52 protein-coding genes (1 of these 52 running past the window's edge) are annotated in these 57,671 nt (G+C 59.2%); 27 read left to right on the forward strand and 25 right to left on the reverse strand.

Annotated elements, in window-relative coordinates:
- Positions 1–139 precede the first annotated feature (139 nt).
- The gene (gene tyrS, locus BM132_RS12255; protein WP_076383442.1) at positions 140–1,339 is read right to left on the reverse strand and encodes a tyrosine--tRNA ligase; all 1,200 of its coding nucleotides are present in this window, start codon (positions 1,337–1,339) and stop codon (positions 140–142) included.
- 210 nt (positions 1,340–1,549) lie between these two features.
- Here tyrS and BM132_RS12260 point away from each other — a divergent pair, with 210 nt between their 5' ends.
- Together BM132_RS12260 and BM132_RS12265 are read left to right on the forward strand one after the other, a co-directional pair.
- Positions 1,550–2,962 (forward strand): peptidoglycan DD-metalloendopeptidase family protein, encoded by a 1,413-nt coding sequence (locus BM132_RS12260; RefSeq protein ID WP_092455618.1) that lies wholly within the window; start codon positions 1,550–1,552, stop codon positions 2,960–2,962.
- Between the two features lie 3 nt (positions 2,963–2,965).
- On the forward strand, positions 2,966–4,057 hold the full coding sequence (locus tag BM132_RS12265) for an anhydro-N-acetylmuramic acid kinase (protein WP_092455620.1): 1,092 nt from the start codon (positions 2,966–2,968) through the stop codon (positions 4,055–4,057).
- Between the two features lie 69 nt (positions 4,058–4,126).
- On the opposite strand, the gene erpA is transcribed toward BM132_RS12265, so the two are convergent.
- Entirely contained in the window at positions 4,127–4,477 is a 351-nt protein-coding gene (gene erpA, locus BM132_RS12270; RefSeq protein WP_003206114.1) for an iron-sulfur cluster insertion protein ErpA, read from the reverse strand.
- A gap of 154 nt (positions 4,478–4,631) precedes the next feature.
- Positions 4,632–5,666, reverse strand: coding sequence for an N-acetyl-gamma-glutamyl-phosphate reductase (gene argC, locus BM132_RS12275; protein WP_047228042.1), 1,035 nt, complete (start codon positions 5,664–5,666; stop codon positions 4,632–4,634).
- 134 nt (positions 5,667–5,800) lie between these two features.
- On the opposite strand from argC, the gene hemJ reads away from it, so the two are divergent.
- The 6 genes from hemJ (at position 5,801) to coq7 (ending at position 10,242) form a co-directional block, all read left to right on the forward strand.
- Entirely contained in the window at positions 5,801–6,232 is a 432-nt protein-coding gene (gene hemJ / locus BM132_RS12280) for a protoporphyrinogen oxidase HemJ (RefSeq protein WP_092455622.1), read from the forward strand.
- A gap of 35 nt (positions 6,233–6,267) precedes the next feature.
- Positions 6,268–7,236 carry an NAD(P)H-dependent flavin oxidoreductase gene (locus BM132_RS12285; RefSeq protein ID WP_092400986.1) on the forward strand — a complete coding sequence of 323 codons (969 nt, stop codon included), beginning with the start codon at positions 6,268–6,270 and terminating at the stop codon, positions 7,234–7,236.
- A gap of 52 nt (positions 7,237–7,288) precedes the next feature.
- The gene (locus BM132_RS12290) at positions 7,289–8,248 is read left to right on the forward strand and encodes a DUF805 domain-containing protein (protein ID WP_092455624.1); all 960 of its coding nucleotides are present in this window, start codon (positions 7,289–7,291) and stop codon (positions 8,246–8,248) included.
- A 62-nt stretch (positions 8,249–8,310) separates the two neighbouring features.
- A complete protein-coding gene (locus tag BM132_RS12295) occupies positions 8,311–9,099 on the forward strand; it encodes an SDR family NAD(P)-dependent oxidoreductase (RefSeq protein ID WP_092400980.1) in 789 nt (262 codons plus the stop codon).
- Positions 9,100–9,181: 82 nt separating this feature from the next.
- Positions 9,182–9,520 (forward strand): histidine triad nucleotide-binding protein, encoded by a 339-nt coding sequence (locus tag BM132_RS12300; protein ID WP_092455626.1) that lies wholly within the window; start codon positions 9,182–9,184, stop codon positions 9,518–9,520.
- 74 nt (positions 9,521–9,594) lie between these two features.
- A complete protein-coding gene (gene coq7, locus BM132_RS12305) occupies positions 9,595–10,242 on the forward strand; it encodes a 2-polyprenyl-3-methyl-6-methoxy-1,4-benzoquinone monooxygenase (RefSeq protein ID WP_092400977.1) in 648 nt (215 codons plus the stop codon).
- A 126-nt stretch (positions 10,243–10,368) separates the two neighbouring features.
- Here the strand turns inward: coq7 and speD are convergent, their stop codons facing one another.
- The gene (gene speD, locus BM132_RS12310) at positions 10,369–11,163 is read right to left on the reverse strand and encodes an adenosylmethionine decarboxylase (protein ID WP_047228048.1); all 795 of its coding nucleotides are present in this window, start codon (positions 11,161–11,163) and stop codon (positions 10,369–10,371) included.
- 239 nt (positions 11,164–11,402) lie between these two features.
- Positions 11,403–11,825, reverse strand: coding sequence for an OsmC family protein (locus tag BM132_RS12315; RefSeq protein ID WP_003206127.1), 423 nt, complete (start codon positions 11,823–11,825; stop codon positions 11,403–11,405).
- A gap of 234 nt (positions 11,826–12,059) precedes the next feature.
- Between BM132_RS12315 and crp the strand changes: the two genes are divergently transcribed.
- A complete protein-coding gene (crp, locus tag BM132_RS12320; protein ID WP_047228049.1) occupies positions 12,060–12,704 on the forward strand; it encodes a cAMP-activated global transcriptional regulator CRP in 645 nt (214 codons plus the stop codon).
- Here the strand turns inward: crp and BM132_RS12325 are convergent.
- The 4 genes from BM132_RS12325 to BM132_RS12340 are packed head-to-tail and all read right to left on the reverse strand — an operon-like array spanning position 12,701 to position 15,889.
- The gene (locus BM132_RS12325; RefSeq protein WP_092455628.1) at positions 12,701–13,399 is read right to left on the reverse strand and encodes a lipoate--protein ligase family protein; all 699 of its coding nucleotides are present in this window, start codon (positions 13,397–13,399) and stop codon (positions 12,701–12,703) included. The genes crp and BM132_RS12325 overlap by 4 nt on opposite strands.
- A gap of 4 nt (positions 13,400–13,403) precedes the next feature.
- Complete coding sequence (gene trpC / locus BM132_RS12330) at positions 13,404–14,240, reverse strand: indole-3-glycerol phosphate synthase TrpC (protein WP_092400970.1); 837 nt, start codon at positions 14,238–14,240, stop codon at positions 13,404–13,406.
- A complete protein-coding gene (gene trpD, locus BM132_RS12335; RefSeq protein ID WP_092400967.1) occupies positions 14,237–15,286 on the reverse strand; it encodes an anthranilate phosphoribosyltransferase in 1,050 nt (349 codons plus the stop codon). Before trpD ends, trpC begins: the two co-directional genes overlap by 4 nt.
- A 9-nt stretch (positions 15,287–15,295) precedes the next feature.
- Complete coding sequence (locus tag BM132_RS12340) at positions 15,296–15,889, reverse strand: aminodeoxychorismate/anthranilate synthase component II (protein WP_092400964.1); 594 nt, start codon at positions 15,887–15,889, stop codon at positions 15,296–15,298.
- A 409-nt stretch (positions 15,890–16,298) separates the two neighbouring features.
- Between BM132_RS12340 and estP the strand changes: the two genes are divergently transcribed.
- On the forward strand, positions 16,299–18,206 hold the full coding sequence (estP, locus tag BM132_RS12345; protein WP_092456026.1) for an esterase EstP: 1,908 nt from the start codon (positions 16,299–16,301) through the stop codon (positions 18,204–18,206).
- A gap of 195 nt (positions 18,207–18,401) precedes the next feature.
- Here the strand turns inward: estP and trpE are convergent, their stop codons facing one another.
- From trpE to BM132_RS12395, 10 genes are all read right to left on the reverse strand, one after another.
- Positions 18,402–19,883 carry an anthranilate synthase component I gene (trpE, locus tag BM132_RS12350; RefSeq protein ID WP_092400961.1) on the reverse strand — a complete coding sequence of 494 codons (1,482 nt, stop codon included), beginning with the start codon at positions 19,881–19,883 and terminating at the stop codon, positions 18,402–18,404.
- Positions 19,884–19,953: 70 nt separating this feature from the next.
- Positions 19,954–20,772: a phosphoglycolate phosphatase gene (locus BM132_RS12355; RefSeq protein WP_092455630.1), complete on the reverse strand. Its 819-nt coding sequence runs from the start codon at positions 20,770–20,772 to the stop codon at positions 19,954–19,956.
- Positions 20,769–21,443 (reverse strand): ribulose-phosphate 3-epimerase, encoded by a 675-nt coding sequence (gene rpe / locus BM132_RS12360; RefSeq protein ID WP_092400955.1) that lies wholly within the window; start codon positions 21,441–21,443, stop codon positions 20,769–20,771. The genes BM132_RS12355 and rpe overlap by 4 nt, the downstream gene beginning before the upstream one ends.
- 78 nt (positions 21,444–21,521) lie before the next feature.
- The gene (locus BM132_RS12365) at positions 21,522–22,670 is read right to left on the reverse strand and encodes an iron-containing alcohol dehydrogenase (protein ID WP_092400952.1); all 1,149 of its coding nucleotides are present in this window, start codon (positions 22,668–22,670) and stop codon (positions 21,522–21,524) included.
- 200 nt (positions 22,671–22,870) lie between these two features.
- On the reverse strand, positions 22,871–23,695 hold the full coding sequence (locus BM132_RS12370) for an ABC transporter permease (protein WP_092400949.1): 825 nt from the start codon (positions 23,693–23,695) through the stop codon (positions 22,871–22,873).
- 12 nt (positions 23,696–23,707) lie between these two features.
- Entirely contained in the window at positions 23,708–24,955 is a 1,248-nt protein-coding gene (locus BM132_RS12375) for an ABC transporter permease (protein ID WP_092400947.1), read from the reverse strand.
- A gap of 152 nt (positions 24,956–25,107) precedes the next feature.
- Entirely contained in the window at positions 25,108–26,151 is a 1,044-nt protein-coding gene (locus tag BM132_RS12380; protein WP_092400944.1) for an ABC transporter substrate-binding protein, read from the reverse strand.
- Positions 26,152–26,199: 48 nt separating this feature from the next.
- Positions 26,200–27,324: an ABC transporter ATP-binding protein gene (locus BM132_RS12385; RefSeq protein ID WP_092400941.1), complete on the reverse strand. Its 1,125-nt coding sequence runs from the start codon at positions 27,322–27,324 to the stop codon at positions 26,200–26,202.
- A gap of 345 nt (positions 27,325–27,669) precedes the next feature.
- On the reverse strand, positions 27,670–28,299 hold the full coding sequence (locus BM132_RS12390; protein WP_076383435.1) for a response regulator: 630 nt from the start codon (positions 28,297–28,299) through the stop codon (positions 27,670–27,672).
- A gap of 71 nt (positions 28,300–28,370) precedes the next feature.
- Entirely contained in the window at positions 28,371–30,767 is a 2,397-nt protein-coding gene (locus BM132_RS12395; protein ID WP_092455632.1) for a PAS domain-containing sensor histidine kinase, read from the reverse strand.
- 74 nt (positions 30,768–30,841) lie between these two features.
- Here BM132_RS12395 and BM132_RS12400 point away from each other — a divergent pair, with 74 nt between their 5' ends.
- Complete coding sequence (locus tag BM132_RS12400) at positions 30,842–31,837, forward strand: alpha/beta hydrolase family protein (RefSeq protein ID WP_092455634.1); 996 nt, start codon at positions 30,842–30,844, stop codon at positions 31,835–31,837.
- A gap of 41 nt (positions 31,838–31,878) precedes the next feature.
- Here BM132_RS12400 and BM132_RS12405 read toward each other — a convergent pair whose 3' ends face one another.
- The 3 genes from BM132_RS12405 to BM132_RS12415 are packed head-to-tail and all read right to left on the reverse strand — an operon-like array spanning position 31,879 to position 34,341.
- On the reverse strand, positions 31,879–32,646 hold the full coding sequence (locus BM132_RS12405) for a TerB family tellurite resistance protein (RefSeq protein WP_092455636.1): 768 nt from the start codon (positions 32,644–32,646) through the stop codon (positions 31,879–31,881).
- 1 nt (position 32,647) lies between these two features.
- The gene (gene murU, locus BM132_RS12410; RefSeq protein ID WP_092400929.1) at positions 32,648–33,319 is read right to left on the reverse strand and encodes an N-acetylmuramate alpha-1-phosphate uridylyltransferase MurU; all 672 of its coding nucleotides are present in this window, start codon (positions 33,317–33,319) and stop codon (positions 32,648–32,650) included.
- A complete protein-coding gene (locus BM132_RS12415; RefSeq protein ID WP_092455638.1) occupies positions 33,316–34,341 on the reverse strand; it encodes an aminoglycoside phosphotransferase family protein in 1,026 nt (341 codons plus the stop codon). Before BM132_RS12415 ends, murU begins: the two co-directional genes overlap by 4 nt.
- Before the next feature lie 1,122 nt (positions 34,342–35,463).
- Here BM132_RS12415 and ltrA point away from each other — a divergent pair.
- The 12 genes from ltrA (at position 35,464) to BM132_RS12475 (ending at position 51,411) form a co-directional block, all read left to right on the forward strand.
- Positions 35,464–37,161, forward strand: a complete 1,698-nt coding sequence (gene ltrA / locus BM132_RS12420; protein WP_092455640.1) for a group II intron reverse transcriptase/maturase — start codon at positions 35,464–35,466, stop codon at positions 37,159–37,161.
- Positions 37,162–37,316: 155 nt separating this feature from the next.
- A complete protein-coding gene (locus BM132_RS12425; protein ID WP_092455642.1) occupies positions 37,317–40,118 on the forward strand; it encodes an LPS-assembly protein LptD in 2,802 nt (933 codons plus the stop codon).
- The gene (surA, locus tag BM132_RS12430) at positions 40,099–41,415 is read left to right on the forward strand and encodes a peptidylprolyl isomerase SurA (protein ID WP_143071679.1); all 1,317 of its coding nucleotides are present in this window, start codon (positions 40,099–40,101) and stop codon (positions 41,413–41,415) included. The genes BM132_RS12425 and surA overlap by 20 nt, the downstream gene beginning before the upstream one ends.
- Positions 41,412–42,401, forward strand: coding sequence for a 4-hydroxythreonine-4-phosphate dehydrogenase PdxA (pdxA, locus tag BM132_RS12435; protein ID WP_092455644.1), 990 nt, complete (start codon positions 41,412–41,414; stop codon positions 42,399–42,401). Before surA ends, pdxA begins: the two co-directional genes overlap by 4 nt.
- The gene (rsmA, locus tag BM132_RS12440) at positions 42,398–43,216 is read left to right on the forward strand and encodes a 16S rRNA (adenine(1518)-N(6)/adenine(1519)-N(6))-dimethyltransferase RsmA (protein ID WP_092455646.1); all 819 of its coding nucleotides are present in this window, start codon (positions 42,398–42,400) and stop codon (positions 43,214–43,216) included. The genes pdxA and rsmA overlap by 4 nt, the downstream gene beginning before the upstream one ends.
- A gap of 108 nt (positions 43,217–43,324) precedes the next feature.
- Positions 43,325–43,705, forward strand: coding sequence for a Co2+/Mg2+ efflux protein ApaG (apaG, locus tag BM132_RS12445; protein WP_047228072.1), 381 nt, complete (start codon positions 43,325–43,327; stop codon positions 43,703–43,705).
- Positions 43,705–44,583, forward strand: coding sequence for a symmetrical bis(5'-nucleosyl)-tetraphosphatase (locus BM132_RS12450; RefSeq protein WP_092400914.1), 879 nt, complete (start codon positions 43,705–43,707; stop codon positions 44,581–44,583). The genes apaG and BM132_RS12450 overlap by 1 nt, the downstream gene beginning before the upstream one ends.
- 33 nt (positions 44,584–44,616) lie before the next feature.
- Positions 44,617–44,946: a thiosulfate sulfurtransferase GlpE gene (gene glpE / locus BM132_RS12455; protein WP_092400911.1), complete on the forward strand. Its 330-nt coding sequence runs from the start codon at positions 44,617–44,619 to the stop codon at positions 44,944–44,946.
- A gap of 299 nt (positions 44,947–45,245) precedes the next feature.
- Positions 45,246–47,168, forward strand: coding sequence for a PrkA family serine protein kinase (locus tag BM132_RS12460; protein ID WP_047228075.1), 1,923 nt, complete (start codon positions 45,246–45,248; stop codon positions 47,166–47,168).
- 119 nt (positions 47,169–47,287) lie between these two features.
- Positions 47,288–48,559, forward strand: coding sequence for a YeaH/YhbH family protein (locus BM132_RS12465; protein WP_047228076.1), 1,272 nt, complete (start codon positions 47,288–47,290; stop codon positions 48,557–48,559).
- Positions 48,556–50,121, forward strand: a complete 1,566-nt coding sequence (locus BM132_RS12470) for a SpoVR family protein (protein WP_092400907.1) — start codon at positions 48,556–48,558, stop codon at positions 50,119–50,121. Before BM132_RS12465 ends, BM132_RS12470 begins: the two co-directional genes overlap by 4 nt.
- Before the next feature lie 63 nt (positions 50,122–50,184).
- Positions 50,185–51,411 carry a multifunctional CCA addition/repair protein gene (locus BM132_RS12475; protein ID WP_092455648.1) on the forward strand — a complete coding sequence of 409 codons (1,227 nt, stop codon included), beginning with the start codon at positions 50,185–50,187 and terminating at the stop codon, positions 51,409–51,411.
- A 124-nt stretch (positions 51,412–51,535) separates the two neighbouring features.
- Here BM132_RS12475 and folK read toward each other — a convergent pair whose 3' ends face one another.
- Positions 51,536–52,063, reverse strand: a complete 528-nt coding sequence (folK, locus tag BM132_RS12480) for a 2-amino-4-hydroxy-6-hydroxymethyldihydropteridine diphosphokinase (protein ID WP_092455650.1) — start codon at positions 52,061–52,063, stop codon at positions 51,536–51,538.
- Complete coding sequence (gene folB / locus BM132_RS12485) at positions 52,054–52,407, reverse strand: dihydroneopterin aldolase (RefSeq protein WP_092455652.1); 354 nt, start codon at positions 52,405–52,407, stop codon at positions 52,054–52,056. Before folB ends, folK begins: the two co-directional genes overlap by 10 nt.
- Before the next feature lie 74 nt (positions 52,408–52,481).
- Here folB and plsY point away from each other — a divergent pair, with 74 nt between their 5' ends.
- Positions 52,482–53,051, forward strand: coding sequence for a glycerol-3-phosphate 1-O-acyltransferase PlsY (gene plsY / locus BM132_RS12490; RefSeq protein WP_092455654.1), 570 nt, complete (start codon positions 52,482–52,484; stop codon positions 53,049–53,051).
- Positions 53,052–53,061: 10 nt separating this feature from the next.
- Here plsY and tsaD read toward each other — a convergent pair whose 3' ends face one another.
- Positions 53,062–54,087 (reverse strand): tRNA (adenosine(37)-N6)-threonylcarbamoyltransferase complex transferase subunit TsaD, encoded by a 1,026-nt coding sequence (tsaD, locus tag BM132_RS12495; RefSeq protein ID WP_092455656.1) that lies wholly within the window; start codon positions 54,085–54,087, stop codon positions 53,062–53,064.
- Between the two features lie 199 nt (positions 54,088–54,286).
- Here tsaD and rpsU point away from each other — a divergent pair, with 199 nt between their 5' ends.
- From rpsU to rpoD, 3 genes are all read left to right on the forward strand, one after another.
- Complete coding sequence (gene rpsU, locus BM132_RS12500) at positions 54,287–54,502, forward strand: 30S ribosomal protein S21 (RefSeq protein WP_002551877.1); 216 nt, start codon at positions 54,287–54,289, stop codon at positions 54,500–54,502.
- A gap of 477 nt (positions 54,503–54,979) precedes the next feature.
- A complete protein-coding gene (gene dnaG, locus BM132_RS12505; RefSeq protein ID WP_092455658.1) occupies positions 54,980–56,938 on the forward strand; it encodes a DNA primase in 1,959 nt (652 codons plus the stop codon).
- Between the two features lie 67 nt (positions 56,939–57,005).
- A protein-coding gene (rpoD, locus tag BM132_RS12510) for an RNA polymerase sigma factor RpoD (RefSeq protein ID WP_092400887.1) crosses the window boundary here: on the forward strand, positions 57,006–57,671 show its start. 1,182 nt of this gene lie beyond the right edge of the window; the window shows 666 of its 1,848 coding nt (coding positions 1–666); the start codon lies at positions 57,006–57,008; its stop codon lies off the right edge, out of view.

The following is a 57,671-nucleotide window of genomic DNA, read 5'->3' on the forward strand; positions in this document are numbered from 1 at the left end:
AGCTTCGATGACCTGAAGCCCTGCACCTTCGAAACCTACTTAACTCATTGAAACTCAAGGAGTTTTCCGTTTCGACTGCGCCGGAAGTGGGGCGAATTATAGACTTCCAGAATTTGCCGTCAAGTATTAATTTCAGCTTTTATTCCGGCTTCAGCACGATACGCGCAAAAGCCTTCTTGCCAGCCTGACAGACATGGGTAGCACCCAGCTTATATATGTAGGCGCGATCCACCACCTCACCATCAATGCGCACGCCACCCGAACCAAGAAGATCTCGCGCAGCCGCAGCATTCTTGACCAGGCCTGCCTTATTAAGGACGGCCGCAATCGGCATATCCTCGGCCGCAGTCAATTCGATCTCAGGCAGATCATCCGGCAATTCGCCATCTTTCATGCGGTTGCCCGCCGCACGATGAGCATTGGCCGCAGCCTCCTCACCATGGAAACGAGCGACAATCTCCTCAGCCAGCTTGATCTTGATGTCCCGCGGGTTTGCCCCAGCCTCAACATCCGCACGGAATGCGTTGATCTCATCCATGGAACGGAAGCTGAGCAATTCGAAGTAACGCCACATAAGCACGTCAGGAATGGAAACCAGCTTGCCGTACATAACACCCGGCGCTTCCTGGATACCCACATAGTTACCCAACGACTTGGACATCTTCTTCACACCATCCAACCCCTCCAGCAAAGGCATGGTCAGAATGCACTGGGCTTCCTGACCATAACCACGCTGAAGCTCGCGCCCCATCAGCAGGTTGAACTTCTGATCTGTACCGCCGAGTTCGACGTCAGCACGCAATGCGACCGAGTCATAGCCCTGAACAAGCGGATAGAGGAATTCATGAATGGCTATCGGCTGACTGGTTTTATAGCGCTTGTCAAAATCATCGCGCTCGAGCATACGAGCCACGGTGTATTGGGAGGTCAGGCGAATGAAATCCGCCGGCCCCATCTGATCCATCCAGGTGGAGTTGAAAGCGACTTCGGTCTTGGCCGGATCAAGGATCTTGAAGACCTGAGTCTTGTAGGTCTCGGCATTATCAAGAACCTGCTCGCGAGTCAGCGGTGGGCGCGTCGCGCTCTTGCCACTCGGATCACCGATCATCCCAGTGAAGTCACCTATCAGGAAGATGACCTGATGCCCCAGGTCCTGGAACTGACGCAGCTTATTAATAAGCACGGTATGACCCAGATGCAGATCGGGTGCCGTCGGGTCGAAACCAGCCTTGATACGCAGCGGTTGCCCACGCTTGAGCTTTTCAATCAGCTCGGACTCGACCAACAACTCTTCTGCACCACGCTTGATCAGCGCTAGCTGCTCTTCAACCGACTTCATAACAGACCCGCAAGGCTCAGATTCAAAGGGACCCAACCATACAAGATCGCGCACCAAATACAAGGTTTGCCGGGCGCGCGGACACCAATCCATGGACAGAATGTCCGCGGGCTTGCTTCGCAGGTGATTTGGTTATATTTTATACAGTTATTTCATCTTCATCATGTCATTCATCTTTTCCAATTCATCTCTTCAAAAGTCAAATTACCTATGACCACAGAACCATCCAAAGCGCCGCCGCTTTACCCCAAGACCCACCTGCTCGCTGCAAGTGGTATTGCCGCCCTTCTTAGCCTGGCGCTGCTGGTATTTCCTTCCAGCGATGTTGAAGCCAAAAAGACGACGCTGAGTCTCGAACTGGAAAGTCCTGCTGAACAACTGACACAAGATCAAGACGCTGCCGAAGCCGTCCAAGCCACAAACGAGGCCGCAGCCTCCCCCTTCGCGCAGATCGAAAACAACGCTGAAGACACTCCCGAGTCCGCTCAAGCGGAGCCTGCGGTAGAAGAGAAGAAAGACCCGGGCCACCATGAGGTCATAGTTGCCAAAGGCGACACGCTCTCCACTCTCTTCGAAAAGGTTGGCCTGCCGTCAACCCTGGTCCACGAAGTTTTGGCCAGCGACAAGAAAGCCAAGCAGTTCGCTCGGCTACAGAGGGGGCAGAAACTCGAGTTCGAACTCAGTCCTGACGGCCAACTGACCAGCTTGCACACCAAGCTGAGCGACCTGGAAAGCATCACCCTGAGCAAAAACGACAAGGGTTATGCGTTCAACCGCGTCATCACTAAACCAACCGTGCACTCAGCCTACGCCCATGGCGTCATCAACAGTTCATTGTCGCAATCGGCTGCACGCGCCGGCCTTTCCCATAGCCTGACAATGGACATGGCCAGTGTGTTTGGCTACGACATCGACTTCGCTCAGGACATTCGCCAGGGCGACGAGTTCGACGTTATTTACGAACAGAAAATGGTCAACGGAAAAAGCGTCGGCAACGGCCCTATTCTTTCTGCACGCTTTACCAATCGCGGCAAGACCTACACTGCGGTGCGCTACACCAACAAACAGGGCAACAGCAGCTATTACACTGCCGACGGCAACAGCATGCGCAAGGCATTCATCCGCACCCCGGTTGATTTCGCCCGTATCAGTTCAAGATTCTCCGTAGGCCGCAAACATCCAATCCTGAACAAGATCCGCGCCCACAAAGGCGTCGACTACGCAGCTCCCCGCGGCACGCCAATCAAGGCCGCCGGAGACGGCAAAGTGCTGCTGGCCGGACGTCGGGGTGGTTATGGCAACACCGTGATCATCCAGCACGGCAACACTTACCGTACGCTGTATGGTCATATGCAGGGCTTCGCCAAAGGCGTGAAGACCGGCGGCAGCGTCAAGCAAGGCCAAGTGATTGGCTACATTGGCACTACCGGCCTGTCCACCGGGCCGCATTTGCATTATGAATTCCAGGTCAACGGCGTTCACGTTGATCCGCTGGGCCAGAAGCTCCCCATGGCCGATCCGATCGCCAAGTCCGAGCGTTCCCGCTTCCTGGCTCAGAGCCAACCCTTGATGGCTCGCATGGATCAGGAAAAAGCCACCATGCTCGCCTCGAGCAAACGCTAAGCCATGGCACGCTATATCGGCGTGATGTCTGGCACCAGCCTGGATGGACTGGATATCGCGCTGATCGAACTGAATCCGGCGATCAAGTTGGTCGCCACGCACTACATCCCCATGCCCGCCTCCCTGCGCACCGAAATGCTCGAGTTGTGCAGCAGCGGGCCCGATGAGATCGCTCGCTCAGCCATTGCCCAACAAAACTGGGTAAGGCTGGCTGCGCAGGGCGTCCACACGTTGCTCGACGAACAGAAGCTCAAACCTGAAGCTATCCGGGCAATCGGTAGCCATGGCCAGACCATACGGCACGAACCGGCCCGCGGCTTTACCGTGCAGATCGGCAACCCCGCACTATTGAGCGAATTGACCGGCATTGCCGTCGTCAGCGATTTTCGCAGTCGCGATGTTGCTGCTGGCGGACAAGGCGCCCCGCTGGTTCCTGCGTTTCACGAAGCACTGTTTGAAGAACGGGTCGGCAATCGCGCCGTACTGAATATCGGCGGCTTCAGCAATCTCAGCCTGATAGAATCCGAAAAGCCCGTAGCCGGTTTCGATTGCGGTCCTGGCAACGTATTGCTGGACGCCTGGATACATCAGCAACGGGGCGAGCACTTTGATCGCGATGGTCTGTGGGCTGCGAGCGGAAAAGTCGAACCGGCTCTGCTAAAGGCTCTGCTTGGCGACCCTTTCTTTGTCACTCAAGGCCCTAAAAGCACAGGACGCGAAGTGTTCAACCTGTCCTGGCTGACCCAGCACCTGTCGCACTTACCGGTCTTCGCCCCTGAAGACGTGCAGGCAACACTACTCGAACTGACTGCCCTGACCATCGTCCAATCGCTGCAAAATGCCCAGACCAACACTCAAGAGCTGCTGGTTTGCGGCGGCGGCGCGCACAACCGCACACTCATGAAGCGGCTGGCCGATTTACTGCCAAACACCCAAGTTAGCAGCACGGCCACTTACGGTGTAGACCCGGATTGGGTCGAAGCCATGGCCTTTGCCTGGTTGGCCCATTGCTGCCTTGAAGGCATTGCAGCGAATCGCCCAAGTGTCACCGGTGCACGGGGTTTGCGCATACTCGGCGCCATCTATCCCGCCTGAATCCATTTTTTCGCCGCACAGCAAAACGCCGCAGAGCCGTAAGGCGCTGCGGCGTTCTTATTTAAAGCCTCAGATCGAAAACGAAGAACCGCATCCACAGGTTGTGGTGGCGTTAGGGTTCTTGATGACGAACCGCGATCCTTCCAGTCCTTCCTGATAATCCACCTCAGCACCCGCCAGGTACTGGAAGCTCATCGGATCGACCACAAGACTGACACCTTCTCGCTCGACGATGGTGTCGTCATCAGCCACTTCCTCATCGAAAGTGAAGCCGTATTGAAAACCCGAACAACCGCCACCCGTCACAAAAACGCGCAGCTTTAAACGATCATTCCCCTCCTCATCGACCAGGCTCTTCACCTTGTGCGCGGCACCGTGGGTGAATTGCAAAGCCGTGGGGGTGAAGGTTTCGACGCTCATGCTGAATATCTCCCGGCGCTTACGCCGCCATAATGCGTGATGACGCGCATTATCCGCTTCTCCTAGAAAATCGGTCAACTATTTGAAGGACAGCGGCAAGCTACAAGCTCTGAGCTGCAAGCGGGTCGTCCCAAGCTTGCCGCCGCAGATAGCCTTAGGGCAACATCCCGGCATGGGACAGACCCAGACGCTCATCCAGCCCGAACAGAATGTTCAAGTTCTGCACAGCCTGACCGGACGCGCCTTTGACCAGGTTATCGATGACCGACAACACCACTACCAGATCGCCATCCTGCGGGCGATGCACCGCGATCCGGCAAACGTTCGCGCCGCGCACGCTGCGAGTTTCAGGGTGGCTGCCGGCCGGCATCACGTCGACGAACGGTTCGTTGGCATAACGCTTCTCGAACAACGCTTGCAGGTCCACGGAACGGTCGACGACGGTTGCGTACAGCGTGGAGTGAATGCCGCGAATCATCGGCGTCAGGTGCGGCACGAAAGTCAGGCCGACATCCTTGCCTGCAGCGCGACGCAGCCCCTGGCGGATTTCTGGCAGATGCCGGTGACCTTTGACTGCATACGCCTTCATGCTTTCCGACGTCTCGGAGTACAACGAGCCGACACTGGCACCCCGGCCGGCACCGCTGACACCGGACTTGCAGTCGGCGATCAGACGCGACGCATCAGCAAGCCCCGCCTCGAGCAGCGGCAGAAAACCCAGTTGCGTTGCCGTTGGATAGCAGCCCGGGACAGCGATCAACCGTGCCTGCCTGATTTTCTCGCGATTGACTTCCGGCAGGCCGTAGACCGCCTCGTCCAGCAGATCCGGCGCACCGTGTGGCTGGCCGTACCATTTGGCCCACTCTTCAGCGTCCTGCAGACGGAAATCTGCCGACAGGTCGATGACCTTGGTCCCGGCGGCCAGCAGCTCGCCTGCCAGGGCATGGGCAACACCGTGAGGCGTGGCGAAGAACACCACATCACAGGCCCCGAGGGTCTTGATGTCCGGAACACTGAACGCCAGGCCGTCGTAATGGCCACGCAGGTTCGGATACATGTCAGCGACGGCCAGTCCAGCCTCGGATCGGGAGGTAATGACCACCACCTCAGCCTGCGGATGCTGTGCCAACAGACGCAGCAGTTCGACACCGGTGTAACCCGTGCCGCCGACGATACCGACCTTGACCATATACCTGCCCTCAACGAACCCACTGGAAAGCTGTCGATGATAGGGGCCGCGCGGCCCGGCGACAACCGCCAAGGTGACGTGTGGCCGCTCTAGCCTCTACTATCGGGCTACCGTGAATCTGGGAATACACCAAAATGCTCTATCTATGGCTCAAAGCACTTCATATCGTCAGCATGGTCTGCTGGTTCGCCGGCCTGTTCTACCTGCCTCGCCTGTTCGTCTATCACGCCCAAAGCGAAGACAGCGTCAGTAAAGAACGCTTCATCGTCATGGAGCGCAAGCTGTATCGCGGCATCATGGGGCCGGCAATGATCGCCACCCTGGTATTCGGCATCTGGCTGCTGAGTCTCAACGCCAGTGCCTACTTCACTCAAGGCGGCTGGATGCACGCCAAGCTGACCCTGGTGGTGTTGCTGATCGGCTATCACCATATGTGCGGCGCGCAATTGAAGCGCTTCGCCCGTGGCGAAAACACCCGCAGCCATGTCTTTTATCGCTGGTTCAATGAAGTGCCGGTTCTGATATTGCTGGCTATCGTAATTCTGGTCGTGGTTCGGCCGTTCTAACTTTCACTCAGCACCACTTATCCGGGGTACTTCCGATGTCGCTGCCCGCTCTGCTTGAACAACGTTTGCGCCTGCCCGTCGTGGCAGCGCCGATGTTTCTGATTTCCAATCCACAGTTGGTACTGGCCTGCTGCCGCAACGGAATCGTCGGCAGCTTTCCGGCACTCAATCAGCGCGAAAGCAGTGGTTTCAAAGCCTGGCTGGAAGAAATCGAAGCGGGCCTGGCAACCATGGAAAACCCGGCGCCCTATGCCGTGAACCTGATCGTCCATCACAGCAACCCGAGGCTTCAAGCCGACCTGGCCATCTGCATCGAGCATAAAGTTCCGATTGTCATCACCAGCCTGGGCGCCGTGAAAGAACTGGTGGATGCGGTTCACAGCTATGGTGGGCTGGTATTCCACGATGTCACTACGCGCCGTCATGCCGAGAAAGCCGCCCAAGCCGGTGTCGACGGCTTGATCGCGGTCGCCGCCGGCGCAGGTGGCCACGCCGGGACCTGGAGTCCTTTCTCTCTGGTCGCTGAAATTCGGCAGTTCTTCGATAAAACCCTGCTGCTTGCGGGATGCCTGAACCACGGCCATCAGATTCTGGCCGCCCAACTGCTTGGCGCGGATTTGGCCTACTTCGGCACACGCTTTATCGGCACGACCGAAAGCCATGCGCCTGACGCATATAAAGAGATGTTGCTCACATCCAGAGCCGCAGACATCGTGCATACTCCTGCGGTGTCCGGGGTGCCGGCCAGCTTCATGCGCCAGAGCCTGGAAAACGCCGGTTTCGACCTGGCCGCCCTGCAGGGCAAGGGTGAGGTGGATTTCGGTTCAAAACTCAAGCCGCTGAACGATGAAGCCAAGGCCTGGAAAACCGTATGGTCCGCAGGCCAGGGTGTGGGTGAAATCCATGATCTGCCAAGTGTCGATCAGCTAGTGGCACGCCTGGATGAAGAATACCGGCAGGCGCAGGCCCGCGCGACACAACTGGGCGGCCAATGGCCCCGCTGAAATCAACCGGATCAAAACCATTGCTTAACCTTATGAGACAAGGATGCCTGGCATGAGCGAAACCCGTTTCAATATCGTATTCGATGGAGCCCTGCTGCCGGGTGTCGATTCCACCACAGCCAAGCTTAACCTGGCTGAACTGTTCAAAAGCGATGTCAGTGCCATTGAGCGGTTGTTCAGCGGGCGCAAGGTAGCGCTTAAAAGCAACCTGTCCCAGGCCGAAGCGCAGAAGTACCTGGAGGCTCTCAACAAGAGCGGGATCGATGCTCGAATCGAAGCCGAGCCGTCCCTCGAACTGAACCTGGACGAGGTACAGCATTCGCCGCTGCCGTCGAACGGACGCCACCCGGACTCAATCATCGACCCGGTATCGCCCTACGCGCCACCCCGAGCCGAGGTGGGTGAAGCAATGGCCGAGTACAGCACGCTCAAGCCCTTCAGCTTCGATGGCCGCATCGGACGATTGCGCTTCCTGGGCTGGACCATGGTCTTGACTCTGGTCATGCTGTTTGTGGTGGGCACAGCCTTTTCATTGGGCTTGACTTGGTTCCTCGCCTCCAGCTCCACGGCGGCAATGATCGTCGGCGGCCTGCTGGGACTGATCATCGCACTGGGCTTTGCTTATGTAAGCATCCAGTTCAGCGTCCAGCGCCTGCACGACCTGGGTTGGTCCGGGTGGTTGTGGTTGCTCAACCTGGTACCGTTCGTGGGCAGTGTCTTCCCCTTCGTACTCATGGCCTTGCCCGGCAACACCGGCGCCAATCGCTATGGCCCGCCGCCGCCGCCCAACAGCACTGCGGTCAAGGTACTTTCGTCGCTGTGGATTGTCATGATCGTGGTGGCTTTCCTTGCCGCAATGGCCGGGGCATTCAGCGGCATCACAGAGGAATACGACAGCAGCTCCTTGAGCAGCTATGAGAGCAGCGAGCTCATTGATGAAGACACAGCAGAACCAGCCGTCGAAGCAGCCGAGCCTGCTGCGCCTTCTGTAGACTATGAAGAGGAACAATAAGCGCGCTTCGTGCCGGTGACAGCTCAGTCCACTGGCGACGGGCCGTTGCGATGGAGAACTGCATGACCCGTTACGCTCTGATCACTGGCGCCTCCAGTGGCATTGGCCTGGCAATGGCCGAAGCACTCGCCCGCCGCGGTCGCGACCTGATATTGGTGGCTCGACAGCGTGATCGGCTGGAAAGTATTGCAATCGAACTGACTCAGCGTTTTGGCGTGGAGGTGTTGTTCCGGGCTTGTGACCTGGGAGAACCGCTGAGGCTTTCAGGCTTTCTGCTTGAACTGGAAGAAGGCGAGCGACAGATCGACTTGCTGGTCAATTGTGCCGGTATCGGCACCAGCGGGCCGTTCCTGGGCCAGGACTGGATGACCGAACAGGATCTGATCGAAGTCAACATTCTCGCCCTGACGCGGCTCTGTCACTCGGTGGGCAACAGCATGGCGCTGCAGGGCGGTGGCCAGATCCTGAACGTTGCATCTATCGCCGCGTTCCAGCCTGGCCCCTGGATGAGCACCTATCACGCCAGCAAGGCTTACGTGCTGCATTTCTCCGAAGCCCTGCGGGTCGAGCTGAAAAAAAGTGCAATAAAGGTATCGGTGCTTTGCCCCGGCCCGACACGAACCAGCTTTTTCGCCCGGGCGCAGCTCAATGAACAGAAACTCAACGACAGCCAAACCCTGATGAGCCCGGAGGAAGTCGCGCTGTATGCCGTGCGCGCGCTGGAAAAAAACCGCGCGATCATCATTCCTGGACGCCGCAATCGCTGGCTGGCGGCATTGCCGCGACTGGGCCCGCGATGGCTGGTTCGCACGATTGCCGGCATGACCAACAAGGCCTGCTGCCCCCGTTGAATGCCTTTTCCCGTTAAAAACCGGGCTCGCCAATCGCGCCTTCAGTACACTCAAGCTCGACTAACCCAATGGAGAAACAGCTGTGGATACTCTGTTTACCAAGATCATCAACCGGGAGATTCCGGCCAAGATCATTTACGAAGATGATCAAGTTCTGGCGTTCCACGACATCGCCCCGCAAGCACCTGTGCATTTCCTGGTCATCCCAAAGAAACCGATTCGCACGCTCAATGACCTGACCGAAGAAGACAAAGGCTTGACCGGGCATATCCTGTTCACTGCCCAGCGCCTGGCGCTTGAACTGGGTTGCGAAGAAGGTTTTCGTGTGGTGATGAACTGCAATGAACTTGGGGGACAGACCGTCTATCACATTCATATGCATGTGCTTGGGCAGCGCCAGATGAACTGGCCGCCGGGTTGATACCCTGACCCAACGCAAATCCTGAGCGGCCGATTGAGTTAAACTGGCCGCCGTGATTTTTCCCGGAGGTAAGCATGACTACCCAACGTCACTACTCACCGATTGACCGTCTACTGCTGCAAGCTGATACCGCGATGCGTACGCTGCTGCCCTTCAGTGGTCAGCCCTACCGCCCATCGCCGGCTATCGTGCAGCCGGACGCGCAAATGAGTGATGAGCAAACCCGCCATGTCGCTGGGCTGATGCGCATCAACCACACCGGTGAAGTCTGCGCCCAGGCGCTGTATCAGGGCCAGGCGCTGACGGCGAAGCTGCCCCAGGTACGTGAGGCGATGGAGCATGCCGCCGAGGAAGAAATCGACCATCTGGTCTGGTGCGAACAACGCATTCACCAACTGGGCAGCCATACCAGCGTCCTGAACCCGTTGTTTTACGGGATGTCATTTGGAATCGGCGCAGTGGCCGGGCTGATCAGCGACAAAGTCAGCCTCGGCTTTGTGGCGGCCACTGAACATCAGGTGTGCAAACACCTGAATGAGCACCTGGAGCAATTGCCGGCCGAGGACGAAAAGTCCCGGGCGATTCTGAAGCAGATGCGCGAGGATGAAGAGCACCACGCCGAAAGTGCACTTGAGGCCGGCGGGTTTCGATTTCCAGCACCGGTGAAGTTTGGCATGAGCCTGTTGGCCAAGGTCATGACCAAGAGCACCTATCGAATCTGATCGTGCAAGGGTGGCGAGGGGCTATTCCCACACCACAGCGTTGCATGCCTGAGCGTGCATTCACGTTCTACAGACACTAAAAAAGGCGACTCCCATGGGGAGCCGCCTTTTCTGTAGCTGAAACCTTCAGCGTGGCATGTTGCGCGCGTAGAAAATTTCCAGCATCTCGTGTTTGACACGGTCTTCCACCTGATCCCGCTGTTCAGCAGAGAGGTTGCTGGTGGCGTCCCCGAACAGGTAGTTATCAAGCTCGAAGTTCTTGAGCAGCATTTTGGTGTGGAACAGGTTTTCCTGGTACACGTTCACGTCGGTCATCTGGTACGCGTCGCGAGTGTCTTCGGAGAGATAGTTCTGAATCGAGTTGATCTCGTGATCAATAAAGTGCTTATGGCCTTCAACGTCGCGAGTAAACCCACGCACGCGGTAGTCCACCGTCACGATGTCCGAGTCGAACTGATGAATCAGGAAATTGAGTGCCTTGAGCGGTGAAATGACGCCACAGGTCGACACGTCAATGTCCACACGGAACGTCGCAATACCATCCACCGGGTGTATTTCCGGGTAGGTATGTACCGTAATGTGGCTCTTGTCGAGGTGGGCCAGGATGATTTCCGGCAATGGGCCCGGGGACTCTTCGATCTGGCTGTCGGTCGGTGTCACCGGTTCTTCCGAGATCAGAATGGTCACGCTGGCGCCTTGGGGTTCATAGTCCTGACTGGCGATGTTCAGGATGTTGGCACCAATGATATCGACAACTTCCGTGAGGATCTGCGTGAGGCGCTTGGCGTTGTACTCTTTATTGATGTACTCGACGTAGGCCTGCTGGTCCTGCGGGGTTTCCGCATAGCAGATGTCATAGATGTTGAAGCTCAAGGTCTTTGTCAGGTTATTGAACCCATGGAGCTTGAGTTTGCTTTTCACCGTTTGAAAACTCTCTATGTATTGCGGCCTGGCCGCGTGATCAAGCATGCCCGTCAGATGCGAACGACGCACCTGCGTAGGACGGTTAACACCTCTTCGCGATGGCGATTTTGGTTGTCTGTCCAGACAAGGGACCGGTCGGTGGACCGATCACTGCCCTGAAAAAAGTGGCGCATTATGCAGAGGTCGGCTTCTGATCGCCAGAGCTTGCACTGCTTTTATGATGGTTGGATGTCGATTCAACCCAATTCGATGATTTCATAATCGTGGGTGATTTCAACTCCGGCGGCGCCGAGCATGATGGAAGCCGAGCAATATTTCTCGGCTGACAGCTCAATGGCGCGCTTGACCTGGGCTTCCTTCAAGGCACGCCCCTTCACCACGAAATGCATGTGAATCTTGGTGAACACTTTCGGGTCTTCGGTGGCGCGTTCCGCTTCCAGGAAGGCTTCGCAACTTTCGACGGCCTGGCGCGATTTTTTAAGGATGCTGACCACGTCGAAGTTACTGCAGCCGCCCACGCCCAGCAGGAGCATTTCCATCGGCCTTACACCCAGGTTCCGACCTCCGGCTTCTGGCGGGCCATCCATGACGACCACATGACCGCTACCTGACTCACCGAGGAACATGGCTTCGCCAGCCCATTGGATGCGTGCCTTCATCGCCAAGACTCCACTGTCTGAAAAAAGGGTCGCCAGCTTAGCACAGCCCCCCGCCACGGCGGCTTCTGCCCTAGGACGCATGACAAATACACGTAGGTAAATTCTCAAATCAATTAGGGGCGCCTCTGTTAAGCTGGCGCCAATTAGCTGGCGTATGGCCAGCTATCGCGATTGCCATTCGCGCCCCACAAAAAATCCAAATCAATACATCGCGCAGTCTTTCGGGATACAACCATGGTTGCCATTACTCCCACACCCAAGATCAAGAATCTCGACAAACTCTTGATGCATTGTCAGCGTCGCCGCTACCCGGCCAAGCACAACATCATCTGCGCGGGCGATCGCTCCGACACCCTGTCTTTCATCATCAAAGGGTCGGTCACGATCCTGATCGAGGATGATGACGGTCGCGAAATGATCATCGCCTATCTCAACGCCGGGGATTTCTTCGGCGAACTTGGATTGTTTGAACAGGCAGGCAAAGAACAGGAACGTAGCGCCTGGGTACGGGCCAAGGTCGAATGTGAGGTCGCGGAGATCAGCTATAGCAAGTTCCGGGAACTGTCGGTGCAGGATCCCGACATTCTTTACGTCCTCAGCGGACAAATCGCACAGCGCCTGCGCAACACGACCCGCAAGGTGGGCGACCTCGCCTTCTTCGACGTGACCGGTCGCGTCGCCCGCTGCTTGCTGGAACTGTGCAAGCAACCCGATGCCATGACCCACCCGGACGGCATGCAGATCAAGGTGACCCGCCAGGAAATCGGCCGGATTGTTGGTTGCTCGCGGGAGATGGTCGGTCGTGTGCTCAAGGATCTGGAAGAGCGCAACCTGGTCAGCGTCAAAGGCAAGACCATGGTGGTGTTTGGGACGCGTTAGGCGAGCAGCCTGGTCAGCAGTTCCCGGTACAGTGCCTCAAGCCGCTGCAACGCGTGCGGCGCTGGGAATTTTTCATGCAAGGCAATATGACTCTCAGCGCGCACTCGCTGCGCCAGGCCACAGGCCTCATTGAAACGATTGACCGCGGCAACCATCGATTCGCGTTCGTTCTCCAGCAACAGGGCTCCATGCACCAGACCCACCGGGCGTTGACCACCCTTGCCCTGACGCCAGCGCTGAGCGGTGCCGACCATTTTCCGGCCGTCGAGATTGACGTTGAATCGACCGTCGCAGAACGCACCCTCGACTTCACCTAACGAAGCCACCCCACCCAGTTCATCCAACAACTGGCAGATCGGATCACACAACCGGCGATAACCGGTTTCGATGCGGCCATGGTCGCCTTCACTACGCGGCGGTGCGTAAACCAGGGCGATATTGACGGTGGCGGCAGACTGCGGCACCGGCTCACCGCCGGTTTCGCGCAGCAGCACTGGCCAGCCGTGGGCCGCCGAGATCTGGCAGGCGTGTTCGAACCCCGGTAAACGACTCAAACGACGAGGCATGACCAGCGCGCGATCGTTGGGCTGCCAGAACAACACGCCGAACTCAGCGTCGCCTGCACAGATGCGGGCCAGCAAATCCTGTTCGGCTTGCAGACCGGCTTCGACGGTCAGGGAAATCACGGGCGACATTGAATCAATCCAGTGTCGAACCGCTTATCGGAACGCCGCGTTCAGGGAAGAACAGACGTTGCAACTCGGTACCCGGATTTTCCGCGCGCATGAACGCTTCGCCCACCAGGAACGAATACACATCGCTGACTTCCATCAGCTCGACATCGGCCCGGTTCAGGATCCCGCTCTCGGTGATCACCAAGCGATCACGCGGGATACGCGGCAACAAATCCAGAGTCGTTTCCAGACTGACTTCAAAAGTATGCAGGTTGCGGTTGTTCACGCCGACCAGCGGAGTATCGAGGGTCTTCAAGGCCCGCTCCAACTCCTCGCCATCGTGGACCTCCACCAGGACATCCAGGCCCACGCCTTTGGCGACCGCCGCCAGCTCGGCCATTTTCACATCGTCCAGGGCGGAAACGATCAACAACACGCAGTCTGCGCCCAGCGCACGGGCTTCAACGATCTGGTAAGGATCGATCATGAAATCCTTGCGAATCACCGGTAGCTTGCACGCCGCCCGCGCCTGCTTGAGGTATTCATCGGCGCCCTGGAAAAAATCGATATCGGTCAGCACCGAGAGGCAAGTCGCACCGCCCTTCTCATAGCTCTTGGCGATGTCAGCGGGGACAAAGTGTTCACGAATCACGCCTTTGCTGGGGGACGCCTTTTTAATTTCGGCAATCACCGCTGGCTGCTTTTGCTTGGCCTGATCGATCAGCGCCTTGGCAAAGCCACGCGGCGCATCCGCTGCCCGCGCCAAGGTTTCCAGCTCTGCCAGACTGACCCGAGCACTGCGTTCGGCCACCTCTTGAGCCTTGCGAGCCAGAATGTTTTCCAGAACCGTTGGCACACTCATCCTTCGTTCTCCACTTTGAATACGGCGGTAAATGCACCCAACTCTTCGAGTTTTTCCCTGGCAAGGCCGGTGTGCAACGCATCATGGGCCAGCTCCACCCCCTGCTTGAGGCTGCTGGCGTGATCCGCCGCATACAACGCGGCGCCCGCATTGAGTACGATCATCTCGGCGGCCTTCTGGCCATTTTCGGTCTTGCGGCGCCCCAAGGCATCGCGAATCAGTTCCAGCGACTGGGCCGGCCCATCCACCGCCAGCCCATGCAGGCTCTGGCTCTTCATGCCCAGGTCTTCAGGTTCGACCCAATACTCGCTGATCTGATCATTTTTTAATTCAGCCACGTACGTCGGTGCTGCCAGGCTGAATTCGTCCAGGCCATCCTTCGAATGGACCACCAGCACATGCTTGCTACCCAGACGTTGCAAGACCTCGGCCAGGGGCCGGCACAATGCCTGGCTGAACACACCTACCACTTGATGCTTCACGCCGGCCGGATTCGTAAGCGGGCCAAGCATGTTGAACATCGTCCGCAGGCCCAGATCACGACGCGGCGCGGCGGCATACTTCATGGCGCGGTGGTGGGTCTGGGCGAACATGAAACCGATACCCACGTTATCGATGCAACGCGCCACCTGTACAGGCGTCAGGTTCAGGTAGATCCCGGCCGCCTCCAGCAGGTCGGCGCTGCCGCTCTTGCCGGAGACCGCACGATTGCCATGCTTGGCGACGGTGCAACCGGCCGCGGCGACGACAAAGGCCGAGGCAGTGGAAACGTTGAAGATATTGGCGCCGTCCCCGCCGGTGCCTACCACATCCACCACGCCATCCAGGGTCTTGAGTTCGACCTGGTCCGCCAGCTCGCGCATGACCGAAACGGCACCGACGATCTCATCGATGCTCTCGCTCTTCATGCGCATGGCCATCATGAACGCGCCGATCTGCGCATCCGAGCATTGGCCGGTCATGATTTCGCGCATCACATCACGCATCTCGTCGGTGCTCAGGTCGAGATGGCCGACGATACGGCTCAGGGCTGTCTTGATATCCATGAAAAGTCCTTAGCGCGTGCCGCCGGTTTGTTTGAGGAAGTTGGCGAACAGCTCGTGACCCTGTTCGGTGAGAATAGACTCGGGGTGAAATTGCACGCCCTCGATATTCAACGTTTTGTGACGAAGCCCCATGATTTCATCCACAGAGCCGTCCTCGAGCTGAGTCCAGGCGGTCAGCTCCAGACAATCTGGCAGGGTTTGGCGCTTGACGATCAGGGAGTGGTAGCGGGTAACAGTCAGCGGAAGATTCAGACCTTCGAACACGCCCTTGTTCTCGTGAAATACCGGGCTAGTCTTACCGTGCATGACTTGCCGGGCGCGCACCACCTCGCCGCCAAAGGCCTGGCCGATCGACTGGTGCCCCAGGCAGACACCCAGGATCGGCAGCTTGCCGGCGAAATACTTGATGGCTTCGATGGAAATGCCCGCTTCGGTCGGCGTGCAAGGGCCGGGAGAGACCACGATGCGCTCGGGCTTGAGGGCTTCGATTTCGGCGATGGTCAGTTCGTCGTTGCGCACGACCTTGACCTCGGAGCCCAGCTCGCCAAGGTATTGCACAACGTTGTAGGTAAAAGAGTCGTAGTTATCGATCATCAGCAACATGGCGTAGCAACCTATTGAATTCACTGACTTGAAATACAGCCTTCGGAGAGTGACCCGCGCGATGCTGCGCTTGGCGAGGCGTGTGATGGGCCAGCGAAGCGACGTTCAAGCGGGTAAAGAAGGCAAATCGGTACAGGTCCGGCCAGGCCGGCAGAGAACGTTCAGGCGCGCCAACGCCAACGGGCGTGTGCCTTGATCAGTTGATCCGGAAATTTGCTGATAATCGACACGGGGAAAGTCTCGTTCATACGTTCCGGCACAGTAGCTTAGCTGGGCGGAGCACGCAATATGACGATCCCCGAAGGGCTTGGAAACAATCGCGATGTACCTGATGGATGGCAAAACGCCGGAAGTTTTTGGTACTGTCGTTTCGTTTTCTAACAACAATAAGATAAAAACGGACTTTCTCATGCTAAGAAAAACGTTGTTCATACCAATGGCCGGCTGTCTGCTGGCGATGGCCTGCGCCCAGGCGAGCGCCGCGCCCAATCCCTACTCCAGCTTCATCGTGTTTGGCGACAGCCTCAACGATGCCGGCCAGTTTGCCGACCCAGACGGTCCGTCAGGGGCCACGCAACGCTTTACCAACCGCACAGGCCCGTTCTATCTCGACGGAAGCGGCGAATCCTATTCCCTCAACTCCACCCAACTGCTGGGCGGACGGTTGGGCTTTTCCGCCGATGAAACCGCGGCATCCACCTCGGCGGTTCGTGCCAGCGAAGGCCAGGCCGACGGCAACAACTGGGCCGTGGGCGGGTATCGTACCGACCAGATCCTCGAGTCGATTACCGGCGTTTCCGACACGGGTGAGCGCAGCCGTGACGGATACCTGCTGTCCAACGGCCTGCGTGCCGACCCGAACGCGCTGTACTACCTTTCCGGGGGCGGTAACGACTTCCTCCAGGGCTTGGTACTGACCCCCGCCCAGGCGAGCGCCGCCGCGGACCGCCTGGCCGACAGTGTCCAGGTACTGCAAACCGCCGGTGCCCGTTATGTGATGGTCTGGCTGCTGCCCGACCTGGGCCTCACCCCTGCGCTCAATGGCACGCCTTTGCAAGACGCCGTTTCGCAGCTCAGCAACCAGTTCAACCAGCAACTGGTCACGCGGCTGCAAGGCATTGATGCCGAAATCATTCCACTGAACGTTCCGCTATTGCTGCAGGAAAGTTTCGCCGATCCAGCACGATTCGGCCTCGCCACCGGCGAGAACCTCACCGCCACCTGCTTCAGCGGCAATGGCTGTACGGAAAACCCCACCTATGGCATCAACAGCGCGACGCCAGACCCCACCAAGCTGATCTATAACGACTCGGTCCATCCCACCGAGTCTGGCCAGCAACTGATCGCCGATTACGCCTTTTCCCTACTTGCGGCGCCATGGGAGCTGACATTGCTGCCGGAAATGGCTCACTCGACCCTGCGCGCCCATCAGGATGAGTTGCGCAGCCAGTGGCAATCGGATTGGGAGAACTGGCAAGCCGTCGGACAATGGCGGGCGATCGTCGCAGGCGGCGGCCAGCATCTGGACATGGACAACCAAAGCAGTGGCGCCAGCGCCGACGGCAGCGGCTACAGCTTGAATGTCGGGGGCAGCTATCGTCTCAACGAGGCTTGGCGCGTGGGTGTAGCCGCCGGTTTCTACCGCCAGGACATGGAGGCAGGCAGCAACGATTCGGACTACAAGCTCAACAGCTACCTGGCTACCGCTTTCGCCCAGTTCCAGCAAAACCGCTGGTGGGCCGATGCGGCGTTGACCGGCGGCAAGCTCGACTACGACAACCTGGAGAGAAAATTCGACCTGGGCGTCAACGAGGCGCAGGAAAAGGGCGACACCGACGGTCATCTGTGGGCATTCAGCACGCGGTTGGGCTACGACATCGCCCAACCGGGCAGTCAGTGGCACCTGTCACCGTTTATCAGCGCCGATTATGCGAAGGTGGAAGTCGACGGCTATTCAGAAAAGAGCAGCCGCTCCACCGCCCTGACCTTCAATGATCAGACCCGCGACTCGAAACGCCTGGGCATTGGCTTGCAAGGCAAATACAACTTCACCCGTCAGACCCAGGTGTATGGCGAATATGCCCACGAACGCGAGTACGAAGACGACACCCAAAAAGTGAACATCGCCCTCAACAGTCTGCCGGCCAACGATTTCACGCTTGAAGGCTATACGCCGCAGAGTCATTTGAATCGCCTGAGCCTGGGGGTCAGCCACAAGTTGACCAACGATCTGGCCCTGCGGGGCGGTTATACGCTGCGCAAGGACGATGACTTTACTCAGCAGGGGGTGAGTGTCGGGGTCAGTCTGGATTTCTAAAGAAGGCGGCTTGCTTCTGTAGGAGCTGCCGGAGGCTGCGATCTTTTGATCTTTTGATCTTTTGATCTTTTGATCTTTCGATCTTTCGCTTGAGACTCAAGTGTCTGGGGAAAGATCGCAGCCTCGTTGCACTCGACAGCTCCTACACAGCTCCTACTCAGCTCCTACTCAGTTCCTACACAGCTCCGGAGCGGTTCAGTCGCTTGGGGTCTGCTCGGCCAGCGCTACGGCACGGAACATTGCCCGGCGCTTGTTCAGGGTTTCTTCCCACTCCAGCACCGGCACCGAGTCGGCCACGATCCCGCCGCCGGCCTGCACGTGCAGCTCTCCGTCCTTGATGACGGCGGTGCGGATGGCAATGGCAGTGTCCATGTTGCCGTTCCAGGCAAAATAGCCCACGGCCCCGCCATACACCCCACGCTTGACCGGTTCCAGTTCGTCGATGATTTCCATGGCGCGGATTTTCGGTGCGCCAGACAATGTTCCTGCCGGCAGGATGGCCCGCAGGGCATCCATCGCCGTCAGCCCGGCCTTCAACTGGCCCGTGACGTTGGAGACAATGTGCATCACGTTGGAATAACGCTCGATGACCATCTTTTCGGTGAGCTTCACCGAACCGACTTCCGAGACGCGCCCGGTGTCATTGCGGCCCAGGTCGATCAGCATCAGGTGCTCAGCGATTTCCTTGTCATCCGACAGCAGGTCCTCTTCCAGCGCCCGGTCGGCTTCCTCCGTGGCGCCACGGGGACGAGTGCCAGCGATAGGTCGCACAGTGATCAGGTTGTCTTCGACCCGCACCAGCACTTCGGGTGAACTGCCCACAACGTGGAAGTCACCGAAGTTGAAGAAGTACATGTAAGGCGTCGGATTGAAACAGCGCAGCGCCCGGTACAGATCGATGGGCGCAGCCTTGAAGTCAATGGACATGCGTTGCGACGGCACCACTTGCATGCAGTCGCCGGCCAGGATGTATTCCTTGATGGTATCGACGGCCCTTTCGTAATCGTCCTGCGTGAAGCTGGAACGGAACACCGGGTCGGCCGCCGACTGTTTGCTGAAATCCAGGCCAGGACGCGGCGTGATCGGCTGCCGGAGTTTTTCCAGCAACGCCTGAAGACTTTTCTGACCTTGCTCGTAGGCGTCTTCCCGGGACGGATCGGCCAGGACAATGGCGTGCATCTTGCCAGCGAGGTTATCGAAGACGACCACTGCGTCAGAGACCATCAGCAGAATGTCCGGCACGCCCAGCGGGTCCGGGTTCGGGCAGGTGCCCAGACGCTTTTCCACGTAGCGTACGCAGTCATAGCCGAAGTAGCCCACCAGACCACCGTTGAATCGCGGCAGCCCGGGGATGGTGGGCACGTTGTAGCGGGCCTTGAAGGTTTCAACGAAGGCCAGCGGGTCTTCGACCTCCAGGCTTTCGATCTCGACGCCGTCATGGGTCACGCTGACACGATGGTCATGGACCCGCAGCACCGTGCGGCACGGCAGGCCGATGATGGAATAACGCCCCCACTTCTCACCGCCCTGCACCGATTCGAGCAGGTAGGAGTTGGGCTCATCGGCCAGCTTGAGGTAGATCGACAGCGGTGTGTCGAAGTCGGCCAGGGTTTCGCAGGCAAGCGGGATACGATTGTAGCCGGCAGCGGCTAGACGCAGGAATTCTTCGCGGATCATGGTGTGCCTCGTGGCAGGAGGAGCTGACAGTCAGGTATGCAAACGCGCCGGATAACCGGCCAGGATCAGGTCAGGCGCGCCAACGCCAGCGGGCCAGGGCCTTCATGACTTTCATCCAGAGTTTGCGAGTGACCACCACGATGGCGTTTCCAGAAGAGGATTGAACAGCGTCGGGCAACGTTATCTCAGCGGCCGGGTCCAGGCAACCGGGAATTAACAGACGCAAATCGTCGATCACCAGCGTGGGAAACTCTTCGGCGATCGGCCGGCCATGGTTGTAGCCGTAGCTCAGCGCCACACATTTGACCCCGGCCGCTTTCGCCGCCAACACATCGCTGCGCGAGTCACCGACGAACAGCGATTGAGAGGCCGGGATGTTGGCCATTTTCATCACGAAAAACAGCGCGGCCGGGTCAGGTTTTTTCTGTGGCAGGGTATCGCCACCGATGATCCAGCGAAAATAACGACCGATTTTCATCTGATCCAGCAGGGGCGCGACAAAGCGCTCCGGCTTGTTGGTGATCAAGGCCATCTCCACACCTTGCTTGTGCAGCCACTTGAGGGTGGAACGCACACCGGGGTAGACGACCGTCAGTTCGTGATTGCCTTCATAGGCTTCGTTGAACAACTCCAGCGCCCGCTCGGCCTCGGCGTCATCGACGCCCTGGGCATCGATGTGGTTGGCCAAGGCCCGCCGCACCAGCATGGGCGCGCCGTTGCCGACCCATTGGCGCACGGCGTCAATTCCGGCGACCGGACGACCGAGCTTGAGCAGCATGTTGTCCACGGCCGCCGCCAGGTCCGGCACCGAGTCGACCAGAGTGCCGTCGAGGTCGAACATCACCAGACGCGGCAAACTGCCGGGAAACAGCTGCTCGAACCCGCTCATGGACGGGCCAGGGCCAGTTCGGCGCGCATCTTTTCAATGACCTCTTTGTAGTCCGGCGCATTGAAAATGGCCGAGCCTGCGACAAAGGTGTCGGCACCGGCCTCGGCGATTTCGCGGATGTTGTTGACGTTCACGCCACCGTCGATCTCCAGGCGGATATCACGGCCCGATGCCTTGATCAGTGCGCGGGCTTCACGCAGCTTGTCGAGCGTGCCAGGAATGAACTTCTGCCCGCCGAAGCCGGGGTTGACGCTCATCAGCAGGATCATGTCGACCTTGTCCATCACGTACTTGAGCACGTCCAGGGGCGTCGCCGGGTTGAACACCAGGCCGGCCTTGCATCCGCCTTCGCGGATCAACTGCAGGGAGCGGTCGATGTGCTGGGTGGCTTCGGGGTGAAAGGTGATGTAGGTGGCACCGGCCTCGATGAAGTCGCCGACGATGCGATCCACCGGGCTGACCATCAGGTGCGCGTCGATCGGCGCCGTGACGCCGTACTTGCGCAGCGCCGCGCAGACCATCGGGCCGATGGTCAGGTTGGGGACGTAATGGTTGTCCATGACATCGAAGTGCACGATGTCGGCGCCGGCGGCCAGAACGTTGTCCACTTCCTCGCCCAGGCGGGCAAAGTCGGCGGAGAGAATCGACGGAGCAATAGCGAAGGGCTGCATGACGCACCTGTTTTGAGCGAAATCACGATGGCGCGCATTGTATACCTCAAGATTTGGCGCGCCCACCGTGGCAGACGATCAATACGCCGCGCGGTAGATCTTCTCGATATCGCTGGCGCTCAGTTTGCGTGGATTGTTGCGCATCAGTCGCTCGATTCCGGCCGCCTCCACCGCCATGGACGGGATCACCTCGTCCGTCACCCCCAGGCTGCTCAGGCCCTGGGGGATTTCCACGGCAGCACACAGCGCAACCATGGCCTCCACGGCTTCGTCAGCGGCTTCAAGGTCACTCAGGTGCGCGGTCTTTATGCCCATGGCTTCGGCGATGTCGCGCATGCGCTCGACGCAAGCCATCTTGTTCCACGCCATGACATACGGCAGCAACAAGGCATTAGCCACACCATGGGACACGTGAAAACGCCCGCCCAGCGGATACGCCAGCGCATGCACCGCCCCGACCCCGGCATTGCCGAACGCCATGCCGGCCATCAGGCTTGCCGTGGCCATGTCTTCGCGAGCCTGCAAATGAGCGGGGTTGGCGTAGGCCTTGGGCAAGGCGCGGGTGATCAGTTTTATTGCGCCGATAGCCAAGGCATCGGTGATCGGCGAGGCATTGAGCGACAGGTAGGACTCAATGGCATGCACCAGCGCATCGACGCCACTGGCGGCGGTCACGCTCCGCGGGCAGGTGAGAGTCATCTGCGGGCTGACCAGCGCGACGTCCGGCAGCAGATAATCGCTGACGATACCTTTCTTAAGCTGCGCGGCCTTGTCGGAGAGGATGGCCACGTTGGTGACTTCCGAGCCGGTCCCGGCCGTGGTGGGGATGGCGATCATGGGCGCGCCTTTGCGCGGCACCTGGTCGACCCCGAACATATCCTGCAGCTCGCCGTGGTAACCGGCGTAGACCCCCACGCATTTGGCGATGTCGATGGCACTGCCGCCGCCCAGGCCGATCAAGCCATCATGGCCGCCGTCGCGGTAGGCCTGCATGCAATCTTCGACGATGGCTATTTCCGGATCGGGCATGACCCGGTCGAAAACCTCGTAGTCGCGCCCACCCAAATGCTGCAACGCCAGCTCCACGGTGCCGGACTTGACCAGCGCAGCGTCGGTGACGATCAATGGGTTGTCGACATCCAGCCGCGTCAGCTCGGCCGCCAGTTGCTCAATGGCAGCGGCACCGGTGATCAGTTTGTGGGCGATCTTGAATGAGGAAAGACTCATGTGCGCGGCCTCTTGTTCGAGTATGGGCTGGCACAAGGATAGCTCGGTATTTAAGGTTGTCTTGCATTCAGCCCATGAATACCCCGCAAACCTGTGGGAGCGGGCTTGCTCGCGAATGCGGTCAAACATTCAACCTATTTGCTGAATGACACACCGCTTTCACGAGCAAACCCGCTCCCACATTGGTTTTGCGTTGGACCTCAGACTTGGGTGGTGCGCAGTTTCTCGCTACGCCCGCGCAACCACTCCAGAGTCAGCAACAGGATCACCGAAAAGGCGATCAGCAGCGTCGCGGCGGCGGCGATGGTGGGACTGAGGTTCTCGCGGATACCGCTGAACATCTGCCTTGGCAACGTTGCCTGCTCGGGACCGGCCAGGAACAGCGTCACCACCACTTCATCGAATGAAGTCGCGAAGGCGAACAGTGCGCCGGAGATCACGCCCGGGGCGATCAACGGCAGGGTCACTCGACGAAACGCCGTCAAGGGTGAAGCTCCAAGGCTGGCGGCGGCCCGAACTAGGTTGTAGTTAAAGCCCTGCAGAGTCGCCGACACCGTGATGATGACGAACGGCACGCCCAGCACGGCATGGACCACGATCAGCGAGAAGAAACTGTTGCCCATCCCCAGCGGCGCGAAAAACAGGTAGCTGGCCACCCCGATGATCACCACCGGCACCACCATCGGCGAGATGACCAGGGCCATCACCAGCGCCTTGCCCGGAAAGTCGCCACGGGTCAGGCCAATAGCCGCCAGGGTGCCGAAGACCATCGCCAGGACCGTCGCCGCCGGGGCGACGATGACGCTGTTCCTCAGCGCCCGCATCCACTCTGCCGAAGCAAAGAAATCGTGGTACCACTGCAACGAAAAGCCTTGCAACGGGTACACCAGGAAGCTGCCGGAGTTGAACGACAATGGAATGATCACCAGCACCGGCAGGATCAGGAACAACAGGATCAGCCCGCAGAATATGCGCAAGCTGTAGAACCACACCCGCTCGACGGGGGACATGTAAGGACTCAGCATTTCGATCTCCCCTCAGCTCAGGCGCAGGCGACTGGCGCCCACCAACCAGTTGTAAATCAGATAAAGCACCACGGTTGCCAGCAACAACAACCCGCCAAGCGCCGTGGCCATACCCCAGTTGATGCTGGTGTTGGTGTAGAACGCGACGAAGTAGCTGACCATCTGATCGCTCGGGCTGCCCAGCAGTGCCGGCGTGATGTAGTAGCCGATGGCGAGGATGAACACCAACAGGCAACCGGCGCCGACACCGGCATAGGTCTGCGGGAAATACACGCGCCAGAAACTGGCGAACGGATGGCAACCCAGGGAAATCGCCGCACGCATGTAAGTCGGCGAGATACCTTTCATCACGCTGTAAATCGGCAGGATCATGAACGGCAGCAGGATATGGACCATGGAGATGTAGACACCGGCGCGGTTGAACACCAACTCCAGCGGCTTATCGATAATACCCATGGCCATCAGGCCACTGTTGATCAGCCCGCCCGATTGCAGCAGCACGATCCACGCCGCCACCCGCACCAGGATCGACGTCCAGAACGGCAACAGCACCAGAATCATCAGCAGGTTGCTTTGGCGCGATGGCAGGTTCGCCAGCAGGTAGGCCAACGGATAGGCCAGCACCAGGCAGATCGCGGTGATCACCAGACCCATCCAGAACGTACGGGCAAAAATATCCAGGTAGATCGCCTGGTCGGGGGTGGCCGGGGCCAGTTCACCCAGATCATCGATGCGATGATCGACGGCCGCCAGCAGGTAATACGGGGTGACATCACTGGTGTTGCGGCGGATCACCTGCCAATACGCCGGATCGCCCCAGCGTTCGTCAAGGTTCTCCATCGCCTCTTTATAGGAGACCGGCTCAGTGGCGAACGGCAGCGCACGGGCGGTCTTGGTCAGCAGGCTGCGATAGCCGGCCAGTTCCATGTTCAGGCGCTTGGACAAATCGCCCAAGGTCTGATTCTTGCGGGCTTCGGCCAGGTCTTCGCTGGCGGCCTTGTACACCGGCTCGCCGGGCAACCCACGTCCGTCCCAGGCAGCGACCGCGGCGACGGTGCGCGGCATGCCGTTGACCACTTCCGGGTTGCTGACGCTTTTGAACAGCAGCGCCACGATCGGCACCAGGAACACCAGCAACAGAAACAGTACCAGCGGCGCGATCAAGGCCTGGGCCTTCCAGCGGTTGACCCGCTCGGCGCGCTTGAGCCGCTGCTTCAGGGTGGGGCTGGTGCCCGCGTTCAGTGGAACGGCGATGGCCATGGCGAACTCCGCAAATCTTTTTGATCGTTACAGAAGCGGCGTGCCGCTTCTGTTTAAGGTGCAACGCAAATCCTGTAGGAGCTGGTGCAGCTTGCGATCTTTTGAGGCCTCATGAACACTGAAGATCAAAAGATCGCAGCCTTCGGCAGCTCCTACTTGGCCGCCCAGGAGTTGAAGCGCTGTTCCAGTTGCTCACCGTTGTCAGCCCAGAAGCTGACGTCGATCTGTACCTGGTTGGCGATGTTTTCCGGGGTGGTCGGCATGTCTTTCAAGACATCCTTGGACAACAGTGGTACAGCCTGGGTATTGGCCGGGCCGTAGGCGATGTTTTCCGAGTAGGTCTTTTGCTGCTGCGGTGCCACCGAGAAAGCGATGAATTTCTTCGCAGCTTCGGCGCGGGTCTTGTCCAGACCACGTGGAATTGCCCACGCGTCGAAGTCGTAGATGCCGCCGTTCCACACCACTTTCAGGTTGCTTTCCTTCTGCACCGCAGCGATCCGACCGTTGTAGGCCGAGCTCATGACCACGTCACCGGAAGCCAGGTACTGCGGCGGCTGGGCGCCTGCCTCCCACCATTGGATGTTCGGCTTGAGTTCGTCGAGCTTCTTGAAGGCACGATCCTGGCCATCTTTGCCGGCCAGCACTTTGTAGACGTCTTTCGGCGCGACGCCGTCGGCCATCAAGGCAAATTCCAGGGTGTACTTGGCGCCTTTGCGCAGGCCACGCTTGCCTGGGAATTGCTTGGTGTCCCAGAAATCCGCCCAACTGGTCGGCGCGGTTTTCAGTTTGTCGGCGTTGTAGGCCAGCACGGTCGACCACACGAAGAAGCCCACGCCGCAAGGCTGGATGGCGCCCTTGACGTAGTCTTCGGCCTTGCCGAACAGAGCCGGGTCCAGTTGCTCGAACATGTCTTCGTCACAACCACGGGACAGCTCCGGAGACTCGACTTCCACCAAGTCCCACGAAACGCTCTTGGTGTCGACCATGGCCTTGACCTTGGCCATTTCACCGTTGTATTCGCCAGCGATGATCTTGCCGTTGCCGGCCGCTTCCCACGGTGCGTAAAAGGCTTTGGCCTGAGCCGCCTTGTTCGCCCCACCGAAAGACACCACAGTCAGGTCCGGGCCCGCCGCCATCGCGCTTGCCGCACCCATCATGCCCAGGGTCAGGGCTGTGAACTTCAGGGATCTCAACATTTATTGTTCTCTCCACGTGCAGGGTTGGTGTTGGTACACAGGGGGCGATCAATTCGCCTCTAGAAGGGGATCGAGCGCACGCACATGCTCGACTTGCCAGCCAAGCGGAACCACGTCCCCAACAGCGAGCCCGGGATCGAGTTCGGCAATCGGTTGTTTCACGAAGAAGTCATTCTTGCCACAGACCTCCAGGCGAACCCGGACGTGGTCGCCCAGATAGATAAATTCCGCCACCCTCCCTGAGAAGCGGTTGACACATTGTTCGCTTGCGCCGTTGAGGCTCACCCGTTCCGGGCGGATCGACAGGGTCACCGGCTCGCCGGGTTTGCCGACGTTCACCGCCAGGGCCTCGACCTTTTCACCGCGCCCCAGCTCTACCAGGCAACGATCGCCGGTGTGGCTGTGCAAGCGGCCGTTGAGGCGATTGTTCTCGCCAATGAAGTTGGCGACGAAGGTGTTCTTTGGCTCTTCGTAGAGGGTGCGTGGCGGGGCAATCTGCTGAATTTCGCCTTGATGGAACACCGCTACGCGGTCGGACATGGTCAAGGCCTCGCCCTGGTCATGCGTCACATAAACCACCGTCACACCGAGGCGCTGATGCAGATGCTTGATCTCCATCTGCATGTGCTCACGCAGTTGTTTGTCCAGGGCGCCAAGGGGTTCGTCCATCAGCACCAGTTGCGGTTCGAACACCAATGCCCGGGCCAGGGCCACGCGCTGTTGCTGGCCGCCGGACAACTGCGCCGGGTAGCGTTGGGCAAACGTATCCAGCTGGACCATGCTCAAGACGCGCTTGACCCGATCACTCACGTCGCTTTTGTTCAAACCGCGCACGGTCAGCGGGAATGCCAGGTTCTCGGCAACGGTCATGTGCGGGAACAAAGCATAGTTCTGGAACACCATGCCGATGTCACGCTTGTGAGGCGGCACGTTGTTGATGGAGCGCCCGGCCAGTTGAATCTCCCCAGCGGTGGGGGTTTCAAAACCGGCGAGCATCATCAGGCTGGTGGTTTTGCCGGAACCGGACGGCCCGAGCAGCGTCAGGAATTCACCTTTGCGAATGTCCAGGTTGAGGTCCTTGACGATCAGGTTCTCGCCGTCGTAGCTCTTTTGCACACCACGAAAGCTGACCAGCACATCACTGGCCCCCGCGCTTGAATCGACCTGGCTCATACCCGCACCTTTTGTATTGATGACTGCTTGTGAATCAAGCCTAGTGGAGCCTGGGGGCCGCGCAAATCGGGACGCAGGAGAGAATGGCCTCAGCCGGATGGAAGAGTCGGTGTAGGGATTTCCCTACAAGGATGACGGGATTGGGTAAGAGCAGCGGCAAGTTATGAGCTGCAAGCCGCAAGCAGGGGTAAAAGCGGTGTTGGGGCGTGTCGTAAATGGATATGCCGGCGCACTGCCCCTGTGGGAGCGAGCCTGCTCGCGATGGCAGTGTGTCAGTCAACTACGATGCTGAATGGTCCAACTCTATTGCGAGCAGGCTCGCTCCCACAGGGGATTGTGGTGGGCTTAGAGCAATTTGTGCTCCATCGCGTACTTCACCAGTTCCGCCAAGGAAGTGATGTTGAGTTTCTGCATCAACCGCGCTTTGTGAGTACTGATGGTTTTGCTGCTCAAAGCCAATTGCTGGGCGATGTCATTGACGTTGGCCCCTTGGGCCAGGCGCTCGAAGACCGAAAATTCACGCTCGGACAGCAGCGAGTGCAGCGGTCGGCTGTCGGTCAGGCCCACTTCGAAAACCATGCGGTCGGCCAGTTCCGGGTCGATGTAACGTCCGCCGGCCGCGACCTTGCGAATCGCCATGAGCAGCAATGCCGGGTCGCTGTCCTTGGTCGCGTAACCCGCGGCACCGACCTTCAGCGCCCGCGCCGCCATTTGCGCCTCGTCGTGCATCGACAACACCAGGATGGCCGGCGGATTGTTCAACGCACGGATACGCGGGATCGCCTCCAAGCCATTGACGCCCGGCATGGAGATATCCAGCAGCACCACCTCGCAGGGCACATGCCGTAGGGTTTCCAGCAATTGCTCGCCATTGCTCGCCTCCCCCACAACCACCAGATCCTTGGCCAGGCCAATCAACTGTTTAATGCCTTCACGGACGATGGTGTGGTCTTCGGCTACCAGTACACGGATCACGTTTTTCTCCAGATTCAGAATCTCATCGCGAGCCTGCTCACGATAGCCTCAGGCAAGCCTAGCGAAAGCCATCAGGCCTCGGTCAACGGTACCCGCACCGCCAGGGTCGTACCCTCCCCCGGTTCACTTTCCAACGATAACTGCCCGCCCATGATCAATACCCGCTCCCGCATGCCGACCAGACCAAAGGAGGTCGGTCGCCCCGTGGCGGGAACGAATCCTACACCGTCGTCACTCACCGTCAGACAGAGTTGGTCGTCTTCCTGCACCAGCGTCAGTTCTACAGTATGCGCCTGAGCATGGCGCATCACATTGGTCAGCGCTTCCTGAAGAATTCGAAACAGACCGATGGCCTTGGCGTCACTCAAGGGCGGCAGATTGTCCGGCACCTGCACCAGACAGGGGATCTGTGTGCGCGCCTCGAAACGCCGCGCCTGCCATTCAATGGCGGAGGCGATGCCGGCATCAAGGATCGGAGGTCGCAGCGCCGTCGCCACATCCCGCACCAACTGGAACAGTTGGGCAATCAGGCGCTTCATGCTGTTGAGCCGTTCTTGCAGACCCGGGTCGAGTTGCGCATAGGCCAGTTCGCACATGGACGTTTCCAGCTTCAAGACGGTCAACATCTGACCCAACTCGTCGTGGACCTCCCGAGCTATACGCGCCTTTTCCTCTTCCCGCACGCTCTCCAGGTGCGCCGACAATTCGCGCAGTTGTTCCCGGGAGCTGGCCAGTTCAAGTTCGATACGCTTGCTTTCGGTGATGTCCCAGACGATGCCGTCCCAAACGTAGGCGCCATCCTCGAGACGACGGGTAATGGCCTTGATCTCGGCCCAGCGTTCCCGGCCTTCGCGGGTCAGGATGCGGCCCTGCCACGACCAGTCACTATCGCTGTCCAGCGCCTGATCCTGAGTGCGGTGGTAGCTGGCCTTGTCCTGTGGGTGGACGAGGCTGCGCAGGCCGGTGTCACTGCGGGCCAGGGTCGCGGGTGAATAGCCCACGAGGCTTTCGCTGCCTTCACTGATGTAGGCAAAGTCGATCTGCCCGGTCACCGGGGCGCGCTCCAGGCGAAAGACCAGGCCCGGGACGTTGGCGGCGATTCCCTGCAAGCGCGCCTCGCTTTCGCGCAGCGCCGCCAGAGCACGACGGCGCTCGGTGACGTCGTTTATGTAGACCACCAGGTATTCGGCATCGCGAAAACGCAGGAAGCTCAAGGAAACATCGGCCGGAAGAATACTTCCATCGGCCCGCACGCATTCGGTTTCGAAACTCTGTGGCCCCTCTTCGCTGGCCCGGGCGCGTTTCCACAGATTCAGCCAGCGATCCATGTGCAGGCCCGGTTCGAAGTCGATCAAGGGTCGTTCAATAATGCCGCCTGGCGTATAGCCCAACATGATTTCGGCGGCGCGGTTGGCATAACGCACATGGCTATCCCAATTGACCCAGAGAATGCCGACAGTGCTTTGATCGATGGAAAATTGCGTCAGACGCAGGGCTTCCTCGCTGGCGGCCCGCTGGGCGATGTCATTTCGCGCATTGCGCAGGCGCCGCTCCAGCGCCCTTTGCTCGCGGCGCTGCCAGAACACGATGGCCACGCAGCTCAAGAACAGGGCCAGTAGCAACAGAGTCAGGTTTTGCCAGAAACCCGGAGTGTCGGTCAGCCGCGGATATTTGGGCTTGAGCCAGCGACTGTGCAGTTGCTCAAGTTCCTTGGCCGGGATCGCCTGCAAACCGCTCTCGATGATGTCGGCCAACTCCGGCCAATCCCGGCGAGTGGCGACGCGCAACAGTTGCGGCAGGCCGATATCGCCTACAACCACCAGCCCGGCGAATTCAGGCTCGACCATCAGTCGCCCTAGCTGCGCCTCATCGACCACCGCGTACCCGGCCTGTTGGCTCAACAGCAGTTGCAGGGCCTGGCGTTCCAACGGCACGCCTTGAAGATTCAAGGTCGGGTAATTGCTGCGCAAATAATCAGCCGTGGTACTGGGCATGCGCACCGCCACCCGCACTTGAGCATCGAGCTTTTCCAGTTCGACCCCTTCGGCGCCCTTCTTCTGGCCCACGATCAATTGCGGCACGCGCATGTAGGGGTCGGAAAACCGCCAGAGTCGCAACCCGGCCGGGGTCTGGGTCAGCCCTGGGGCAACATCCACCTCCCCGGAGCGCAACGCGGCTTCCAGTTGCGCCACGTCCTGGAAATTGCGCCAGGTCAGTTCGACATTCAACGCCTTGCCCAACCATTGCATCAGCTCGACATTGGTGCCGGACAGGCGCTGCAAGCGCCGGTCATATTGCGCGTACGGCGCCTGCAACACGAGGCCGACGCGCAGTTGCGGATGCTGGAGCAGCCATTGTCGCTGGCCCGCGTCCAGTTGCACCCCAGTTAACGACGGTGCGGGCGCGGCCCACGCCATCAAGGGAAGCCATAAACAGCCGATAACCCACAGGCAGCAAAAACGCATCATTGAAGTCTCATGCACTGACAAATACTGACCAACCCATTAGGCTGCCGGAAATACTTCTGGTCATGGAATATCCGATGCCCTTTGTTTATCGCCTGGCACTGCCAGCATTGTGCCTGTCGCTGATGCTGCCGAGTGCCTTTTCTGTACAGGCTGAAGAACCGGCGCCCGCAGCGGCGGATCAAGCCACCGAGGAAAAACCGGTCGAACGTCCGCCTTTGCTCGAACGCAGCGAAGAAGAAGCGACAGCACTTGAACGGGAGATCCCGGCCCAGGAGCAACAACAGCTGCAAACCGGCAGCGACACCTTCCTGGCGCTCTGGAAACCAGCCAACACCAGCGAACCCAAGGGCACGGTCATCATAGTCCCCGGCGCTGGCGAAACTGCTGACTGGCCTCAAGTGATTGGCCCGATGCGCAAAAAGTTACCGGATATCGAGTGGAGCAGCCTGAGTATCACCCTGCCGGACCTGCAAAGCGACGTCATCGCACCGCGCGTGGTGGAAACACCGCCCGAGACCAAACCGGCCGACGTGGCTGGCGCGGCACCGGATGCCACGACCGCAGCGCCGATTGAACAGGTGGCGGGCGGCGAGGCCGACGCGGTGGATCCGGTCGTTGCCCAAACCAGCGAGGACCACCTCCTGGCCGATGCCGACCGTATCTATACCCGCATCGATGCAGCGCTGGCCTACGCCGAACAGCAGGGCGCTCGCAGCATCGTTCTGCTGGGTCACGGCACCGGCGCCTATTGGGCGGCACGTTACCTGAATGAAAAACAGCCCTCGCAGATCGAGCGTTTCGTGATGGTCGCCGCCCAGACCCCGCTCGCAGTCAAGCCCGCCCTGGCCGAACTGACCCCCACCTTGAAACTGGCCACCGCCGACATCTTCTACATGGACAAACCGCAGGATCGCAATGCAGCGCTGGAGCGTTTACAGGCCAGTAAGCGTCTCAAAGGGTCGAGCTTCAGCCAGGTGTCGCTCAAAGCAGTGCCCAACCCATCAGCGCAGCAGGAACAGCTGTTTCGTCGGATTCGGGGTTGGCTCAACCCGCAGCAGCCGGGGGAGTGAGGCTTAGACAAGCCCCAACCCAGCCAGCGTTGTGATCCCTTCTAGCGAAAATCCCGGCGCTCGCGGATCAACCGATAGGCGTTGTGCAACTCCCGGGTTTTGTCGGTGGCGTCACGCACTTGCAATGGCGTCGCCCCGCTGCCGGCAATTTTGTCCGGGTGGTGACGGCTGAGCAGGCGGCGGTAAGCCCGCTTGATCTGCGACGGCTCGCTGGTGGCCGACACCCCCAGCAAGCGCAACGCCTCCTGATAGGTCGCGCCGCTGTTGGGCAACGACGGTTTGTGTGGCTCGTAATCCACCGCCAGTGCCTGGACCTGTTGCGGCGTCCACCCCAGCCATTTGCCCCACTGGGCGAGCAACTCACGCTCGCTTATGCCCGCGCGACCGTCCGCCCAAACCATCCGCCAACAGGCACGCAGCACGCCTTCAGCTGCATGGGGCTGGGTCGCAAGGCGACGCAAATAACCGCGCAGATGATCGTTTCCGGATTTGCCCCGGTTGAACGCGGCAACGGCCCGGCGTTGTGCCGGTTCGCTCAGGTCCAGCGCACGCATCTCCTGACGAGCCTGCTGGATGTGCCCATCGACCACTCGTCCGTCGCTCTTGGCCAGCCGGCCAAGCAGTACAAACAGCAACTCATCGTTGCGTAATGCCGGACGACCACCCAAACGCTCGCGCACTTGCGCCCAGCCTTGCAGATTAAGTCGCCGATCCAGCGCCTGTCCTAATAACGCTCCCAGCATGGCCCCCGGAATGCTGGCTATGGCAAAGCCCGCCCCGGCTCCAATCAGAGTCCCTGGCCACCACATATCAACGGCTCGCTTCTATCAAGGTTTCAACCTGCGCCAAACGTTCATGAGTCCCCACATCCACCCAGTGTCCCTTCAGGTGCTCGCCGCTGACCTGACCCTCGGCCATGGCCTTGCGTAGCAGCGGTGCGAGTTTGAACGCGCCGTCCAGGCAGCCCTCGAACAACCGCGGATGCAAGACAGCAATACCGCTGTAGGTCAGTTTGTCGGCAGCCGCCCCACCATCATGAATCTGTCCGTCGGCCAGGATGAAATCGCCGCCCGGATGGTGTTCGGGATTATCCACCAGCACCAGGTGCGCCAAGCCGTCCAGAGGTCGGCGCAAGGCGCTGAAATCGTAATCGGTCCAGATGTCGCCGTTGACCACCAGAAACGCTTCCTCGCCCAGTAACGGCAGGGCGCGGAAAATGCCACCGCCGGTTTCCAGCGGCTCACCTTCGGGCGAGAAATGAATGCTCACGCCAAAACGTGAACCGTCCCCTAGATAATCTTCGATTTGCTGACCGAGCCAGGCGTGATTGATCACAATGTCCTTGAACCCGGCCCGAACCAAGGCACGCAGATGGTATTCGATCAAGGGAACGCCGCCGGCACGAACCAGCGGCTTGGGCGTGGTGAGGGTCAAGGGCCGCATGCGCTCCCCTTTACCCGCCGCCAGGATCATCGCTTTCATGCCGTCGCTCCGGCCGACTGACGCAGGCTGGAGAGCAACTGATCCAGTTCCGCCAGTTCAGGGCGACGGGCAATGACCGCTTCTATATAGGCAAAGAAGCGCGGCACATCACCCAGGTAGCGCGGCTTGCCGTCGCGGTGACAAATACGCGCGAAAATCCCGATGACCTTGAGATGGCGCTGCACGCCCATCAGGTCGCTGGCCCGCAGGAAATCCTCGAAGTCCGGCTGGACCGGGATGCCGAGCGCACCGGCCTGCTGCCAGTAATCCTCGAGCCAGCCACGCACGCGCTCCTCGGGCCAACTGAGAAAGGCATCCTTGAACAGACACGTGACGTCATAAGTCACCGGGCCATAAACCGCATCCTGAAAGTCCAGTACGCCGGGGTTCGGTTCGCTGAGCATCAGGTTGCGCGGCATGTAGTCGCGATGGACCAGCACTTTCGGCTGAGCCAGCGCGCTGTTGATCAGCAGGTCGCTGGCCTGTTGCCAGAGCGCTTGTTGAGCAGCATCCAATTCGATACCCAGCTCATGCTTGACGTACCACTCAGGAAACAGCTCCAGCTCCCGACGCAGCAAAGCGACGTCGTAGCTGGGCAGTGGCGCGACCATCGGCAGTTGTTGGAAAGCCAGCAGGGCCTGCAGGGCGTCACGGAATAATGCGTCGGCATTGTCGCCGTTGATCACGTCCAGATACGTCTGATTGCCCAGGTCATTGAGCAAGAGAAAACCGCGCTCGAGGTCTTCGGCATAAATCTTCGGCACGTTGATGCCGGATTTCGCCAACAAAAAAGCAATGTCCACGAAGGGTTTGCAGTTTTCCTGGGGCGGTGGCGCATCCATCACGATCAAACTGCGGCCCTCGCCTTCCCAGCGGAAATAACGACGGAAACTCGCGTCGCTGCTGGCCGCGGTCAACGTAGCCGGGGGTACGGCGCCCCAGCCCTGCTGAACAAAAAGGATCGGCAGCTGCTCATCGAGCCAAACTTTCAGGTGTTGCAAGCGTACATCTTGGTCAGGCATTGCAAGGGTCTCCGACGGCGCTAGCCGTCAAGCGGGTCATGCTTTATTATCCAGCATCTTGTGCGACACGCGTAGCGTGCCTCCAGCTTCGCGATGAGGAGTCATCGTGAAGGGTTCTTGCAAAGGAACCAACAGCCCGGCAGCCAATCCGGGAAACAAAACCGCCCCAGGAGTCCTTCGCTTAAAAAGACTCGTTGTCGCTGCGGCGCAATAGCGACCCCAAAACCACTTAGCACTCGCAAGCGTGGTTATGGTCCGGATTTCGGACTGGGAGTGCTTACTTCATCACATCGGCCCCATGGCCTTACTCTGACGGGAAGAATCCCCGCAGGGGTTCCTCCTTCTGCAAATAGGGGGAACATCACCCAGACAAGCCGTTTTCCTACGGTCCTTGTCCATTTCAACTGGAGACATGAGCGAAAGTTCTGTCTGTCATTGTCCAACTGTTGTAGTCACTGAACAGTAGCGGACTCGTTGTGCGACCAACGATAGCCTAGGAAGACATGCGTCACTGGTAACGGTGGGGTATGAAGCTCTTCCGACAATGTAGCCCCCGTCAGGGCGTGATCTTGCTGCGAGGCAAGTCATGGATGCTCGGAGCAGTACCGGGTTGAGGCGCTAGGCTGGCTGGCAAGGGCAACGTAAGTGAACTGCTGATAAACGCCGTAAGGATAACCATGCCCAAACTGCTGTCAGGCATGAACCAAAAGGTACGAGGCCAGATATTCCTGTGGGATGTGGGAATACGTCGCTACACAAGCCTCCGGCGAAAAGGCAGGCCCTAAACCAGTCGTGTGACAGTCAGGGAACGTGGTAAGCCCGTATGGCTGCCTTCGGGCAGGTAAACCGCAAGGTGAACTGTTGGCTGTGCGGGTATGGGATCGCAGAGAAAGCGAACGCCGGGCTGTAATGGTTCGGATAGGGATTGGGACATTATCCCACGGGAAACCGGGCAGACTTCTGCGTGGTCTTTCGTCGCATGAATGCTGATTGAGTCTGTTTCAATGAACTTCGAGGTCCAGAAATACCGGACCTTCCGATAGTCCAACCCTGACGGGAGCGCCCCTCCCCATCAGGGGATGCGTACGTCTTTTGCTCAGGGTCATCTGAGAGGAAGGCAGCATGATAGAACACAGTCAAATGGCCGTGTCTGCGCCTTCCGACGTTCCGCAGCAATGGCACGACATCGACTGGTGTCGCGTCCAGCGGAACGTTCGGGCAATGCAGATACGGATTGCGAAGGCTTGTCGGGAAGGCAACTGGCGCAGGGTGAAAGCCTTGCAACGGATGCTGACCCGCTCACGCACGGCCAGATACCTGGCCGTGCGGCGAGTCACTGAAAACCAGGGCAAGCGCACGGCGGGAGTCGACCGCGCGCTCTGGGATACACCGGATGCCAAATGGAAAGCGGCAGATGGATTGAAGCGCCACGGATATAAACCTCGGCAGCTACGGCGAGTGTTTATCCCGAAGTCGAATGGAAAGGAGCGCCCTTTGGGCATCCCGACCATGACTGACAGGGCAATGCAGGCGTTGTATTTGCTTGCTCTGGCGCCTATCGCAGAAACCACGGGTGATCCAAATAGCTACGGCTTCAGGATCGAACGCTCGACGGCGGATGCGATGGGGCAGTTGTTCGTCTGCCTGTCCAAGAGGCTATCGGCCAAATGGGTTTTGGAAGCGGACATCAAAGGCTGCTTTGACCATATCAACCACGACTGGCTGATCCACCACGTCCCTACGGACAAAATGGTTCTTCGCAAATGGTTGAAAGCAGGCGTGATCCATAAAGGCCAGCTTCAGGCAACGGATGCCGGTACACCTCAAGGCGGGATTATCTCGCCGACCTTGGCAAACATGGTGCTGGATGGCCTGGAAACACAGCTCAAGCGACATCTGGGCGTGACACGGGCCAAGAAGCTGAAAATCAATGTAGTGCGATATGCGGACGATTTTGTGATCACTGGCGAATCGAAAGAGGTGCTCGATAGCGAAGTCAAACCTTGGGTGGAGCAGTTCCTCGCGGTGCGTGGATTGCAGTTATCCCCTGAGAAAACCCATGTCGTCCATATAGACGAAGGCTTTGACTTTCTGGGTTGGAATTTCCGCAAGTACGGCGGGAAGCTTCTGATCAAGCCGAGCAAGAAAAACGTGAAAGCGTTCTATCGCGAGGCCAAGGAGGTCATCAGCACCAACAAAGCGGTGACGCAAGAGGATCTGATTCGATTGCTGAACCCGATGCTGCGAGGCTGGGCGTCGTATCACCAGCCTGTAGTCGCCAAGAAGGCGTACAGCCGCATGGATTTTCAAATATTCCAAGCACTATGGCGCTGGGCAAAACGGCGACACCCGAACAAAAGCCTCGACTGGATCAGGAAGAAGTATTTCCAACTCATCGAGGGTCGAAACTGGGTGTTCTGCACCACGTTACTGACAGGGACTGGGGACAAAGAGAAGATAAGGCTATACACCCTTGAGGCTACGCCGATCGAGAGACACAGAAAAATCAGCGGGGAGTACAACCCGTTCGATCCTTCGATGGAGGAAATGGGCGAGAAACTGCGGATGTCCCGGATGCTCGGGAAGCTGAAATACCGCAAACAAGTATCAAACCTGTTTCAATCGCAAAAAGGTCTGTGTTTACTGTGCAAGAACCCGATAACCAGGGAGACGGGGTGGCACGACCACCACATCATTTATCGCTCACAAGGCGGTGGTGACTCGCTAAGCAACCGGGTACTATTGCATCCCATTTGCCACCAGCAGCTTCATGCTCGTGGGCTAACAGTGAACAAACCGGCTCCCGATTTCGGGGGTTAAGTAGAGACTTGAGCCGTATGCGCTGAAAGGCGCACGTACGGTTTTTAGGGGGGAGCAGGCCAGAAATGGTCTGTTCCTACCCAACTTTCAGACCATCGAGAGGCGTGCGGCCCACACCGCGGGCAGATGGCACGCAGGAAGCCCGGACTAATAAGATGGCATTGAAATCCCCCGCGTTTCGTAAAAAATTTCCGTTGCTGGTCACCGGCAGTCTGCTGGCCCTGCAACCCTTGGCCTCTTCATTCGTCGTCGCGGCGCAGCAGTATGACTGCTCCGTCTCCGCTTCGGGTGCCTGGGACTGTTCGCCCAAGACGCCGGCTGCTGCATTGCCGCCACGTCCGGTGCATGACGGCAGTGCGGTTTCCGCCAGCGGCGAGGCTCCGGCCGACAGCGGCTCGGGCGAAGAAGCCGGCGACAAGCCCGTGCTCGTCACCGAAGCCAAAGGCCGCGGCCTGAAGTCTCGCAGTGCGGACTACAGTCACCTGGACTGGGTTCCACGAGAGAACCTCACCCCTGCCCAATTGGCCGAAACCGGTCCTTATTGCGCCGGTGCCTATATTGAGCCCGTTCGTCCTGGCATGAATGACAAGACCGACAAAAGCGACGCTCCGACCTTCCTCGGCGCCAAGGCGTCGCGCTACCAGCAGGAAGAACAGGTGGCAACGCTGGCCGGCGACGTGGTCATGCGTCAAGGCAGCATGCAGGTCGAGGCTGACGAGGCCAACCTGTACCAGGCTGAAAACCGCGGCGAGCTGAGCGGCAACGTGCGCGTTCGCGACAACGGTGCGCTGATCGTCGGCGACCACGCCGATGTGCAGTTGGACACTGGCGAAGCCAAGGTCGACAACGCCGAATACGTGATGCACAAGTCGCGCATCCGCGGTAACGCGCTGTACGCCAAGCGTGCTGAAAACGCGATCATCCGCCTAAAGGATGGTACGTACACCACGTGTGAGCCAGGCAGCAACGCCTGGACACTCAAGGGCAACAACATCACCCTGAACCCGGCTACCGGCTTCGGCACCGCCACCAACGTGACGCTGCGGGTCAAGGACTTCCCAGTCCTGTATACGCCTTACATCTATTTCCCGATCGATGACCGTCGCCAGTCCGGCTTCCTGCCGCCGACCATCGGCACCGGCACCGATACCGGCTTTTTGCTGGTCACCCCGTATTACTTCAACCTGGCACCCAATTACGATGCCACGTTATACCCGCGCTACATGAGCAAGCGCGGTCTGTTGATGGAAGGCGAATTCCGCTACCTGACCAAATCCAGCGAAGGTCAGTTCGGTGCGGCCTACCTCAACGATGAAGAGGACGAACGTAGCAAGCAGTCCGACTACAGTAAGACCCGTTACATGTACAACTGGCAGCACAAGGGCGGGCTCGACTCGCGCGTGCTGACGGAAGTCGACTACACCAAGATCAGCGATCCTTATTACTTCCAGGATCTGCAGTCCGACCAGATTGGTGTCGAGTCCAATGACTATGTAAACCAGCAGGGCGCCGTCAGCTATCGGGGAGACAACTACGTTGCGCGGCTGAATGCCCAGGCGTATCAGATGGCGACGATTTCGAAGATTACGCCGTATAACCGCCTGCCGCAGATCACCTTTAATGGCACCCTTCCCCAACAGCCGTATGGTCTGGATTTCGCCTACAAGACGGAACTGGTGCGGTTTGACCGGGATTTGCGGACCGGTAACTATACTGATAGAGACGGGAACTCCAACGAGGCCTGGCTGGACACTAACGTTCGTGGCCTGGCACGGGCTAATGGCAATCGCCTGAACCTGGCGCCGGTTGTGAGCCTGCCGATGGAAGCAAGCTATGGCTTCATCAAGCCGTCGCTTAAATACCAGTACACCCAGTACGATCTGGACTTGGACGGCACGGGCAAGTCGCAAATTGCCGCACAGTCTGCCGAAGCTGATCGTCTGCGGGGTACTTATAGTGGCAGCCAGAGCCGCGGCGTCCCAATCGCCAGTATCGACAGCGGTCTGTACTTCGACCGGGACACCCAGTGGTTTGGCAGCAACTACCGTCAAACCCTGGAACCGCGACTGTTCTACCTCTATGTTCCTGAGAAAGATCAGAGCGACATCCCGGTTTTCGACACCGGCGAATCCACTTTCAGCTACTCCTCGCTGTTCCGGGACAACCGCTTCTCCGGCTCCGACCGTGTCGGCGACGAGAACAAACTCTCCCTGGGCGTGACCAGCCGCTGGATCCAGGAAAACGGTTTCGAGCGCCAGCGCGTCAGCGTCGGCCAGGCCTTTTACTTCAAGGACCGCGAAGTCCAACTGCCTGGCATCGACTTCAACACGCGTGAAGATGCCAAGTCGGACGTATCGCCATACGCACTGGAATACGAATTCCGCTGGAATCGCGATTGGCGCACCACGGCCACCTACAACTGGGACCCGGACACCCGCAGCCCCCGCTCGGGCAGCGCGATGTTCCACTACCAGCCTGAAGACAACCCGAACAAGGTCGTCAATGCCGGTTACCGCTACCGCAACGACCAGGTGCGCTACGACCAGACTACTGGCCAATGGTCCGTGGGTGGTGGCGACTATGGCACTCCGGGCACTCCGGGCTACGTAAAGGACTACTACAAGATCCAGCAGCACGACTTCTCGGTCATCTGGCCGGTCGTGCCGCAGTGGAATCTCATCAGCCGCTGGCAGTATGACTACAACCGCAACCGTACCCTGGAAGCCTTCGGTGGTTTCGAATACGACAATTGCTGCTGGAAACTGCGCCTGATCAACCGTTACTGGGTCGACTATGAAGAGTTCACTCAAGCCGCCCCGGAAAACGAGAAGGGCGACCACGGCATCTTCCTCCAAATTGTTCTGAAGGGACTCGGCGGCCTCACCGGCGCCAAGGTAGAGAGCTTCCTCGACAAAGGCATCCAAGGTTATCGTGAACGTGAAGACCAAGCTTTCTGATTGTCTGCGCCCGCTGATGCTGGGCGCGCTGTTCCTGGGTACTGCGGCCAACGCCGCGGTACAGCCCATCGACAAAGTGGTGGCTATCGTCGACAACGACGTGGTCATGCAAAGCCAACTGGACCAGCGCGTCCATGAAGTGCAGCAGACCATCGCCAAGCGCGGTGGGGGCCTGCCGCCTCCGGGCGTATTGGATCAACAAGTGCTCGAACGCCTGATCGTCGAAAACCTGCAATTGCAGATTGGCGAACGCTCGGGCATCCGCATCACTGATGAAGAATTGAACCAGGCCGTCGGCACCATTGCCCAGCGCAACAACATGACCGTCGACCAGTTCCGCGCAGCCCTGGCTCGCGACGGCCTCTCTTACGAGGACGCTCGCGATCAGATCCGCCGCGAGATGATCATCAGCCGTGTGCGCCAGCGTCGTGTGGCCGAACGCATTCAGGTGTCCGAGCAGGAAGTGAAGAACTTTCTCGCCTCCGACCTGGGCAAGATGCAGCTTTCCGAGGAACTGCACCTGGCGAACATCCTGGTTCCTACCCCGGAAAGCGCCAACTCCGAAGCCATCCAGAATGCTTACCGTCAGGCGATGGACATCTACCAGCAACTCAAGCAAGGCGCCGACTTCGGTCAGATGGCCATTGCCAGGTCTGGCAGTGACAACGCCCTGGAAGGTGGTGACATGGGCTGGCGCAAGGCCGCCCAATTGCCCCCGCCGTTCGATCGCGAACTGAGCAGCATGGCCGTGGGTGACATCACCCAACCAGCCCGCACGCCCGGCGGTTTCATCATTCTCAAGCTGTTGGAAAAGCGCGGAGGTGGTGCTCAGGTGCGTGACGAAGTGCATGTTCGTCATATCCTGATCAAGCCAAGCGAGATCCGCAGCGAAGCTGAGACCAAGCGTCTGGCGGAAAAGCTTTATGAGCGCATCGAGGCGGGTGAAGATTTCGCCGAGCTGGCCAAGAGCTTCTCCGAAGACCCGGGTTCAGCCCTCAACGGCGGCGACCTGAACTGGGTTGACCCGAACGCACTGGTACCCGAGTTCCGCCAGGTGATGGCCGAAACGCCACAAGGCCAACTGTCCAAGCCGTTCAAGAGCCCGTATGGCTGGCACGTACTGGAAGTCCTTGGCCGCCGCGCCACCGACAGCACCACCCAGGCTCGCGAACAGCAGGCGATGACCGTGCTGCGCAACCGCAAGTACGACGAAGAGCTGCAAACCTGGCTGCGTCAGATCCGCGACGAAGCCTACGTCGAAATCAAACTCCCTGGTGCAGACCAGGCAGCGCAGTGAAACCCAAGCGTTTCGCGCTGACACCCGGCGAGCCTGCCGGCATCGGTCCCGACCTGTGCCTGCTGCTCGCCTCGCAACCCCAGCCACATCCCTTGATAGCCATCACCAGCCGCGACCTGCTCCTCGATCGGGCCGCGCAGCTGGGGGTGGTCGTCGACCTGCTGCCCGTGACACCGGGCGCCTGGCCGGATGTCCCGGCACCCGCCAATAGCCTGTATGTCTGGGATACGCCACTGGGCGCCCCGGTGGTTACCGGGCAACTGGACAAGACCAACGCGGCATTCGTCCTGCAAACCCTGACCCGCGCTGGCCAGGGCTGCCTGGACGGGAGTTTCGCCGGCATGATCACCGCTCCGGTGCACAAGGGCGTGATCAACGAATCCGGGATTGCCTTTTCCGGGCATACCGAATTCCTGGCGGACCTGACCCACACCACGCAGGTGGTCATGATGCTCGCCACCCGCGGCCTGCGCGTGGCATTGGTGACCACGCACCTGCCTTTGCGGGACGTTGCCGACGCCATCACCCCACAACGCCTGGAGCGGGTCACACGGATATTGCACGCCGACCTGCAGGAAAAGTTCGGCATCGCCCGGCCCCGTATCCTGGTCTGCGGGCTCAACCCTCATGCCGGTGAAGGCGGACATCTGGGCCATGAAGAAATCGACACCATAGAACCCACCTTGGAGCGCTTGCGCAGCGAGGGCATGGACCTGCGTGGCCCGCTGCCTGCCGACACTCTGTTTACCCCCAAATATCTGGAGCACTGCGACGCGGTGCTGGCGATGTACCACGATCAGGGCCTGCCCGTACTGAAGTACAAAGGCTTCGGCGCGGCAGTCAACGTAACCCTGGGCCTGCCGATCATCCGCACATCGGTGGACCATGGCACCGCCCTGGACCTGGCCGGCAGTGGCAGGATCGATACCGGCAGCCTGCAGGTCGCCTTGGAAACCGCCTACCAGATGGCCGAGACCCATTTATGACCGAGCAATACCAACACCGCGCGCGCAAGCGCTTCGGCCAGAACTTCCTGCACGATGCTGGCGTAATCGATCGCATCCTGCGCTCCATCAATGCCAAACCCGACGATCGCCTGCTGGAGATTGGCCCGGGCCAGGGCGCGCTGACCGAAGGCCTGCTCGGCAGCGGTGCGCAACTGGACGTGGTGGAACTGGACAAGGACCTGATCCCGATCCTCAACCAGCAGTTCGCTGGCATGAGCAATTTCAACCTGCACCAGGGCGACGCGCTGAAGTTCGACTTCAATAGCCTGGAGGCTGCGCCCAATAGCCTGCGGGTGGTGGGGAATCTGCCGTACAACATCTCCACGCCATTGATCTTTCATTTGCTGAGCAACGCTGGCCTGATCAGCGACATGCACTTCATGTTGCAAAAAGAGGTGGTCGAACGGCTGGCTGCAGGCCCTGGCGGCGGTGACTGGGGTCGCCTGTCGATCATGGTTCAGTACCATTGCCGGGTCGAACATCTGTTCAATGTAGGCCCTGGGGCATTCAACCCGCCACCGAAAGTCGACTCGGCCATCGTCCGCCTGGTACCCCATGCCGTCCTGCCGCACCCGGCCAAGGATCATCGCCTGCTGGAGCGCGTCGTACGCGAAGCTTTCAATCAGCGTCGCAAAACCCTGCGCAACACCCTGAAATTATTGCTCAGCAGCGCCGAAATCGAAGCCGCCGGCGTTGACGGCAGCCTGCGTCCCGAGCAATTGGACCTGGCGGCGTTCGTGCGCCTGGCCGACAAGCTCAGCGAACAGGCAGCGCCCAAAGCCGACGCCATCTGACAAGCTCATCGCTATCGGGTAGGACGTCTGGTCTACTACCCGATACATGGCCTAGACTGATCTTCTCAGCTACGCCCGCGTCCCGCTTCGCTTTTAAGGCCTTTTTGCATGTCCGATCTTCGTTATCAGGTCGACGTCAGCGTCGCCACCCGCTTTCTGGCAGAACAGTCGCAACCCGAGCACAACCGTTTCGCCTTCGCCTATACCATTACCGTGAGCAACAACGGCTCATTGCCAGCCCGGCTGCTATCACGCCACTGGGTCATCACCGACGGCGATGGTCATGTTGAACATGTGCGGGGCGAGGGGGTGGTCGGTCAGCAACCGCTGATCGACGCTGGAAAAAGCCACAGCTACAGCAGTGGGACGGTGATGACGACCAAGGTCGGCACCATGCAGGGCACGTACCAGATGCTGGCGGAGGACGGCACGCGTTTCGACGCGATCATCAAGCCGTTTCGCCTGGCGGTACCCGGAGCCTTGCACTGATGGCGACGTATGCGGTCGGCGATCTGCAAGGTTGCCTGGACCCGCTCAAATGCCTGCTGGAACGGGTCGCCTTCGACCCACACAAAGACACGCTGTGGCTGGTGGGCGATCTGGTCAATCGGGGCCCACAATCGCTTGAGACCTTGCGCTTTCTCTACAACATCCGCGATTCGCTGGTCTGCGTGCTCGGCAATCACGACCTGCACCTGCTGGCCGCCTGGCAGAACATCGAGCGCCTGAAAAAATCCGATACCTTGAGCGAGATCCTCGATGCCCCCGATTGCGTCGAGCTGCTGGAATGGCTGCGCCTGCAAAAGCTGATGCACTACGACGAGCAGCGCAACCTGGCGCTGGTGCACGCCGGCATCCCCCCCCAGTGGTCCTTGCGCAAGGCGCTCAAGTGCGCCGGCGAAGTCGAACAAGCGCTGCGCGACGACAACCTGTTCGGCCCCTACCTGGATGGCATGTACGGCAATGAACCGGTCAAATGGGACAACGATCTCACCGGCACCGCCCGTCTGCGGGTCATCACCAATTATTTCACCCGCATGCGCTTCTGCACCCGCGACGGTAAGCTGGACCTCAAGGGCAAGGAAGGCATCGAGACCGCGCCACCTGGTTACGCCCCCTGGTTCAAACACAAAGAGCGCAAGACCCGTAATCTGAAGATCATTTTCGGGCACTGGGCGGCACTGGAAGGCCAATCCGACGAACCTGGGGTTTTCGCCCTCGACACCGGATGCGTATGGGGTAGCGCGATGACCCTGATGAACGTCGACTCGGGCGAGCAACTGCGTTGCGAGTGTGACGAACAGGGTCACGCCAAATCCCTTCATCATCCGACCATTGCATCAGTAACGGCCGCTACCATCGTTTGATCGGTGCCGCGCGTCAGGCTACAGGAGTCCCTAATGACCGCTTTTAAACGCATCCCCCCAGAGCAGGCCCAGGCCCTGCGTGAAACAGGCGCGGTTGTCGTCGACGTTCGAGATCCGGCCACATTCGCCGCCCTGCACATCAGCGGCTCGACCCATCTGGATAACCACTCCCTCTCTGATTTCATCCGCAATGCGGACCTCGACGCCCCCGTGGTGGTGGTCTGTTATCACGGCAATTCCAGCCAGAGCGCGGCCGCTTACCTGGTCAGCCAAGGCTTCTCCGATGTCTATAGCCTGGATGGCGGTTTTGAGCGGTGGCGCACGATTTATCCTGAAGAAACAGCCCCAGGTAACCCGGAATAATTTTTATGACGCCCAAGCCCACGTGAACCGCGGGTTTGGGTGATGGCGGACGAACGGTCTGCCACAACTAATTACGCATTCAACCTTTACCTCTCCGATTCCGAACTATCCTTAGCCTCAGGCCATCCAAAACAGGGGAGAGCCGGTACACCGGCGCGCGGGTTCATCGGGAGACAGCTTTCAGGAGACGGCATTTCTGAAAGCATTCTGGGGGGTAAACGGCAGCTGGGTTCCCAGCGGCCGACCAGCATCGACTGATTGATCCGACACCGGCTCCACGTATCGAGCGAGGTGACGTCATGAGTATTTTTAGCCACTTCCAGCAACGTTTCGAGTCCACGCGGCAGGAGGAATACTCGCTGCAGGAATACCTCGATCTCTGCAAGCAGGACCGCAGCGCCTACGCATCGGCTGCGGAACGCCTGTTGCTGGCAATCGGAGAACCGGAACTGCTGGATACCTCGGCCAATTCGAGGCTTTCGCGGATCTTTTCCAACAAGGTGATTCGCCGCTATCCGACCTTCCAAGACTTCCATGGCATGGAAGAGTGCATCGACCAGATCGTGTCCTATTTCCGCCACGCCGCTCAGGGTCTGGAAGAAAAGAAACAGATCCTGTACCTGCTGGGTCCCGTCGGCGGCGGTAAATCGTCCCTGGCCGAGAAGCTCAAGGAACTGATCGAAAAGGTGCCCTTCTACGCCATCAAGGGTTCTCCAGTGTTCGAATCCCCCCTGGGGCTGTTCAACGCTACCGAAGATGGCGCGATTCTGGAGGAAGACTTCGGTATTCCGCGCCGCTACCTCAATACCATCATGTCGCCATGGGCCACCAAGCGTCTGGCCGAGTTCGGCGGTGACATCAGCCAGTTCCGGGTGGTCAAGCTCTACCCTTCGATCCTCAACCAGATCGCGGTGGCCAAGACCGAACCGGGGGATGAAAACAACCAGGACATTTCCGCCCTCGTGGGCAAGGTCGATATCCGCAAGCTGGAGGAGTTTCCTCAAAACGACGCCGACGCCTACAGCTATTCGGGTGCGCTGTGCCGGGCCAACCAAGGCCTGATGGAATTCGTCGAAATGTTCAAGGCGCCCATCAAAGTGCTGCACCCCCTGCTGACCGCAACCCAGGAAGGCAACTACAACAGCACTGAAGGGCTGGGGGCGATTCCGTTCAGCGGCATTCTGCTGGCGCACTCCAACGAATCGGAATGGCACACCTTCCGCAACAACAAGAACAACGAAGCCTTCATCGACCGGATCTACATCGTCAAGGTGCCCTACTGCCTGCGAGTCACCGATGAGGTCAAGATCTACGACAAGCTGCTGTTCAACAGCTCCTTGTCCAAGGCCCACTGCGCCCCCGATACACTGAAGATGCTTGCCCAGTTCACTGTGCTGTCGCGCCTGAAGGAGCCGGAAAACTCCAACATCTATTCGAAGATGCGCGTCTACGACGGTGAGAACCTCAAGGACACCGATCCGAAGGCCAAGTCGATCCAGGAATACCGCGACAACGCGGGGGTCGATGAAGGGATGAATGGTCTGTCCACACGTTTTGCCTTCAAGATCCTGTCCAAGGTTTTCAACTTCGATCCACACGAAATCGCAGCCAACCCGGTTCACCTGCTGTATGTACTGGAACAGCAGATCGAGCAGGAACAGTTCCAGGCGGAAACCCGCGAGCGTTACCTGCGTTTCCTGAAGGAGTATCTGGCTCCGCGTTATATCGAGTTCATCGGCAAGGAAATCCAGACCGCGTACCTGGAGTCCTACAGCGAATATGGGCAGAACATCTTCGATCGCTACGTGCTTTACGCGGACTTCTGGATCCAGGATCAGGAATACCGCGATCCGGAAACCGGCGAAATCCTCAACCGCGTGGCGCTGAACGAGGAACTGGAAAAAATCGAGAAACCGGCCGGGATCAGCAATCCCAAGGATTTCCGCAACGAAATCGTCAACTTTGTCTTGCGGGCCCGGGCCAACAACAACGGCAAGAACCCAACCTGGCTCAGCTACGAAAAGCTACGGGTGGTCATCGAGAAGAAAATGTTCTCCAACACCGAAGACCTGTTGCCGGTCATCAGCTTCAACGCCAAGGCCAGCAAGGAGGACCAGCAAAAACACAACGACTTCGTCACACGCATGGTCGAACGTGGCTACACCGACAAACAGGTACGCCTGCTCTCCGAGTGGTACCTGCGGGTCCGGAAATCGCAGTGAGGCAGTAGCAAGCTACAAGCTACAAGCCGCAAGAAAAAAGCGCGTAAGCCTGATATCCGGGTCAGCGCGTCTACTTGCAGCTTGTAGCTCACAACTTGAAGCTGCCCAGAGGGCCACCCATGAGCTATGTGATCGACCGACGCCTTAATGGCAAGAACAAAAGCACGGTGAACCGCCAGCGGTTTCTGCGGCGTTACCGTGACCACATCAAGAAGGCCGTCGAAGAGGCGGTCAGTCGCCGTTCCATTACCGACATGGAACATGGCGAGCAGATCAGTATCCCCGGGCGCGACATCGACGAGCCGGTGCTTCACCACGGGCGTGGCGGCAAACAGACTGTCGTGCACCCCGGCAACAAGGAATTCACCAGCGGCGAACACATTCCGCGTCCACAAGGCGGAGGTGGCGGGAGAGGTCCGGGCAAGGCCGGCAACTCCGGCGAGGGCATGGACGAATTCGTGTTCCAGATTACCCAGGAGGAATTCCTGGAGTTCATGTTCGAGGACCTCGAGCTGCCGAATCTGGTCAAGCGCAATCTGACCGGCACCGATACGTTCAAGACGGTGCGCGCCGGCATCAGCAATGAAGGCAATCCTTCACGTATCAACATTATCCGTACGCTTCGCTCGGCCCATGCCCGGCGCATCGCGCTGTCCGGCAGCAGCCGGGCAAAATTGCGCGAGACAAAGGAGGAACTCGCCCGCCTGAAGCGCGAAGAACCCGACAATTTTGGCGATATTCAGGAGCTGGAAGCGGAGATCGAAAAACTTAGCGCGCGGATTCACCGTGTGCCATTTCTCGATACCTTCGACCTCAAGTACAACCTGCTGGTGAAACAACCCAACCCCAGCTCCAAGGCCGTGATGTTCTGCCTGATGGACGTGTCAGGGTCCATGACCCAGGCCACCAAGGATATTGCCAAGCGGTTCTTCATCCTGTTGTACCTGTTCCTCAAACGGAACTACGACAAGATCGATGTGGTGTTCATCCGCCACCACACCAGCGCCAGGGAAGTGGACGAAGAGGAGTTCTTCTATTCCCGGGAAACCGGCGGCACGATTGTCTCCAGCGCCCTGAAGTTGATGCAGGAAATCATGGCCGAACGCTATCCGGCCAATGAATGGAACATCTATGCCGCCCAGGCATCCGACGGCGACAACTGGAATGATGATTCACCCATTTGCCGCGACATCCTGATCAACCAGATCATGCCGTTCGTCCAGTACTACACCTATGTGGAAATTACTCCACGGGAACATCAGGCCTTGTGGTACGAATATGAACGCATTGCCGAAGCGTTTTCCGACACATTTGCCCAACAGCAACTGGTCTCGGCCGGGGACATCTACCCGGTCTTCCGTGAACTCTTCCAGCGCAGGTTAGTGACATGACCGCCAAAAAAGAGCAGAAGCGTCAACCCATCTCCACCGGCTCCGAATGGACGTTCGAGCTGATCCAGGCCTACGACCGGGAAATCAGCCGTATCGCGGACCGTTATGCCCTGGACACTTACCCGAACCAGATCGAGGTGATCACCGCCGAGCAGATGATGGACGCCTACGCCTCGGTCGGCATGCCACTGGGCTATCACCACTGGTCCTACGGCAAGCACTTCCTCAGTACCGAGAAGTCCTACAGCCGCGGCCAGATGGGGTTGGCCTATGAGATCGTGATCAACTCCGACCCTTGCATCGCCTACCTGATGGAAGAAAATACCATCTGCATGCAGGCCTTGGTGGTGGCCCATGCGTGCTACGGCCACAACAGCTTCTTCAAGGGTAATTACCTGTTTCGCACCTGGACCGATGCCAGCTCGATCATCGATTACCTGGTATTTGCCAAGCAATACATCATGCAATGCGAGGAGCGTCACGGCATCGATGCCGTGGAGGACCTGCTGGACTCCTGCCATGCGCTGATGAACTACGGCGTGGACCGCTACAAACGACCGTATCCGATTTCCGCCGAAGAAGAACGCCGGCGTCAAAAGGATCGCGAAGAACACCTGCAAAAGCAGATCAACGATCTGTGGCGCACCATTCCCAAAGGTGCCGACAAGTACAGCGAGAAAGACAACGCGCGCTTCCCTGCCGAGCCTCAGGAAAACATCCTCTATTTCATTGAAAAACACGCTCCGCTGCTGGAGCCGTGGCAGCGGGAGATCGTGCGCATCGTGCGCAAGATCGCCCAATACTTTTATCCACAGCGCCAGACCCAGGTCATGAACGAAGGCTGGGCCACGTTCTGGCATTACACGCTGATGAACGACCTGTACGACGAAGGCCTGGTCACCGACGGCTTTATGATGGAGTTCCTCACGTCCCACACCAGCGTGGTGTTCCAGCCCGGTTTCGACAGCCCGTATTACAGCGGCATCAACCCTTATGCGCTGGGCTTTGCCATGTACCGCGATATCCGGCGCATGTGCGAAAACCCCACCGAAGAGGATCGGCGCTGGTTCCCGGACATCGCGGGCTCAGACTGGTTGTCCGCCATTAAATTCGCCATGAGCAGCTTCAAGGACGAGAGCTTCATCCTCCAGTACCTCTCACCCAAGGTCATCCGCGACCTGAAACTGTTCAGCATCCTCGATGATGATCAGAAAGATGACCTGCTGGTGCCTGCCATCCACGATGAAAGCGGTTATCGCGTCATCCGCGAGACGCTGGCGGCGCAATACAACCTGGGCAACCGCGAACCCAACGTTCAGATCTACAGTATCGATCGCCGGGGCGATCGCTCGCTGACGCTGCGCCATCAGGCACACGATCGCAAACCGCTGGGCGATTCAACCGATGAAGTCCTCAAGCACCTGCACCGCCTCTGGGGGTTCGACATTCATCTCGAAACCTTGCAGGGCGACCAAGTGATGAAAACCCATCACGTGCCACCCAGAACCGAACAAACCGAAGGAGATTATGGCCGGCTGGACCTGGCCGTCATTCATCTTTGAACCCGTTTTCACCTCCGAACGCCTGGCGCAAAGGTTATCCTGTCAGACCAACGGAGGTTTTTTATGCAGATCTATAAAGTCGGCGGCGCCGTTCGCGATCGCCTGCTGGGCATTCCTGTCACCGACATTGATCGGGTCGTGGTGGGGGCTACTGCCGAGGACATGCTCGCCAAGGGCTTTCGCCCGGTGGGGGCTGATTTTCCGGTATTCCTTGATCCCAAGACCGGGGAGGAATACGCCCTAGCCCGCACCGAGCGCAAAAGTGGCCGCGGTTATGGCGGCTTCGTGTTCCATGCCAGCCCTGAAGTCACCCTCGAAGAAGACCTGATCCGCAGGGACCTGACGATCAACGCCATGGCCGAAGATGACCATGGCAATCTTACCGACCCGTACCACGGCCAACGCGATCTCAAAGCCCGCCTGCTGCGTCATGTTTCCCCCGCGTTCGCCGAAGATCCCCTCAGGGTCCTGCGGGTTGCCCGCTTTGCCGCGCGCTATGCTGCGCTGGGTTTCAAAGTGGCTGACGAAACCCTGGAACTGATGCGCCAGCTCAGCGACTCTGGCGAATTGCAAGCCTTGACCGCCGAGCGCAGCTGGAAAGAAATTTCCCGCGCCCTCATGGAAAAACAACCACAGGTGTTTATCCAGGTCCTGCGCGATTGCACAGCCCTCAAAGTCTTGATGCCCGAGGTGGATGCACTGTTCGGCGTGCCGCAACCCGAGGCCCATCACCCGGAAATCGACACCGGCGTCCATACTCTGAGCGTGCTGGAGCAGGCAGCCCTGCATGAACAGCCACTGACGGTCCGTTGGGCGTGCCTGCTGCACGATCTGGGCAAAGGGCTGACGCCCGCGCATGAATGGCCCCGGCATATCGCCCATGAACACACGGGTTTGAAGCTGATCAAGGCGGTCAACGAACGCTTCAAGGCGCCTCGCGACTGCCAGGAACTGGCGTTACTCGTCGGTCAATACCACACCCATGGTCATCGCGCCCTTGAGTTGAAGGCTTCTACCTTGCTTGAGCTGTTGCACAGCTTTGACGTGTATCGCCGCCCCCAGCGCTTCGAGGAGTTCATCGCGGCCTGTGAGATGGATGCGCGCGGTCGTAAGGGCCTGGAGAGTCGAAGTTATCCACAGGCGGATTACCTGCGGGGAGCGGCAACGGCCGCACGCGGAGTAGCGGTGCAGCCCTTGCTGGAAAAAGGCTTCAAGGGTCCTGAACTGGGCGAGGCGATCAAACGTGAACGCCTCAAGGCGTTGAAGGCATACAAGGAAGCTGCGAACTGACAGAGCTTGTGTCGGCTTGCATCTGGGGAGCATAGGCCGCCGCCATCGCGAGCGGGCTCGCTCCCACAGGATATCGCGGTCCGCTCAGGGGCAATGTGGAAGCGAGCCAGCTCGCGCGATGACGTCAGAGGCCTGACAGCAGCTCAAAAGGCGTGAGCGGTACACCCCGCCATTCAAAAGCCACCGGCGCCAGCACCTGGTCAATCTGCGACTCCTCCCACAAAGTCGCGAAGCTTTTACCCACGCCAGGGTGAATCCGATCCGGTGCTATCAACGACAACGGCCAAAGGACAAAGGCGTTCTTGAGGATTTCGGCGCGAGGCAGGATCAAGCCGTCGAAATTGCCGACCTGCTCGCCATACAACAACACGTCGATATCCAGCGGCAGCCCTTTGCGGTCCGGCGCATAACGACCATTGTCTGCCTCAATGAACTTGAGGCGACGGTCCAGCTCCATCAGCGGCAGATCCGTGTAGGCAGCTACGACGAAATTGAAAAAAGGCCCGCTCTTGATGCCCACCGGCTGGCTCTCGAACACCGCCGAACAGCGTATGTCCACCAGGAACCCGGCAAGGGCTTCAAGACCTGCGCACAAGTGGGCTTCGCGCTCGATATTGCTGCCGAGCCCGAGAAAAACCTGAGTCAGCGACATCCGCGCTCGATCTCCACGCCCACGCCCCTGGCGGCCGGCACAGCGCCGGGCTTGGTCAGTTTCAGACGCAGCCAGGTAATCTTGAACTCGTCCATCAGCGCCTGGGCCAATCGTTCGGCAAAGGTCTCAACCAACTGGAACTGGGCTTGCTCGGCAAATGCCTGGATGCGCGACGATACGCTGGCGTAATCGAGCGCCAGGGTCAGGTCATCGTCGGCGGCGGCCGGACGGTTATCCCAGGCGAAACTCAGATCCAGCCTCAGACACTGACGGATGCCGCGCTCCCAGTCGTAGGCACCAATGACCGTGTCGACTTCCAGGCCTTCGATAAACACTCTGTCCAAGCACTCTTCTCCGCAGCACGACAAGGGCGCAATGCGCCGTTAGAATCAGGGCGTCCTCGCCCGGAATAGTTAGCATGTTTTGGTTACTGGCGACTTTCGCCTACCTGCTCGGCTCGCTGTCCTTCGCCATTTTGCTCAGCCGCCTGACCGGTCGCCCGGATCCGCGAATGAGTGGCTCGGGCAATGCCGGCGCTACCAACATGCTGCGCCTGGCCGGACGCAAACTTGCCATCCTGACCTTGCTTGGCGACCTCTGCAAAGGCCTTGTCCCGGTTCTGCTCGCCAATCTTGCAGGACTTTCGTTGCAGCAACAGGCCTGGATCGGTGTCTGCGCCGTCATCGGTCACTTGTTCCCGCTGTACTTTCGCTTTCGCGGCGGCAAGGGCGTCGCCACCGCCGCCGGCATGTTGCTGGGTCTGTATCCACCCGCCGCCCTGCTGGCCGTCACTGCCTGGCTGCTGACGTTCTACCTGACCCGCACCAGCTCCCTGGCCGCCCTGATCGCCACGCCGCTGATCCTGCCATTGCTGGCCTGGCAGGAACCGACGGCCTTGCTGCCGGTGACCGCACTCGTTGCACTGATCGTCTGGCGTCACCGGGGCAATCTACGCGACCTGTTTGCCGGGCGCGAACGGCATTTTTAAACCGCACGCCTTACAGCGGTGACAACTGCTCCATGGGCCAGCGCGCCTGCACGCTGATTGCCAGGCTTTCGTGCTGGCCAGCTTGCAAACGTTGGCATCCGGCGAAGGCAATCATCGCCCCGTTATCTGTACAGAACTCCGGCCTGGCGTAGTAAACGTCGCCGTTCATGCTGCCAAGCATGTTCTCCAGTGACACGCGCAAAGCCTTATTCGCACTGACTCCGCCAGCGATCACCAGACGCTTGAGTCCGGCCTGTTTCAGGGCGCGCTTGCACTTGATGGTCAAAGTCTCCACCACCGCTTGCTGGAACGCCAGCGAGATGTCGCAACGGGCTTGCTCGCCGTCGTCTCCGGCGCTGACGCATTGCTGCCAGGTGTTCAGGGCGAAGGTTTTCAGGCCACTGAAGCTGAAATCCAGGCCGGGGCGGTCACACATCGGCCGCGGAAAGACGAAACGCCCTTCAATCCCTTGGGCCGCCAACCGCGCGATTTCCGGTCCGCCCGGGTAATTGAGGCCCATCATCTTCGCAGTCTTGTCGAAAGCTTCACCGGCAGCGTCGTCCAGGGTTTCTCCCAACAGTTCGTATTGGCCGATGCCATCGACCCGGACCAACTGGGTATGACCGCCCGAGACCAACAAAGCGACGAACGGAAACTCCGGTGGTTGCGGCTCCAGCATCGGCGCCAGCAAATGACCTTCCATGTGATGCACACCCAAGGCCGGGATACCCCAGGCGAAGGCGAGCGCCTGGGCACAGGAAGCACCCACCAGCAGCGCGCCCACCAGGCCCGGCCCGGCGGTGTAGGCAATGGCGTCGATCTCGGTCGGCACACAGCCGGCCTCGGCCAGGACCTGGCGAATCAAAGGCAGCATGCGCTTGACGTGATCGCGGGACGCAAGCTCGGGTACCACGCCGCCATAGGCGCGGTGCAGGTCGATCTGGCTGAACAGTGCATCGGCCAACAGGCCGCGTTCACTGTCGTATAATGCGACACCTGTTTCGTCGCAGGAGGTTTCTAATCCCAGTACTAGCATGGGTTTGCGCCTTGTAGAGGCTGAATTCGAAGGCGCGCATAATAGTCGTCACGTTGTGCCCCGACCAGCGGTTTTCGATCAGAGGCTTTGCATTCCGAGCGATGAGGGGTTAACATCCGCAACCCTTAAAAACCGACGTCTTCAAGTGCTCTTTTGCCGCGAGGATGTTGACCCCGGTAATGAATGAAGGTAGCTCTGGATGCCAGCCGTCAAAGTAAAAGAGAACGAACCCTTCGACGTAGCTCTGCGTCGTTTCAAGCGCTCCTGCGAAAAAGCCGGTGTTCTGGCTGAAGTTCGTAGCCGCGAATTCTACGAGAAGCCGACTTCCGAGCGTAAGCGCAAAGCAGCAGCCGCTGTTAAGCGTCACGCCAAGAAAGTTCAGCGCGAACAGCGCCGCGCCGTACGTCTGTACTAATACACAGACGTCCGTAGCAAGCTTCTGCCAAGCCCGGCCCTCAAGCCGGGCTTATGGCATTTGCGGAAAACGCTTGATGCTTCACCGTCAAAGTCGCACATGCGACCGAGACAACCTGCTTTACCACGTCAGACCTGGCTCTTTTGCCAGCGGTGCACGTCTCTTCTGACGAGCCTTCCAAGGCTACTGACGAGCACACCCCTGATTCCTCTAACGACGATCAGCCCAAGGCACCTGCTTGCGTGCCCACCTGATGATCCGAGGCCTGAACGGCCGTTACCGGACTCAGCGCAACATATTCAAACAGTCGAATACTGATTAGTGATTAACGTCAGTGGACTATCGGCAGATACACTTCCCGACAGCGATGATGCAGACGACCCGGTCGAGCCACCGTTTTACCGTGCCTCAAGACCAAGAGTCGGTTACGCCTGCTGATTTCGGGTCCATATTTCGCGCAGTGATGATGAGAACGCCATGGCCGGGCTGATTCCCCAGAGCTTTATTGACGACCTCCTGAACCGCACCGACATCGTCGATGTGGTCAGCTCTCGCCTGCAAATGAAAAAAGCCGGCAAGAACTACACGGCCTGCTGCCCATTCCACAAGGAAAAGACCCCGTCCTTCAGCGTCAGCCCCGACAAACAGTTTTATTACTGCTTCGGCTGTGGCGCTGGCGGCAATGCCCTCGGTTTCATCATGGACCACGACAACCTGGATTTCCCCCAGGCTGTCGAAGAACTGGCCAAAGCCGCGGGCATGGAAATTCCCCGCGAGGAAAGTGGCCGAGCGCACAAACCGCGCCAACCAACCGACTCGCCGCTCTACCCACTGCTGACCGCGGCGGCCGATTTTTATCGTCAGGCCCTCAAAAGCCATCCCGCCCGCAAGGCAGCAGTGGATTATCTCAAGGGTCGGGGCCTGACCGGCGAGATCGCCCGGGACTTCGGCCTCGGCTTTGCCCCGCCCGGCTGGGACAATCTGTACAAGCACTTAAGCAGCGACACCTTGCAGCAGCGCGCGATGATCGACGCCGGCCTGCTGATCGAGAATGCCGAAACCGGCAAGCGCTATGATCGCTTTCGCGACCGGGTAATGTTCCCGATCCGTGACACGCGCGGACGGATCATCGCGTTTGGCGGCAGGGTCCTGGGCGACGACAAGCCCAAGTATCTGAACTCCCCGGAGACCCCGGTATTCCATAAAGGACAGGAACTCTACGGGCTGTACGAAGCGCGCAAGAACAACCGCAACCTCGACGAAATCATCGTCGTCGAAGGCTACATGGACGTGATCGCCCTGGCCCAGCAAGGTTTGCGCAATGCCGTTGCAACCCTGGGCACCGCCACCAGCGAAGAGCACATGAAGCGCCTGTTTCGCGTCGTGCCCAGCGTGCTGTTCTGCTTCGATGGCGATCAAGCCGGCCGCAATGCCGCCTGGCGAGCACTGGAAGCGACGTTGCCATGCCTGCAGGATGGCCGGCGAGCGCGCTTTCTGTTTTTACCCGAGGGCGAGGATCCGGATACCCTGGTGCGCTCCGAAGGCACCGATGCGTTCCGCGCGCGGATCAACCAGCACGCGCAACCGCTGGCCGATTATTTTTTCCAGCAGTTGACCGAAGAAGCCGATCCACGCTCCCTCGAAGGCAAGGCTCATATGGCCACCCTCGCGGCACCGCTGATCGACAAGGTACCCGGCGCCAACTTGCGCACACTGATGCGCCAGCGCCTGACCGAAATCACCGGTCTGAACAGCGAGGCGGTCAATCATCTGGTCCAAAGCGCCCCCCAGGAAGCACCGCCGGCTTACGACCCAGGTATTGATTACGACGCGATGCCGGATTTCGCCGACTATCATCAACCTCAGCAGGACTACGCGCCTGCGCAGGAATGGACCCCCAAGAAACCGGGCAGCGGCGGCAAGAAATGGGACAAAAAACCCTGGGACAAGAACGGTAAGCGCGTCGATCGCGACCAGCCACGTGCCCCGCGCGTGCCGGCCGCCGTCGAACCACCAACACTGGCCGCCCTGCGGACTTTGCTGCACCACCCGCAACTGGCTGAAAAGGTCGAGGACGCCGGGCACTTCGCCGCCGAGGACCACAGCAATACGCAATTGCTGATCGCACTCCTTGAAGCCGTGCAGAAGAACCCCAAACTTAACTCTTTCCAGTTGATCGCCCGGTGGCACGGCACCGAACAAGGGCGCCTGTTGAAGGCCCTGGCCGAGAAGGAATGGCTGATTGATGGAGACAACCTTGAACAACAGTTTTTCGACACCATTACTAGCTTGTCCGCCCGCCAACGCGAGCGAAATCTGGAACAACTTCTGCGAAAAGCTCGCCAGAGCGAGTTGACCAGCGAAGAGAAAAACCAATTGCGCGACTTACTCAGCCGCAATGTTTGCGCATCAAACCCGACCTCAACTGGCGCGTGAGGTCACAGCTCAGGTATAATCCTCGGCTTGTTTTTTGCCCGCCAAGACCTTCAGTGGATAGGGTGTTATGTCCGGAAAAGCGCAACAGCAGTCTCGTATCAAAGAGTTGATCCTATTGGGTCGTGAGCAGGGCTACCTGACTTACGCGGAGGTCAACGACCACCTGCCGGAGGATATTTCAGATCCGGAACAGGTGGAAGACATCATCCGCATGATCAACGACATGGGGATCAACGTATTCGAGGTTGCTCCAGATAAGGATGCCCTTATGCTGGCCGACGCCGATACCGACGAGGCGGCCGCTGAAGAAGCGGCCGCAGCGTTGGCAGCGGTCGAGACCGACATTGGTCGCACCACCGATCCCGTGCGCATGTACATGCGTGAAATGGGTACGGTAGAGCTCCTCACGCGTGAAGGCGAAATCGAAATCGCCAAGCGCATTGAAGAAGGCATCCGCGAAGTGATGGGCGCAATCGCGCACTTCCCTGGCACGGTTGACCATATTCTCTCCGAGTACACCCGCGTCACCACCGAAGGTGGCCGCCTGTCCGACGTCCTGAGCGGTTACATCGACCCGGACGACGGTATCGCGCCGCCTGCAGCCGAAGTGCCGCCGCCGATCGACGCGAAAGCCGCCAAGGCCGACGACGACACCGATGACGACGACGCCGACGCCAGCGACGACGAAGAAGAAGCCGAAAGCGGTCCGGATCCGGTCATCGCTGCCCAGCGT

Origin of the sequence: Pseudomonas sp. NFACC45, assembly GCF_900113505.1 — a bacterium.
Taxonomy (GTDB): Bacteria; Pseudomonadota; Gammaproteobacteria; order Pseudomonadales; family Pseudomonadaceae; genus Aquipseudomonas; species Aquipseudomonas tehranensis.

Excerpts from the sequence above, each read along its gene's own strand:
- estP (WP_092456026.1), top strand. The coding sequence starts at position 16,299 with ATGCTAAGAAAAACGTTGTTCATACCAATGGCCGGCTGTCTGCTGGCG.
- BM132_RS12475 (WP_092455648.1), top strand. The coding sequence starts at position 50,185 with ATGCAGATCTATAAAGTCGGCGGCGCCGTTCGCGATCGCCTGCTGGGC.
- BM132_RS12260 (WP_092455618.1), top strand. The coding sequence starts at position 1,550 with ATGACCACAGAACCATCCAAAGCGCCGCCGCTTTACCCCAAGACCCAC.
- dnaG (WP_092455658.1), top strand. The coding sequence starts at position 54,980 with ATGGCCGGGCTGATTCCCCAGAGCTTTATTGACGACCTCCTGAACCGC.
- BM132_RS12340 (WP_092400964.1), bottom strand. The coding sequence starts at position 15,889 with ATGTTGCTGATGATCGATAACTACGACTCTTTTACCTACAACGTTGTG.
- BM132_RS12450 (WP_092400914.1), top strand. The coding sequence starts at position 43,705 with ATGGCGACGTATGCGGTCGGCGATCTGCAAGGTTGCCTGGACCCGCTC.
- coq7 (WP_092400977.1), top strand. The coding sequence starts at position 9,595 with ATGACTACCCAACGTCACTACTCACCGATTGACCGTCTACTGCTGCAA.
- folK (WP_092455650.1), bottom strand. The coding sequence starts at position 52,063 with ATGTCGCTGACTCAGGTTTTTCTCGGGCTCGGCAGCAATATCGAGCGC.
- BM132_RS12325 (WP_092455628.1), bottom strand. The coding sequence starts at position 13,399 with ATGTCGCCCGTGATTTCCCTGACCGTCGAAGCCGGTCTGCAAGCCGAA.
- BM132_RS12395 (WP_092455632.1), bottom strand. The coding sequence starts at position 30,767 with ATGATGCGTTTTTGCTGCCTGTGGGTTATCGGCTGTTTATGGCTTCCC.
- trpD (WP_092400967.1), bottom strand. The coding sequence starts at position 15,286 with ATGGATATCAAGACAGCCCTGAGCCGTATCGTCGGCCATCTCGACCTG.
- ltrA (WP_092455640.1), top strand. The coding sequence starts at position 35,464 with ATGATAGAACACAGTCAAATGGCCGTGTCTGCGCCTTCCGACGTTCCG.
- argC (WP_047228042.1), bottom strand. The coding sequence starts at position 5,666 with ATGGTCAAGGTCGGTATCGTCGGCGGCACGGGTTACACCGGTGTCGAA.
- BM132_RS12265 (WP_092455620.1), top strand. The coding sequence starts at position 2,966 with ATGGCACGCTATATCGGCGTGATGTCTGGCACCAGCCTGGATGGACTG.
- BM132_RS12375 (WP_092400947.1), bottom strand. The coding sequence starts at position 24,955 with ATGGCCATCGCCGTTCCACTGAACGCGGGCACCAGCCCCACCCTGAAG.
- trpC (WP_092400970.1), bottom strand. The coding sequence starts at position 14,240 with ATGAGTGTGCCAACGGTTCTGGAAAACATTCTGGCTCGCAAGGCTCAA.
- BM132_RS12290 (WP_092455624.1), top strand. The coding sequence starts at position 7,289 with ATGAGCGAAACCCGTTTCAATATCGTATTCGATGGAGCCCTGCTGCCG.
- glpE (WP_092400911.1), top strand. The coding sequence starts at position 44,617 with ATGACCGCTTTTAAACGCATCCCCCCAGAGCAGGCCCAGGCCCTGCGT.
- BM132_RS12460 (WP_047228075.1), top strand. The coding sequence starts at position 45,246 with ATGAGTATTTTTAGCCACTTCCAGCAACGTTTCGAGTCCACGCGGCAG.
- BM132_RS12365 (WP_092400952.1), bottom strand. The coding sequence starts at position 22,670 with ATGAGTCTTTCCTCATTCAAGATCGCCCACAAACTGATCACCGGTGCC.
- BM132_RS12370 (WP_092400949.1), bottom strand. The coding sequence starts at position 23,695 with ATGCTGAGTCCTTACATGTCCCCCGTCGAGCGGGTGTGGTTCTACAGC.
- trpE (WP_092400961.1), bottom strand. The coding sequence starts at position 19,883 with ATGATCCGCGAAGAATTCCTGCGTCTAGCCGCTGCCGGCTACAATCGT.
- apaG (WP_047228072.1), top strand. The coding sequence starts at position 43,325 with ATGTCCGATCTTCGTTATCAGGTCGACGTCAGCGTCGCCACCCGCTTT.
- BM132_RS12405 (WP_092455636.1), bottom strand. The coding sequence starts at position 32,646 with ATGTGGTGGCCAGGGACTCTGATTGGAGCCGGGGCGGGCTTTGCCATA.
- BM132_RS12415 (WP_092455638.1), bottom strand. The coding sequence starts at position 34,341 with ATGCCTGACCAAGATGTACGCTTGCAACACCTGAAAGTTTGGCTCGAT.
- BM132_RS12380 (WP_092400944.1), bottom strand. The coding sequence starts at position 26,151 with ATGTTGAGATCCCTGAAGTTCACAGCCCTGACCCTGGGCATGATGGGT.
- murU (WP_092400929.1), bottom strand. The coding sequence starts at position 33,319 with ATGAAAGCGATGATCCTGGCGGCGGGTAAAGGGGAGCGCATGCGGCCC.
- tsaD (WP_092455656.1), bottom strand. The coding sequence starts at position 54,087 with ATGCTAGTACTGGGATTAGAAACCTCCTGCGACGAAACAGGTGTCGCA.
- BM132_RS12425 (WP_092455642.1), top strand. The coding sequence starts at position 37,317 with ATGGCATTGAAATCCCCCGCGTTTCGTAAAAAATTTCCGTTGCTGGTC.
- BM132_RS12470 (WP_092400907.1), top strand. The coding sequence starts at position 48,556 with ATGACCGCCAAAAAAGAGCAGAAGCGTCAACCCATCTCCACCGGCTCC.
- BM132_RS12465 (WP_047228076.1), top strand. The coding sequence starts at position 47,288 with ATGAGCTATGTGATCGACCGACGCCTTAATGGCAAGAACAAAAGCACG.
- rpe (WP_092400955.1), bottom strand. The coding sequence starts at position 21,443 with ATGCAGCCCTTCGCTATTGCTCCGTCGATTCTCTCCGCCGACTTTGCC.
- erpA (WP_003206114.1), bottom strand. The coding sequence starts at position 4,477 with ATGAGCGTCGAAACCTTCACCCCCACGGCTTTGCAATTCACCCACGGT.
- hemJ (WP_092455622.1), top strand. The coding sequence starts at position 5,801 with ATGCTCTATCTATGGCTCAAAGCACTTCATATCGTCAGCATGGTCTGC.
- plsY (WP_092455654.1), top strand. The coding sequence starts at position 52,482 with ATGTTTTGGTTACTGGCGACTTTCGCCTACCTGCTCGGCTCGCTGTCC.
- rsmA (WP_092455646.1), top strand. The coding sequence starts at position 42,398 with ATGACCGAGCAATACCAACACCGCGCGCGCAAGCGCTTCGGCCAGAAC.
- BM132_RS12295 (WP_092400980.1), top strand. The coding sequence starts at position 8,311 with ATGACCCGTTACGCTCTGATCACTGGCGCCTCCAGTGGCATTGGCCTG.
- BM132_RS12315 (WP_003206127.1), bottom strand. The coding sequence starts at position 11,825 with ATGAAGGCACGCATCCAATGGGCTGGCGAAGCCATGTTCCTCGGTGAG.
- crp (WP_047228049.1), top strand. The coding sequence starts at position 12,060 with ATGGTTGCCATTACTCCCACACCCAAGATCAAGAATCTCGACAAACTC.
- BM132_RS12400 (WP_092455634.1), top strand. The coding sequence starts at position 30,842 with ATGCCCTTTGTTTATCGCCTGGCACTGCCAGCATTGTGCCTGTCGCTG.
- BM132_RS12285 (WP_092400986.1), top strand. The coding sequence starts at position 6,268 with ATGTCGCTGCCCGCTCTGCTTGAACAACGTTTGCGCCTGCCCGTCGTG.
- tyrS (WP_076383442.1), bottom strand. The coding sequence starts at position 1,339 with ATGAAGTCGGTTGAAGAGCAGCTAGCGCTGATCAAGCGTGGTGCAGAA.
- BM132_RS12385 (WP_092400941.1), bottom strand. The coding sequence starts at position 27,324 with ATGAGCCAGGTCGATTCAAGCGCGGGGGCCAGTGATGTGCTGGTCAGC.
- rpsU (WP_002551877.1), top strand. The coding sequence starts at position 54,287 with ATGCCAGCCGTCAAAGTAAAAGAGAACGAACCCTTCGACGTAGCTCTG.
- BM132_RS12355 (WP_092455630.1), bottom strand. The coding sequence starts at position 20,772 with ATGAGCGGGTTCGAGCAGCTGTTTCCCGGCAGTTTGCCGCGTCTGGTG.